38 protein-coding genes are annotated in these 41,755 nt (G+C 53.3%); 30 read left to right on the top strand and 8 right to left on the bottom strand.

The genetic code is table 11. The annotated features are described in order from the left end of the window. The first annotated feature begins 88 nt into the window (after positions 1-88). The 3 genes from EHN07_RS10800 to EHN07_RS10790 are packed head-to-tail and all read left to right on the top strand — an operon-like array spanning position 89 to position 1,665. Complete coding sequence (locus EHN07_RS10800) at positions 89-418, top strand: YqcC family protein (RefSeq protein ID WP_124024155.1); 330 nt, start codon at positions 89-91, stop codon at positions 416-418. Continuing rightward, the gene (gene truC / locus EHN07_RS10795; protein WP_124024154.1) at positions 418-1,188 is read left to right on the top strand and encodes a tRNA pseudouridine(65) synthase TruC; all 771 of its coding nucleotides are present in this window, start codon (positions 418-420) and stop codon (positions 1,186-1,188) included. The genes EHN07_RS10800 and truC overlap by 1 nt, the downstream gene beginning before the upstream one ends. Positions 1,189-1,215: 27 nt before the next feature. Further along, entirely contained in the window at positions 1,216-1,665 is a 450-nt protein-coding gene (locus EHN07_RS10790) for a flavodoxin (RefSeq protein ID WP_124024153.1), read from the top strand. 42 nt (positions 1,666-1,707) lie between these two features. Here EHN07_RS10790 and barA read toward each other — a convergent pair whose 3' ends face one another. Beyond that, positions 1,708-4,467 (bottom strand): two-component sensor histidine kinase BarA, encoded by a 2,760-nt coding sequence (barA, locus tag EHN07_RS10785; protein WP_124024152.1) that lies wholly within the window; start codon positions 4,465-4,467, stop codon positions 1,708-1,710. A gap of 60 nt (positions 4,468-4,527) precedes the next feature. Here barA and rlmD point away from each other — a divergent pair, with 60 nt between their 5' ends. From rlmD to eno, 5 genes are all read left to right on the top strand, one after another. After that, positions 4,528-5,841, top strand: coding sequence for a 23S rRNA (uracil(1939)-C(5))-methyltransferase RlmD (rlmD, locus tag EHN07_RS10780; RefSeq protein WP_124024151.1), 1,314 nt, complete (start codon positions 4,528-4,530; stop codon positions 5,839-5,841). A 56-nt stretch (positions 5,842-5,897) separates the two neighbouring features. Continuing rightward, complete coding sequence (gene relA, locus EHN07_RS10775; RefSeq protein ID WP_124024150.1) at positions 5,898-8,126, top strand: GTP diphosphokinase; 2,229 nt, start codon at positions 5,898-5,900, stop codon at positions 8,124-8,126. A 68-nt stretch (positions 8,127-8,194) separates the two neighbouring features. Further along, a complete protein-coding gene (mazG, locus tag EHN07_RS10770) occupies positions 8,195-8,986 on the top strand; it encodes a nucleoside triphosphate pyrophosphohydrolase (RefSeq protein WP_124024149.1) in 792 nt (263 codons plus the stop codon). 225 nt (positions 8,987-9,211) lie between these two features. After that, positions 9,212-10,852, top strand: a complete 1,641-nt coding sequence (gene pyrG / locus EHN07_RS10765) for a glutamine hydrolyzing CTP synthase (protein WP_124024148.1) — start codon at positions 9,212-9,214, stop codon at positions 10,850-10,852. Positions 10,853-10,937: 85 nt separating this feature from the next. Next, the gene (gene eno / locus EHN07_RS10760) at positions 10,938-12,242 is read left to right on the top strand and encodes a phosphopyruvate hydratase (protein WP_124024147.1); all 1,305 of its coding nucleotides are present in this window, start codon (positions 10,938-10,940) and stop codon (positions 12,240-12,242) included. 75 nt (positions 12,243-12,317) lie between these two features. Here the strand turns inward: eno and EHN07_RS10755 are convergent, their stop codons facing one another. From EHN07_RS10755 to EHN07_RS10745, 3 genes are read right to left on the bottom strand one after another with little or no spacing between them, the layout of a single operon-like run. After that, positions 12,318-13,430 (bottom strand): M20 family metallopeptidase, encoded by a 1,113-nt coding sequence (locus EHN07_RS10755; RefSeq protein WP_124024146.1) that lies wholly within the window; start codon positions 13,428-13,430, stop codon positions 12,318-12,320. A gap of 3 nt (positions 13,431-13,433) precedes the next feature. Beyond that, entirely contained in the window at positions 13,434-13,901 is a 468-nt protein-coding gene (locus EHN07_RS10750; protein ID WP_124024145.1) for a YjiG family protein, read from the bottom strand. Then, positions 13,894-14,607: a nucleoside recognition domain-containing protein gene (locus EHN07_RS10745; RefSeq protein WP_124024144.1), complete on the bottom strand. Its 714-nt coding sequence runs from the start codon at positions 14,605-14,607 to the stop codon at positions 13,894-13,896. The genes EHN07_RS10750 and EHN07_RS10745 overlap by 8 nt, the downstream gene beginning before the upstream one ends. Before the next feature lie 271 nt (positions 14,608-14,878). On the opposite strand from EHN07_RS10745, the gene queE reads away from it, so the two are divergent. Further along, on the top strand, positions 14,879-15,550 hold the full coding sequence (gene queE / locus EHN07_RS10740) for a 7-carboxy-7-deazaguanine synthase QueE (protein ID WP_115627477.1): 672 nt from the start codon (positions 14,879-14,881) through the stop codon (positions 15,548-15,550). A gap of 46 nt (positions 15,551-15,596) precedes the next feature. On the opposite strand, the gene queD is transcribed toward queE, so the two are convergent. Further along, positions 15,597-15,959: a 6-carboxytetrahydropterin synthase QueD gene (gene queD / locus EHN07_RS10735; RefSeq protein ID WP_208646989.1), complete on the bottom strand. Its 363-nt coding sequence runs from the start codon at positions 15,957-15,959 to the stop codon at positions 15,597-15,599. Positions 15,960-16,260: 301 nt separating this feature from the next. On the opposite strand from queD, the gene cysJ reads away from it, so the two are divergent. From cysJ to cysH, 3 genes are all read left to right on the top strand, one after another. Further along, entirely contained in the window at positions 16,261-18,066 is a 1,806-nt protein-coding gene (gene cysJ, locus EHN07_RS10730) for an NADPH-dependent assimilatory sulfite reductase flavoprotein subunit (protein WP_124024142.1), read from the top strand. After that, a complete protein-coding gene (gene cysI / locus EHN07_RS10725; RefSeq protein WP_124024141.1) occupies positions 18,066-19,778 on the top strand; it encodes an assimilatory sulfite reductase (NADPH) hemoprotein subunit in 1,713 nt (570 codons plus the stop codon). The genes cysJ and cysI overlap by 1 nt, the downstream gene beginning before the upstream one ends. Positions 19,779-19,851: 73 nt before the next feature. Next, positions 19,852-20,586: a phosphoadenosine phosphosulfate reductase gene (cysH, locus tag EHN07_RS10720; RefSeq protein ID WP_124024140.1), complete on the top strand. Its 735-nt coding sequence runs from the start codon at positions 19,852-19,854 to the stop codon at positions 20,584-20,586. A 757-nt stretch (positions 20,587-21,343) separates the two neighbouring features. Here cysH and EHN07_RS10715 read toward each other — a convergent pair. After that, positions 21,344-22,384: an aminopeptidase gene (locus tag EHN07_RS10715; protein ID WP_124024139.1), complete on the bottom strand. Its 1,041-nt coding sequence runs from the start codon at positions 22,382-22,384 to the stop codon at positions 21,344-21,346. 269 nt (positions 22,385-22,653) lie between these two features. On the opposite strand from EHN07_RS10715, the gene cysD reads away from it, so the two are divergent. The 12 genes from cysD to rpoS all read left to right on the top strand — a co-directional run bounded on the left by cysD (position 22,654) and on the right by rpoS (position 32,519). After that, positions 22,654-23,562 carry a sulfate adenylyltransferase subunit CysD gene (gene cysD, locus EHN07_RS10710; protein WP_124024138.1) on the top strand — a complete coding sequence of 303 codons (909 nt, stop codon included), beginning with the start codon at positions 22,654-22,656 and terminating at the stop codon, positions 23,560-23,562. Between the two features lie 9 nt (positions 23,563-23,571). Further along, the gene (cysN, locus tag EHN07_RS10705; RefSeq protein ID WP_124024137.1) at positions 23,572-24,999 is read left to right on the top strand and encodes a sulfate adenylyltransferase subunit CysN; all 1,428 of its coding nucleotides are present in this window, start codon (positions 23,572-23,574) and stop codon (positions 24,997-24,999) included. After that, positions 24,999-25,604, top strand: coding sequence for an adenylyl-sulfate kinase (cysC, locus tag EHN07_RS10700; protein WP_124024136.1), 606 nt, complete (start codon positions 24,999-25,001; stop codon positions 25,602-25,604). The genes cysN and cysC overlap by 1 nt, the downstream gene beginning before the upstream one ends. 54 nt (positions 25,605-25,658) lie before the next feature. Beyond that, positions 25,659-25,982: a DUF3561 family protein gene (locus tag EHN07_RS10695; RefSeq protein WP_124024135.1), complete on the top strand. Its 324-nt coding sequence runs from the start codon at positions 25,659-25,661 to the stop codon at positions 25,980-25,982. Between the two features lie 172 nt (positions 25,983-26,154). Then, positions 26,155-26,469: a cell division protein FtsB gene (gene ftsB, locus EHN07_RS10690; RefSeq protein ID WP_124024134.1), complete on the top strand. Its 315-nt coding sequence runs from the start codon at positions 26,155-26,157 to the stop codon at positions 26,467-26,469. Positions 26,470-26,489: 20 nt separating this feature from the next. Then, a complete protein-coding gene (gene ispD, locus EHN07_RS10685) occupies positions 26,490-27,200 on the top strand; it encodes a 2-C-methyl-D-erythritol 4-phosphate cytidylyltransferase (protein WP_124024133.1) in 711 nt (236 codons plus the stop codon). Further along, the gene (gene ispF / locus EHN07_RS10680; protein WP_124024132.1) at positions 27,200-27,679 is read left to right on the top strand and encodes a 2-C-methyl-D-erythritol 2,4-cyclodiphosphate synthase; all 480 of its coding nucleotides are present in this window, start codon (positions 27,200-27,202) and stop codon (positions 27,677-27,679) included. The genes ispD and ispF overlap by 1 nt, the downstream gene beginning before the upstream one ends. Further along, the gene (gene truD, locus EHN07_RS10675; RefSeq protein WP_425267178.1) at positions 27,679-28,725 is read left to right on the top strand and encodes a tRNA pseudouridine(13) synthase TruD; all 1,047 of its coding nucleotides are present in this window, start codon (positions 27,679-27,681) and stop codon (positions 28,723-28,725) included. The genes ispF and truD overlap by 1 nt, the downstream gene beginning before the upstream one ends. A gap of 113 nt (positions 28,726-28,838) precedes the next feature. Continuing rightward, positions 28,839-29,600, top strand: coding sequence for a 5'/3'-nucleotidase SurE (gene surE, locus EHN07_RS10670; RefSeq protein WP_124024130.1), 762 nt, complete (start codon positions 28,839-28,841; stop codon positions 29,598-29,600). Beyond that, a complete protein-coding gene (locus tag EHN07_RS10665; protein WP_124024129.1) occupies positions 29,594-30,220 on the top strand; it encodes a protein-L-isoaspartate(D-aspartate) O-methyltransferase in 627 nt (208 codons plus the stop codon). The genes surE and EHN07_RS10665 overlap by 7 nt, the downstream gene beginning before the upstream one ends. Before the next feature lie 130 nt (positions 30,221-30,350). After that, entirely contained in the window at positions 30,351-31,463 is a 1,113-nt protein-coding gene (nlpD, locus tag EHN07_RS10660) for a murein hydrolase activator NlpD (RefSeq protein WP_124024128.1), read from the top strand. 63 nt (positions 31,464-31,526) lie between these two features. Continuing rightward, positions 31,527-32,519: an RNA polymerase sigma factor RpoS gene (rpoS, locus tag EHN07_RS10655; protein ID WP_064543919.1), complete on the top strand. Its 993-nt coding sequence runs from the start codon at positions 31,527-31,529 to the stop codon at positions 32,517-32,519. A gap of 55 nt (positions 32,520-32,574) precedes the next feature. Here the strand turns inward: rpoS and mutS are convergent, their stop codons facing one another. After that, positions 32,575-35,136: a DNA mismatch repair protein MutS gene (gene mutS / locus EHN07_RS10650; protein ID WP_124024127.1), complete on the bottom strand. Its 2,562-nt coding sequence runs from the start codon at positions 35,134-35,136 to the stop codon at positions 32,575-32,577. A 203-nt stretch (positions 35,137-35,339) separates the two neighbouring features. After that, positions 35,340-35,945, bottom strand: a complete 606-nt coding sequence (locus EHN07_RS10645; protein WP_124024126.1) for a plasmid pRiA4b ORF-3 family protein — start codon at positions 35,943-35,945, stop codon at positions 35,340-35,342. 189 nt (positions 35,946-36,134) lie between these two features. On the opposite strand from EHN07_RS10645, the gene mltB reads away from it, so the two are divergent. From mltB to recA, 6 genes are all read left to right on the top strand, one after another. Beyond that, on the top strand, positions 36,135-37,208 hold the full coding sequence (mltB, locus tag EHN07_RS10640; RefSeq protein ID WP_425267177.1) for a lytic murein transglycosylase B: 1,074 nt from the start codon (positions 36,135-36,137) through the stop codon (positions 37,206-37,208). 224 nt (positions 37,209-37,432) lie between these two features. Continuing rightward, complete coding sequence (locus EHN07_RS10635) at positions 37,433-38,155, top strand: metal ABC transporter ATP-binding protein (RefSeq protein WP_244202387.1); 723 nt, start codon at positions 37,433-37,435, stop codon at positions 38,153-38,155. A 2-nt stretch (positions 38,156-38,157) separates the two neighbouring features. Beyond that, on the top strand, positions 38,158-39,042 hold the full coding sequence (locus tag EHN07_RS10630) for a metal ABC transporter permease (RefSeq protein ID WP_124024123.1): 885 nt from the start codon (positions 38,158-38,160) through the stop codon (positions 39,040-39,042). Beyond that, the gene (locus EHN07_RS10625) at positions 39,039-39,923 is read left to right on the top strand and encodes a metal ABC transporter substrate-binding protein (protein ID WP_124024122.1); all 885 of its coding nucleotides are present in this window, start codon (positions 39,039-39,041) and stop codon (positions 39,921-39,923) included. The genes EHN07_RS10630 and EHN07_RS10625 overlap by 4 nt, the downstream gene beginning before the upstream one ends. A gap of 128 nt (positions 39,924-40,051) precedes the next feature. Then, complete coding sequence (pncC, locus tag EHN07_RS10620; RefSeq protein ID WP_124024121.1) at positions 40,052-40,561, top strand: nicotinamide-nucleotide amidase; 510 nt, start codon at positions 40,052-40,054, stop codon at positions 40,559-40,561. An 83-nt stretch (positions 40,562-40,644) separates the two neighbouring features. Next, entirely contained in the window at positions 40,645-41,709 is a 1,065-nt protein-coding gene (gene recA, locus EHN07_RS10615; RefSeq protein WP_124024120.1) for a recombinase RecA, read from the top strand. Positions 41,710-41,755 lie beyond the last annotated feature (46 nt).

The raw sequence follows: 41,755 nt of genomic DNA, 5'->3' as shown, positions 1-41,755 counted from the left end.
ATCCTGCCTCCTACTCGATTGCATTTTTTCGCACGCAGCAAGAAGTGGTATGCTTGCCGACTTCATTTAACTGATGCCCGAGGTTTTCATGGAACGCCACGCGCTGGTACGCCAGCACCTACAAATTATTGAGCAAATGCTGCGTGACCACCAACTTTGGCAGGGCAGTTCTCCGGGTGCTGAAGCTTTTGAAAGCACGCAACCATTTTGCCTGGATACCATGCAGCCTCACGAATGGTTGCAATGGGTTCTGATTCCCCGAATGCACGCACTTCTTGATGCTCAACACCCTCTGCCTGCTGATTTTGCCCTCGCGCCCTATTACGAAATGGCGCTTGATGCGGGGCATGTGGGACGCGAACCGCTATTAAAAGTATTGCAGGATCTCGATGCTCTGTTTGCCAGTGATAAATCCTGATGCTGGAGATTATCTATCAGGATGAATGGCTGGTGGCGGTAAATAAACCCTCAGGTTGGTTAGTGCACCGCAGCTGGCTCGATCGGCATGAAACCGTTTTTGTCATGCAAACCGTACGCGATCAAATTGGCAAGCATGTGTTTACCGTGCATCGCCTCGACAGACCCACTTCAGGCGTGCTGCTGATGGCGCTCTCCAGCGAGGTTGCGCACTTATTGTCGCAGCAGTTTGAACATCATCAGATCCATAAACGCTACCATGCGGTGACGCGCGGCTGGCTGGAGGATGAGGCGGTGCTGGATTATCCGCTAGTGGAAGAGCTGGATAAAATCGCCGATAAAAAAGCAGCTCAGGATAAAGAGCCGCAGCCAGCAGTGACGCACTATCGCGGTCTGGCGACGGTTGAAATGCCGCTGCCGGTGGGGCGTTACCCAACCGCGCGCTACAGCCTGGTTGAGCTGGAGCCGCAAACCGGGCGCAAACACCAGCTACGTCGTCATATGTCGCACCTGCGCCACCCGATGATTGGCGACTCTAAACATGGCGATCTGCGTCAAAACCGCGCGGCGGCTGAGCATTTTGGCTGCCAGCGTTTGATGCTGCACGCAAGCCAGCTGTCGTTAAATCATCCGGTTACCGGCGAGCCGCTGTGCATTCGTGCCGGGCTTGATGATACCTGGATGCAGATGATGTCACAGTTTGGCTGGCGCGGATTGCTGGGGGATCTCGAAAAGGTTGAGTTTGTGGCAAGCAACGGCCAGGATGAATAATACCGCCGTAACCCAGGGAGTTAACCGATGGCCGAAGTGGGGATTTTTGTAGGAACGATGTATGGAAACTCGCTGTTGGTGGCAGAAGAAGCCGCAGCGATCCTGAAAAAGAAGGGGCATAACGCCACAGTATTCGAAGATCCTGAACTTGCCGACTGGCAAAAATATAGCGATCGATATGTGCTGGTTGTGACCTCAACAACCGGCCAGGGTGATTTGCCCGACAGCATTGTTCCGCTGTTTCAGGCGCTAAAAGACAAAGTTGGATACCAGCCTGAACTGCGTTACGGCCTGATTGCCTTGGGCGACAGCAGCTACGAACATTTTTGTGGCGGCGGCAAACAGTTCGATACCCTGCTGCAAGAGCAGGGGGCGAAACGCGTCGGTAACGTTTTAGCCATTGATGCAAACGACCATCCCGAACCTGAATCGGTCTCAAACCCGTGGGTTGAGCTGTGGAGTTCACAGCTCAGCTAGGCTCTGCTGCCCTCTGTCCAGAGGGCAGACAGTTTTTCTGGATCAGCCACATATCCGCCGAGCTTCTTTCGAGACATTATCCATCTCGTCAAGCAGCTCCAGGAGTTCCGGCTCCAGATCCGCTGGCTGTACGCCACTGCGCAGCTCATGTTCCAGCGTGCGGCATAAGTTTTTCAGGCGTGGCACACCGCTGTAGCTGCAGCTGCCATGCAGCTTATGAATGATATCCACCAGCCCTTCCTGATTTTCTCCCACCAGCTGCTCTTCAATTTTATTGCGCACTTCCGGTAGGAACGCTAACAGCATTTGCAGCATATCGTGCGCCAGATCGGGCTTGTTTGCCGCCTGTTGCAGCGCCAGCGGCCAGTCCAGCGTCTGGTTTGAATGAGTGATTTGTTGCGGGGGTTCAACGTTTGCCACCAGCGCAGGGGCGGCGATCGTACCGGGCTGATAGCGCATCAGCAAGCCGTAGAGTTTTTTCTCCTCGATGGGCTTGGCAAGATAGTCGTTCATCCCGGCGCTCAGCAGCTTCTCTTTTTGCCCGGCCATCGCGTGCGCCGTTACCGCAATCACCGGGGTTTGCTGGTGATGCGGCATCTGGCGAATCAGTTCACAGGCGCGGATACCGTCCATTTCCGGCATCTGGATATCCATCAGGATAATGTCTATCTGCATCTGTTTGGCGCGTTCAATGGCCTGCATACCGCTGCCGCACAGCTCCACGTTTTGCACATGATCTTCAAGCAGCGCGCCAATCAATTTCAGATTGGCCGGATTATCATCAACCGCCATAACGGTTAGCGGCAGCTTCCGGTTTTCAATGCCTGTTGCCTGCGCAGGATCGGCATCAAAGGTGTGTTCAGCAAGCAGCGGCAGCAGGCGAGTCGAGGTGATTGGCTTGAGCAGGCACGCCGCGACACCCTGTTTTTTAAGCGACTCGGCATCGATTTGCGCATGGCTTGGCAAAGCGAAAATCAGGCAGTCGGTCATGGCGGCCGCTTTTGCCAGCTTTGGATTCAGCATGGTTAAGGTGTCGTGGAAGGTGACCGGCACCCCGAGCAGCATAATATCGTAGTGCCCTTCCGCAAGGGTCTGGAATGACGGGCTGTAGATTACTTCGAGCGGAGTATTAGCCAGAATATTCAGCGTGCTCTGCGCGGCGGTGGCGTTTTGTTCTACATAGGCAATACGCTTGCCGGCCAGATTTTCGGTCGAATAGCCGTCCAGAACCGCGTTAGAGTTCAAATCCAGGTTGATATAGAACCAGAAGGTAGAGCCCTGATTTGGCTGGCTGTGGAATGAGATATCGCCGCCCATTTCGCTCACCAGTTTTTGGGGGATAACCAGGCCAAGCCCGGTGCCGCCATGGCGTCGCGAAATGCTGGCATCGGCCTGACGGAATGCCTGGAACAGACGTGACTGCTCCTGCTCAGGAATGCCGATGCCGGTATCGTGAATGCGCATTTCCACCTGGACTTTATTATTTCCCTGCGAGCGCTTCTCAACGACCAGATCGATATTGCCGCTTTCGGTAAACTTAATCGCATTCCCCACCAGATTCGTCACCACCTGCTGCAAACGCAGCGGGTCGCCAATCACGTTATCCGGCACATCATTTTTAATATTGAGCGTCAGCTCGAGGCCTTTGTCATGGGCGGAATGGGCAAGCAGCGTAACCACTTCGTCGAGCGAATTGCGCAGCGGGAAGGGAATGCTTTCGAGGATCAGCTTGCCGGCTTCAAGTTTCGAGAAGTCCAGCACGTCATTAATGATGGTCAACAGATTATTAGCCGAGCGCTCAATGGTATGCAGATGATCGCGCTGGGTGGCATTCAACTCGGTTTTCAGCGTCAAACGGGTAAAGCCAATCACGCCGTTTAATGGCGTACGCAGTTCGTGAGACATATTAGCGAGGAACTCAGACTTGATACGCGCCGCTTCCTGAGCGCGTTTCTTCGCCAGATCCAGCTCCACGTTCTGAATTTCCATCTGCTCAAGCGTTTCGCGCAGGTCGGAGGTGGCCTGGTCGATATTGTGCTGCATCTCTTCATGGTAGGCCGTCAGCGACATGGCCATCGAATTGATGCCGTTTTTCAGCATATCTAATTCGCCGAGCATGAACCCCTCTACGCGGCTGTCGAGCTGCCCGCGCCTTATCCGGTCGACGGTATTCACCATATTGCGAATCGGCCCGGTGACATCACGCATCAGGCGATAGGCAAACAGCATGGCAATCCCGACGCAGAACAACATCATCAACGTCGAGATAAAAATTTCCCGGTACTGCTGCAAACGCACTGATTTAAGATCGAGTTCGATGGCGACATAGCCGAGGGTGTTGCCCGCGGGCTTGGCGTCCGTCACCTCTGATTCATCCGGAGAGTAGCTCTCAGAAATAATCGGGGTACGCAGAATTATCGAATCCCCATGGCGCGTAATGCTTAAACTTTGCGGCGGTTTTTCGTTGTTCGGCAGCTTTAGCGCCGAGGCTTTGAACTGATAATTAGAGGTGACAAAAAGTTTATTGTTTTCGTCAAACACCGAAATCGCCCGCACAATATCGGAATGGCGGCGATGCAGCACGCTGACCAGCTGGCGAATGGATTCACGACTGTGGAAGCTCATGCCGTATTCACTCGCTACCGCCAGCGGTTCGATAATGTTGGCGCCGGAGTCTTCTAACTGACGCTGTAAGTCATTGTAGCGATGAACGACAAAAAAGGTGCTGAGCAATAACCCGATCATTAATGTCGGTGCCAGAATCAGGATCATCATGCGTGCGCGCAGGCTGTAGTTGGTCATGGGGTTCCGATATGGGACAATTAAAGCAATAGTTAATATTTTAAGAGAGCACTTCGGCTCATGGCGCAATTCTACTCTGCAAAGCGACGGGTTACGACTCGTCAAATCATCACCGTGAATGTTAGTGACCTTGATCCTTTTGGTCAGGGCGTTGCACGTCATAACGGTAAGGCGCTTTTTATCCCGGGCGCGCTGCCCGGTGAACAGGTCGAGGTCACGATTACCGACGATAAACGTCACTTTGCTCAGGCGAAAGTGAAGCGGCGGTTAAACGAGAGCCCGCAGCGTGTGGTACCCGCTTGCCCGCATTTTGGCGTTTGCGGAGGCTGCCAGCAGCAACATGCCAGCATTGAATTGCAGCAGCAGGCCAAATCCCGCGCTCTGGCTCGCATGATGGGCACGCGTGACCATCCGGCGCTGGTGAATGAGATTATTTCCGCTTCGCCATGGGGCTATCGCCGTCGTGCGCGCCTCGGGTTGAATTTTCAACCTAAGTCACAAACTTTACAGATGGGGTTTCGTAAATCGCAGGACCGCGAACTGGTGAATATTCATCACTGCCCGGTGCTTGTGCCCCAGCTTGAAGCATTGCTGGAACCTTTGCGCGAATGTTTGTCGGCCTTAAAAGGCGTGCGGCGTTTGGGGCATGTTGAGCTGGTGTTTGCCGATAACGGCCCGCTGATGGTGCTGCGCCATCTGGATGCGCTTGATGACGATGACCGCAAAAAGCTGGAACATTTTTCGCATTCTTTTGGCGTGGCGCTCTATTTAGCGCCGGACGGTGAAACACTCATTGCTCTGGGGGATGATGAGCCCTGCTATCATTCAGACGGGCTACGCTTAACGTTTAGCCCACGCGATTTTATTCAGGTTAACGACGGGGTGAACCAGCAGATGGTGGCCCGCGCCATTGAATGGCTGAATATTCAGCCGGGCGACCGCGTGCTGGATCTATTCTGCGGAATGGGAAACTTTACGCTGCCGCTTGCTACTCGTGCCGCAAGCGTTGTTGGGGTAGAAGGTGTTGCGGCGCTGGTGGCGAAAGGCGAAGATAATGCACAATGTAATTCTCTGAAAAACGTCACATTCTTCCACGAAAATCTTGAAGATGATGTGACTCGTCAGCCCTGGGCTGCCCGGGGATTTGACAAAATATTGCTCGACCCCGCACGAGCCGGCGCGCCGGGCGTGATGCAACATGTGATTGCACTTGCACCCACAAGCGTGGTCTATGTTTCATGTAATCCGTCAACGCTTGCCCGTGATAGCGAGGCATTGCTGGCGGCAGGCTATCAGCTGCGCCAGCTGGCGATGCTGGATATGTTCCCGCATACGGGGCATCTGGAGTCAATGGCGCTGTTTGAGCGAAATTAAGTGGTTAAATCAAATCGTGCGATTTGATTTCAGGACCCCACCGAAGAGGATGGACAATGGTTGCGGTAAGAAGTGCACATCTCAATAAAGCTGGCGAATTTGCGCCCGACAAATGGATTGCGAGCCTCGGGATCACCAACCAGCAGTCATGTGAACGCTTAGCCGAAACCTGGCGGTATTGCGAGCAGCGGACCAAAGGCCACCCTGACGCGGAGCTGCTGCTGTGGCGCGGCGTCGAGATGGTGGAAATCCTGTCGATGTTGAGTATGGACAACGACACGTTGCGCGCCGCTTTGCTGTTCCCTTTAGCCGATTCTGGCGTCGTGAGCGAAGAGGTGATGCGCGAAAGCATTGATAGCCAGGTGGTTACGCTTATCCACGGTGTGCGCGATATGGCCGCTATCCGCCAGCTGAAAGCCGCTCATACCGACTCCGTTTCTGCCGAACAGGTTGATAACGTGCGCCGCATGTTGCTGGCGATGGTGGACGATTTCCGCTGCGTGGTGATTAAACTCGCCGAACGTATCGCTCATCTGCGTGAAGTGAAAGACGCGCCGGAAGATGAACGCGTGCTGGCGGCAAAAGAGTGCACCAATATTTATGCGCCGCTCGCCAACCGCCTCGGTATCGGCCAGCTGAAATGGGAGCTGGAAGATTACTGCTTCCGCTACCTGCACCCTGCCGAATACAAGCGCATCGCCACATTGCTGCACGAGCGTCGTATCGACCGTGAGCACTACATTGACGAATTTGTCAGCGGGCTGCGCAAAGCGATGAAAGAAGAGGGCGTGAAGGCGGAAGTGTACGGTCGCCCGAAACATATCTACAGCATCTGGCGCAAGATGCAGAAAAAATCCCTCGCCTTTGATGAACTGTTTGACGTGCGCGCGGTGCGCATCGTGGCGGAACGTTTGCAGGATTGCTATGCCGCGCTGGGCATCGTGCATACTCACTATCGCCACATGCCCGATGAGTTCGATGATTACGTGGCTAACCCAAAGCCCAACGGCTATCAGTCAATTCATACCGTGGTACTGGGGCCTCACGGCAAAACGATTGAAATTCAGATCCGTACCAGGCAGATGCATGAAGAGTCGGAGCTGGGAGTGGCGGCCCACTGGAAGTACAAAGAGGGGAGCGCCCGCAGCGGCAGTTCAGGCCATGAAGATCGCATTGCGTGGCTGCGTAAACTGATCGCCTGGCAGGAAGAGATGGCCGATTCTGGCGAGCTGCTTGATGAAGTACGCAGCCAGGTGTTTGATGACCGCGTGTATGTGTTTACGCCAAAAGGCGACGTGGTGGATTTACCGGCAGGCTCCACGCCGCTCGACTTTGCCTACCATATTCATAGCGATGTCGGGCACCGCTGCATTGGCGCAAAAATCGGCGGGCGTATCGTGCCCTTTACCTATCAGCTGCAAATGGGCGATCAAATCGAAGTTATCACCCAGAAACAGCCGAACCCAAGCCGCGACTGGCTGAACCCGAACCTCGGCTATATCACCACCAGCCGTGGGCGCGCCAAGATCCATAACTGGTTCCGCAAACAGGATCGCGACAAAAATATTCTGGCGGGGCGGCAGATCCTTGATGATGAAATTGAACATCTGGGCATCAGCCTGAAAGAGGCCGAAAAAGCCCTGCTGCCACGCTATAATTTTAACGATATCGACGAGCTGCTGGCGGCGATTGGCGGGGGAGATATTCGTCTTAACCAGATGAGTAACTACCTGCAGGCGCAGTTTAATAAACCCACCGCGGCGGAACAGGATGAGCAGGCGCTGCGCCTATTGAAGCAGAAAACGCACGCTCCGCAGTCGCGCAGTAAAGATAATGGCCGCGTGGTGGTGGAAGGCGTGGGCAATCTGATGCACCACATTGCCCGTTGCTGCCAGCCGATTCCGGGCGATGAAATCGTTGGTTTTATTACTCAAGGGCGCGGCATTTCGATTCACCGGGCCGACTGCGATCAGCTGGCCGAGCTGCAATCTCACGCGCCAGAACGTATCGTTGATGCGGTATGGGGCGAAAGCTACTCCAGCGGCTATTCGCTGGTGGTGCGCGTAACGGCCAACGATCGCAGCGGTTTGCTGCGCGACATCACTACCATTCTGGCCAATGAAAAGGTGAACGTGCTGGGCGTGGCGAGCCGCAGCGATACTAAACAGCAGCTGGCAACCATTGATATGACTATCGAAATCTATAACCTGCAGGTGCTGGGCCGCGTGCTCGGCAAGCTGAACCAGGTGCCGGATATTATCGAGGCGAAGCGATTGCACGCCTGATTCATTGCCCCTCACCCGCCTCTTTCTTCACGGAAAGGGGCGGGTTGTTTTATTCACAAGGATCCAAAATGAACCAAATCACCCGCCTTCTGGGCATCATGAAGCGCCTGCGCGACCCGGAATCCGGTTGCCCGTGGGACCGCGAGCAAACTTTCGCCACCATCGCGCCTTACACCCTGGAAGAAACTTACGAAGTGCTTGATGCTATCAGCCGTGAGGATTTTGATGATTTACGCGGGGAACTGGGTGATTTGCTGTTCCAGGTGGTGTTTTACGCACAAATGGCCCAGGAAGAAGGGCGTTTTAATTTTGACGATATCTGCAAATCAATTAGCGACAAACTCGAACGCCGCCACCCGCATATTTTTGCCGACGGCACCGCCGGAAACAGTGCGGAAGTGTTAGAACGTTGGGAACAAATCAAAAGTGATGAGCGTGCGGAAAAAGCGCAGCATTCGGCGTTAGACGATATTCCTCACGCGTTACCTGCATTGATGCGCGCCCATAAAATTCAGAAGCGTTGTTCAACGGTAGGCTTTGACTGGACCACTCTTGGCCCCGTACTCGATAAAGTCTATGAAGAGATCGACGAAGTGATGCATGAGGCGAAGCAAGCCGTCATTGATGAGGCCAAACTCGAAGAAGAAGTGGGTGATTTATTGTTCGCCACCGTCAATCTGGCCCGCCATTTAGGCACCAAAGCTGAGACGGCCTTACAAAAAGCCAATCTCAAATTCGAGCGCCGTTTCCGCGAAGTTGAACGGATTATTGCCGCCCGCGGCCTGACAATGACCGGGGTTGAGCTGGAAATCATGGAAGAGGTCTGGCAGCAGGTTAAACGCCAGGAATCTGAAATCTAACGTGTTTTTGTGGTCAAGCATGTTTAATGACCATTTCGATTTAACAAGCGCTTGATTTACGTCAAAAACATTTCTACCAGACGGGCTATTTTCAGTGCCCTGATAAAGTGCGAGCTCAGGACTTTGCAGGCACAATGAATGTTTGTGGCGCCGATACTGTTCGGGTATACTACTTTCCCGTCTTGGTACTTCCATCGTCTTTAAACCTAACTTCTCAGGTTCAGCATGACAACGAACTATATTTTTGTGACCGGCGGGGTCGTTTCCTCTCTGGGTAAAGGCATTGCCGCAGCCTCCCTCGCAGCTATTCTCGAAGCCCGTGGCCTCAACGTATCCATCATGAAACTCGATCCGTACATCAATGTCGATCCGGGTACCATGAGCCCTATTCAACATGGGGAAGTGTTCGTTACCGAAGACGGCGCTGAAACCGACCTGGATTTAGGTCACTACGAGCGTTTCATTCGCAACAAAATGACGCGTCGTAATAACTTCACCACTGGCCGTATTTACTCAGACGTGCTGCGTAAAGAACGCCGTGGCGACTACCTGGGCGCTACCGTTCAGGTTATTCCACACATCACCAACGCCATTAAAGAACGCATCCTTGAAGGCGGCGAAGGCTACGATGTCGTGCTGGTTGAAATCGGCGGTACGGTAGGTGATATCGAATCCCTGCCGTTCCTCGAAGCGATTCGTCAGATGGCGGTTGAAGTGGGTCGTGAGCACACCCTGTATATGCACCTGACGCTGGTGCCGTACATGGCTGCTGCTGGCGAAGTAAAAACCAAACCGACTCAACACTCCGTAAAAGAACTGCTTTCTATCGGTATTCAGCCAGATGTGCTGATCTGCCGCTCTGACCGCGTGGTTCCGGCGAACGAACGTGCGAAAATTGCCTTGTTCTGTAACGTGCCGGAGAAAGCGGTTATTTCTCTGAAAGACGTCGATTCCATCTATAAAATTCCAGGCCTGTTGAAATCACAGGGGCTGGACGATTATATTTGTAAACGATTCAGCTTGAACGTTCCTGAAGCGAACCTGTCCGAGTGGGAACAGGTTATTTACGAAGAAGCGAATCCGACAAGCGAAGTCACGATTGGTATGGTCGGCAAGTATATTGAGCTGCCGGATGCCTACAAATCGGTGATTGAAGCATTGAAACACGGTGGTTTGAAAAACCGTCTGACCGTTAACATCAAGCTGATTGATTCGCAGGATGTTGAAACTCGCGGGGCTGACGAAGTGCTGAAGGGATTGGATGCTATCCTTATCCCTGGCGGTTTCGGTTACCGCGGCGTGGAAGGCAAAATCGCCACCGCGCGCTATGCTCGCGAGCAAAACATCCCGTATCTGGGCATTTGTTTAGGTATGCAGGTTGCGCTGATCGAGTTCGCACGCAACGTTGCAGGTATGGCTAACGCCAACTCAACTGAATTTGTGCCAGACTGTAAATACCCGGTGGTGGCCTTAATCACCGAGTGGCGCGACGAAGAAGGCAACGTTGAAGTTCGTACTGAAAAGAGCGACTTAGGCGGCACCATGCGTCTGGGTGGCCAGCAGTGTCAGTTGTCCGATGGTAGTCTGGTGCGCCAGATGTACGGTGAGCCGACGATTACCGAGCGCCATCGCCATCGTTATGAAGTCAACAACATGTTGTTGAAGCAAATTGAAGCAGCAGGCCTGCGCGTTGCGGGTCGTTCCGGTGATGACCAGCTGGTTGAAATCATCGAAGTGCCAAATCATCCGTGGTTTGTTGCTTGCCAGTTCCACCCGGAATTTACTTCTACTCCGCGTGACGGGCACCCACTGTTTGCCGGCTTTGTGAAAGCGGCCGGTGAGTACCAGAAGCGTCAGGCGAAGTAAGCCGAAAGTTAGAACGACAGCGCGCGAATGTTTCGCGCGTTGTTTGTCTGGAGTTTTAGTTTAACTGTGACTAGAGGAAAATCTAATGTCCAAAATTGTTAAGGTCATCGGTCGTGAAATCATCGACTCCCGTGGTAACCCGACTGTTGAAGCTGAAGTTCATCTGGAAGGCGGTTTCGTCGGTATGGCTGCGGCACCATCAGGTGCTTCAACGGGTTCCCGCGAAGCGCTGGAACTGCGCGATGGCGACAAATCTCGCTTTATGGGCAAAGGCGTTCTGAAAGCCGTTGCTGCAGTTAACGGCCCGATCGCTGCGGCTGTAACTGGTAAAGATGCGAAAGACCAGGCAAACATCGATAAGATCATGATCGACCTGGACGGCACCGAAAACAAATCCAACTTCGGCGCTAACGCAATCCTGGCCGTTTCTCTGGCTGCTGCTAAAGCTGCTGCTGCCTCTAAAGGCCTGCCGCTGTACGCTCACATCGCTGAACTGAACGGCACCCCAGGCAAATTCTCTATGCCTCTGCCAATGATGAACATCATCAACGGTGGCGAGCACGCAGACAACAACGTTGATATCCAGGAATTCATGATTCAACCCGTTGGTGCGAAAACGCTGAAAGAAGCCATCCGTATGGGTTCTGAAGTTTTCCACACTCTGGCTAAAGTTCTGAAATCTAAAGGTATGGGTACGGCTGTTGGTGACGAAGGCGGCTATGCGCCAAACCTGGGTTCCAACGCTGAAGCACTGGCTGTAATCGCTGAAGCGGTTAAAGCTGCAGGCTATGAGCTGGGTAAAGACATTACTCTGGCGATGGACTGTGCGGCTTCTGAATTCTACAAAGACGGTAAATACGTTCTGGCTGGCGAAGGCAACAAAGCTTTCACCTCTGAAGAGTTCACCCACTTCCTGGAAGAGCTGACCAAACAGTACCCAATCGTTTCTATCGAAGACGGTCTGGACGAGTCTGATTGGGATGGTTTCGCATACCAGACCAAAGTCATGGGCGACAAACTTCAGCTGGTTGGTGATGACCTGTTCGTGACCAACACCAAGATCCTGAAAAGAGGTATCGACAACGGTATCGCTAACTCCATTCTGATCAAATTCAACCAGATCGGTTCTCTGACCGAAACTCTGGCTGCGATCAAAATGGCGAAAGATGCTGGCTACACTGCCGTTATCTCTCACCGTTCAGGCGAAACTGAAGACGCGACCATCGCTGACCTGGCTGTGGGTACTGCTGCAGGCCAGATCAAAACTGGTTCTATGAGCCGTTCTGACCGTGTTGCTAAGTACAACCAGCTGATTCGTATCGAAGAAGCTCTGGCTGCTGCCGGTACTCCAGCACCGTTCAACGGTCTGAAAGAAGTTAAAGGTCAGTAATTCGTTACTGCTTTAAATTCTGATAAAAAAACCCACTTCGGTGGGTTTTTTGCTTACTGACAAACTGGTTTGTGTTTAAAGCGACGCAATCACCCGTTTAAGCAGGCGAATACGCGGCTCAATACTGTCTATTTCCAGATATTCTGAGGCGCTGTGGAAACCCGCGCCAATCGGGCCGAAACCGTCCAGTGAAGGGATCCCCAACGCTGCGGTATGGTTAGCATCCGAACCGCCACCCACCGACTTCCAGCGCACTTCGACTCCCTCCGCCACACCGGCTTGCTCAACTATCCGCATCAGCTCTTCTGTATCCGCCGTTGGTGCCATCGCTGGTTTGTGCGCCTGTTGCTGAACGGTCGTTTTCACCTCGCGCTCAAATTGACGCAGGCTATAAGCCTGGATGGCGGCATGAACACGCGCATACTCATCGTTATCCTGGAAGCGGACATCGACAATCATCTCGGCATGTTCCGGCACAATATTTGCCACAACTCCACCGGAAACCACGCCGACATTGATAGTGGTGCCTTTAGACATATCCGCAAGATCGCTGATTTCCAGAACGGCACGTGCCAGCGCTTTAATGGCGGAGCGGCCAGATTCCGGATCATTACCCGCATGCGCCGCAACGCCTTTAAACATCAGCTTATAGCCGGCAATACCTTTGCGTGCTTTTACCAGCGAGCCATCAGCCCTTGCGGCTTCACACACCAGCACGCAGCGGCTGCGCTTTGCCAGCTCGCCAATCCAGTGATGTGAATGGGCCGAGCCTGTTTCTTCATCCGGGTTCATCGCAACGCCAATCGACAAACGCTCAAGCGTGGCTTTATCCATCTCGCGTAACGCCCAGAGGATATTCAGCAGTCCGCTTTTCATATCTGAAACGCCAGGGCCGTAAGCGCGGTTTCCTTCGATGCTGAAAGGACGCTCAGCCACGGTTCCTGCCGGGAATACGGTGTCCATATGCCCGACCAGCAACACATCATAATGCTCAGCATCGGGCTTGTTGGTTGCAAATAACCCCGGGCCGACTTTTTCACCTAGTGCAATACGGTCGCAATGCCAGTTCTCGCTGTGATACCAGTGCTGAATAATGCGGCTGACCTCCTCAACGCCATCAAGGGTTGCCGTTCCACAGTCGATATTGACCAGTTTTTTGAGTTCATGAAGATACTGTTTTAAATCCATCTTTTACTCCAGAATCAGAAGTCGCATGATTAACATGGCGCCAAATGCATTCAGCACCGAAATAGCGATCATTAAGGGGATACGTTTTGCCGGAATGCCGACGACGCCAAGGATGCGGCCGGCGTATTGCACCTGAGAGCCCATCAGATAAATGGCGGGGGCGAGGATGGCAAGATGGGCACCGTTGAGAATCCCTTTTTCAAACAGCGTGATAGCCACACCGATTGCGCCGCCCATCGACATCCAGCCGCCGATAAGCACCGCGGCGGCTTCACCCGGCAGGCCGAACACTTTCATCAATGGACCAAATATCCAGGCCAGGCCGTTCAGGGCACCGGTGATTTGCAGAGCATAAATAATAATGAATGCCATCAGCACGTTAGGAAGCGTGCTGGTGGTGGCAATATTCCAGCCTTTGCGCGCGCCGGCGACGAAGACATCGGTGATCATCGGTTTAGCCGCATCAGCCATGTTGCACCTCCGCGCTCGGTTTACGCTCTGTAAGGTTAAGAATCAGGCGCATCACATTCGCCCCGACAATTTTCATAATGAACATCACCGCGACACACAGGCCGATAGAGGCGGGAACAGCGCTGGTGCCGTCGATCGCCACCAGCGTAAACAGCACGGCGCCAGAAGAGAAAAAGTTGGTTATCATGGCGCCTGCGGAAAACTGGAACATGGTGAAAATGGTTTTTTCTTTGTCGGTTATCCGCCCTTCATCGGCTAATACGCGAGTGAGCGAGGCACCGACATCGGTGCTTTGCAGGCTGCCAATCAGCGCAAGGCCGGTTGAGCCAGGAATGCCCAGAAGCGGGCGTAACAGCGGGGTCAGCAGTTTACGGGCCGCATTCAGCGCGCCGTAATGCTCAAGAACGTTGATCATCCCCAACGCAAACATCACCGCGGGAATCAGGCCAAAGGCAAACAGGAAACCGTCCATTGCGCCATGCCCGCCCTTACCGCGAAAAGCGCTTTTCGCGGCGTCAACGGCATCGCCTGAAAGATTAACATCGGTGACAACTTTGCCAAACGCGCCGTTTAGCGTGGTGAAATCGAAGACGCCATACCACTCTTTGCCGCCCAGCAGGCCCGAAAAGAACACCATCGCGAACAGTAACGCGACATAGGCTCCGGGCCCGACGCGCTGGGGGTCTGAATGAACAGAACTTTCCATTTTTCACTTCCTTATGTGATTGTGAGGGGAATTCAGGGGGGATGCTAAGAGGCTGGGGACCGCAGAATGATGACGATGATCAATCCTGGCGGCATCGGAGCAGGAGAAGTCCAAATGTTGTGATGGTAAGCACTATAACCTGCTGTGACGAAGGGGGATCGGACACGGATAAAGCGCTTATTTCAGAACATATGCCGCAGCAGCCGCGTTGCGCATGACCTCCACCGTGACTTCTGCGATAATTACGTTTTACACCTATTTTGAGATGACTATGCAGTATCCGATTAACGAGATGTTCCAGACCCTGCAAGGGGAGGGCTATTTTACCGGTGTGCCCGCCATTTTTATTCGCCTGCAGGGCTGCCCGGTGGGCTGCGCGTGGTGCGATACCAAACACACCTGGGATAAACTCGCGGATCGTGAAGTCTCTCTGTTCAGCATTCTGGCGAAAACCAAAGAAAGCGATAAATGGGGCAGCGCAACTGCGGAAGATCTGTTGGCTATTTTCCAGCGCCAGGATTACACCGCACGCCACGTGGTGATTACCGGCGGCGAACCGTGCATTCACGATCTCACGCCGTTAACCTCGCTGTTTGAGCACCACGGCTATAGCTGCCAGATTGAAACCAGCGGTACCCACGAAGTGCGCTGCACCGCGGGCACCTGGGTCACCGTTTCCCCGAAGGTGAATATGCGTGGCGGTTACGACGTGCTTTCTCAGGCGTTAGAACGCGCGGATGAAATTAAACACCCGGTTGGACGGATGCGGGATATTGAAGCGCTGGATGAACTGCTGGCGACGTTAGTAGATGATAAAAAGCGGGTAATTGCGCTCCAGCCTATCAGCCAGAAAGAAGACGCCACGCGTCTGTGCATTGAAACCTGTATCGCCCGCAACTGGCGGCTTTCGATGCAAACGCACAAATATTTGAATATCGCTTAAAAGCAAAAAGGCACTTCGACGGTGCCTTTTTTAACCTTTTAACTTTTTAACCTTTATACACGCAGCCGGCGGTACAGGTCTCTTTCACCATCACCGCGCTTAGCAGCGGCACAATCGGCTTCATTTGGTCCCAAATCCATTTTGCCAGCACTTCGCTGGTAGGATTCTCAAGCCCTGGAATATCATTCAGATAGTAATGATCGAGCCTGTCATATATCGGTTTAAACGCCGCTTTTAGCTCGGAAAAATCCATAATCCAGCCGGTATAAGGATCAACCTCGCCGGTGATTTCCAGACGCACCATAAAAGAATGTCCGTGCAGGCGACCGCATTTGTGGCCTTCCGGCACGTGCGGCAGATGGTGGGCGGCTTCGAAGGTAAAATCTTTAAACAGGGTGGTGGTCATTATTGTATTCTCTGTAGGGCGAAAAACCGCCGCATAGTACCGGAATCCACTATTTTGCGCATTAACTTAAATCATGCGCGCTGCGTAAACCCCCCATTCTCCAGGCTATTCTTGATTTTATATTTTATTTTTCAATGGCTTATATAACCACTTTTAACGTTATGGATTACCCGTAAAAGCGATTAGTCCTTTTGGTTATTTGTTATTTCTATCCCTTCTTTAATTGTTACTATCGCTCTGGTTAACCTTACCTTATTGCCGTTTATTCCTGAAAACGGACCTTTGCTACTGGAACCCAAAACGCATGACGACTCAGGCCCCACCGACCGCTTTGCTGCCGCTGACCCCGGAGCAACTGGCACGCCTCCAGGCGGCGACAACTGATTTCTCGCAGACTCAACTGGCCTGGCTATCGGGCTATTTCTGGGGAATGATTAATCAACAACCGGGTAACGTTGCACAAATGCTGCCAGCTGCGGCTGAAGCACCGGTGATTACGTTGATTTCTGCATCCCAGACCGGTAACGCACGTCGCGTGAGCGAACAATTACGCGATGATTTGCTGGCAGCAAAGCTGAACGTTAACCTGGTGAACGCGGGCGACTATAAATTCAAACAAATTGCCCAGGAAAAACTGCTGATTGTGGTGACCTCCACGCAAGGCGAGGGCGAACCGCCTGAAGAAGCTGTGGCGTTGCACAAATTCCTGTTCTCGAAAAAAGCGCCAAAACTCACGGCCACCGCCTTTGCCGTATTCAGCCTGGGTGATACCTCATATGAGTTCTTCTGCCAGTCCGGTAAAGATTTTGACAGCAAACTGGCGGAGCTGGGCGGCGAACGCCTTCTTGAGCGCGTAGATACCGACGTTGAGTTCCAGCCTGCCGCGGCTGAATGGCGGGCTAAAATTGTCGAAGTGCTGAAATCTCGCATTCCGGCAGAAACCCCGGCACAGGCGGCCGTAACCGCCACGGGTGCGGTGAACGAAATTTTCTCAAGCCCCTATACCAAAGAAGCGCCGTTAACCGCAACGCTTGCGGTTAATCAGAAAATCACCGGTCGTGATTCTGAAAAAGACGTGCGCCATATTGAAATTGACCTTGGTGATTCCGGCCTGCGCTACCAGCCTGGCGATGCGCTGGGTGTCTGGTATCAAAACGATCCGGCGCTGGTGAAAGAACTGGTCGAATTGCTGTGGCTGAAAGGTGACGAAAGCGTCACCGTCGATGGCAAAACGCTGCCGTTAAGCGAAGCGCTGGAATGGCATTTCGAGCTGACCATCAACACCGCCAACATCGTTGAGAAATACGCGCAAATCACGCGCAATGCGGCGCTGCTGGATTTGGTTGGCGATAAAACCAAGCTGCAACACTTTGCCCAGAACACACCGATTGTCGACATGGTGCGTTACGCTCCGGATGAATTAACCGCCGAACAACTGATTGATTTACTGCGCCCGCTGACGCCGCGCCTGTACTCCATCGCTTCTTCCCAGGCGGAAGCCGAAACGGAAGTGCACATTACGGTTGGCGTGGTGCGTTACGACATCGAAGGCCGCGCGCGTACGGGCGGTGCATCGGGCTTCCTGGCCGATCGCCTGGAAGAAGACGGCGAAGTGCGCGTGTTCATTGAACATAACGACAACTTCCGCCTGCCAGCCAACCCGGAAGCCCCGGTTATCATGATTGGCCCAGGCACCGGTATTGCGCCATTCCGCGCCTTTATGCAGCAGCGTGAAAACGACGGGGCAAGCGGTAAGAACTGGCTGTTCTTCGGCAACCCGCACTTTACTGATGACTTCCTCTATCAGGTTGAATGGCAGCGTTACGTCAAAGACGGCTTGCTGACCAACATCGATCTCGCCTGGTCCCGCGACCAGCAACATAAAATATACGTACAAGATAAACTGCGCGAAAAAGGCGCGGAACTGTGGAACTGGATTAATGAAGGTGCCCACATTTATGTCTGTGGCGATGCCAATCGCATGGCAAAAGACGTAGAGCAGGCATTACTGGAAGTGGTAGCCGAATTCGGTGGTATGGACCTCGATTCGGCCGATGAATTTTTAAGTGAGCTGCGCGTTGAGCGCCGTTATCAGCGAGATGTCTACTAATGAGCGAAAAACACCCAGGACCATTAGTGGTCGAAGGCAAATTGAGCGATGCCGAGCGCCTGAAACGCGAAAGTAACTACCTGCGCGGCACCATCAAAGAAGATTTGCAGGACGGGCTGACCGGGGGCTTCCGCGGCGACAACTTCCTGCTGATTCGCTTCCACGGCATGTATCAGCAGGATGACCGTGATATTCGTGCTGAACGTGCGGAGCAAAAGCTTGAGCCGCGCCACGCCATGATGCTGCGCTGCCGCCTGCCGGGTGGAATTATTACCACCGAGCAATGGCGTGCGATTGATAAGTTCGCTGCAGACAAAACGATTTACGGCAGCATTCGCCTGACCAACCGTCAGACCTTTCAGTTCCACGGCATTCTGAAAAGGAACGTCAAACCGGCCCACGAAATGCTGCATGAAGTGGGGCTGGACGCGCTGGCAACCGCCAACGACGTCAACCGTAACGTGCTTTGTACGTCCAACCCGGTGGAGTCCGAGCTGCACCAGGAAGCCTACGAGTGGGCGAAAAAACTTTCTGAACATCTGTTGCCGCGCACGCGTGCTTACGCGGAGATCTGGTGGGATCAAGAGAAAGTTGCGACCACGGACGAAGAGCCGATCCTTGGCGAAACGTATCTGCCGCGTAAGTTTAAAACCACGGTGGTGGTGCCGCCGCAGAACGATGTCGATCTGCATGCCAACGATATGAACTTCATCGCGATCGCCAAAGACGGCAAGCTGGTGGGCTTCAACCTGCTGGTGGGCGGTGGCTTGTCAATTGAGCACGGTAATAAAGCGACTTACGCCCGCACCGCGAGCGAGTTTGGCTACATTCCGTTGGAGCACACGCTGGCCGTTGCGGAAGCCGTGGTTACCACGCAGCGTGACTGGGGCAACCGTACCGATCGTAAAAATGCCAAAACCAAATATACCCTTGAGCGCGTTGGCGTTGAGGTGTTCAAAGCGGAAGTTGAGCGCCGTGCGGGCATCAAATTCGAGCCGATTCGCCCGTATGAATTTACCGGACGCGGCGACAGAATTGGTTGGGTAAAAGGCATCGACGACAAATGGCATCTGACGCTGTTTATCGAAAATGGCCGTATTCTCGACTACCCGGGTCGCTCATTGAAAACTGGCCTGCTGGAGATCGCAAAGATCCACCAGGGCGATTTCCGCCTGACCGCCAATCAGAACCTGATCGTGGCGGGCGTTCCGGCAAGCGAGAAAGCCGCAATCGAGAAGATTGCCAGAGAAAGCGGCCTGATGGACGCGGTAAAACCGCAGCGCGAAAACTCGATGGCGTGCGTAGCATTCCCGACTTGCCCGCTGGCGATGGCGGAAGCAGAACGTTTCCTGCCGCAGTTTGTGACTAAAGTGGAAGCCGTGCTGGAAAAACACCATCTGCCCGATGAACACATCGTCACGCGCGTAACCGGCTGCCCGAACGGCTGTGGGCGCGCGCTGTTGGCAGAAATCGGCCTGGTCGGTAAGGCGCCTGGGCGCTACAACCTGCACATCGGCGGCAACCGTATCGGCACGCGTATTCCGCGGATGTACCGTGAAAATATCACCGAGCCGGAAATTCTGGCCTCTATTGATGAACTGGTGGGGCGCTGGTCGCAAGAGCGTGAAGCGGATGAAGGCTTTGGCGATTTCACCATCCGGGTCGGGATTATTCGTCCGGTGCTCGATCCTGCGCGTGATTTTTGGGACTAATTTTCCCCTCACCCTAATCTTCTCCTGTGGGAGAGGGTCGGGGTGAGGGAAACATTAACAAAGCGAGGCACGTATGTCGGTACTCGATCTAAAAGCGCTGAATGAATTGCCAAAAGTTGAGCGCGTGATGGCGCTGGCCGAGGTCAACAGCCAGCTCGAAAAACTCACCGCGCAGCAGCGTGTGGCGTGGTCGCTGGATAATCTTCCGGGGGAGTTCGTACTCTCTTCAAGCTTCGGTATTCAGGCGGCGGTAAGCCTGCATCTGGTGACTCAACAGTTTCCGGATATTCCGGTTATTCTCACCGACACCGGCTACCTGTTCCCGGAAACCTACCGGTTTATCGATGAGCTAACCGACAATCTGAAGCTGAACCTGAAAGTGTTTAGCGCGCAGGAAAGTGCGGCGTGGCAGGAAGCGCGTTACGGCAAGCTGTGGGAACAGGGCGTTGAAGGCATTGAAAAATACAATGACATCAACAAGGTCGAGCCGATGAACCGTGCGCTGCGCGAACTTAACGGGCAAACCTGGTTTGCTGGCCTGCGGCGCGAACAGTCCGGTAGCCGGGCGAATTTACCGGTGCTGGCGATTCAGCGCGAAGTGTTTAAAATTCTGCCGATCATCGACTGGGATAACCGCCAGGTTTACCAGTATCTCACTGCCAACGGCCTGAAATATCACCCGTTGTGGGATCAAGGCTACCTTTCAGTAGGCGACACTCACACTACGCGGAAATGGGAAGAAGGTATGGCGGAAGAAGAAACCCGCTTCTTCGGCCTGAAACGCGAGTGCGGTTTGCACGAAGGTTGAGTTTTAAAAATAAGGTTGAGTTAGCGGCTCAACCTATTTATTTACTATAAGATTGTCTCACCACCTAACTCCATTTTTCATTTTTTAAATAACATAAATTATATTCATGTGTTTTATTTATTATTTTTAACCGCTTGTTATTTAAAAATCTTATATGAAGCATAAGGCTTCATTTTTCGTTTCCTGAAGATTAATTGAAGTTGTAAGGATATGGATTCAAAATTGTTAATTATTTGTCATGGGCGGATTTTTAGCTAAAGGACAACGCTACAGGGACTATGGTGTGGGAAGAAAGTATCCACGATTATTTCCCATTTTCTTGAATAATTTTTGCCACGGAAATAGTAAAGTGTTGGTGAATTCATTTTTTCAGGTATTGAATAGTTTTACTCTCTAAGAATTCAATGAGTTAGAGTTCTTTAAAAAGATGGGAAAATTGGTAGCTTTTCTGATGCGAAAAAAATTCTTATAGATCAGTTATATAGTTTTAGAGTGTTCCCCGCGCCAGCGGGGATAAACCGAAGGGATAAGCTGGCTTCCATGGATATAATCATGAGGCCAATGTCGAATCTTTTTCGCCATTCGTATAAGCGGCAGCACCATCCGACACAACCAGGGTAAATGGTAGATGGCGCTTACCGTTGGCCCCCGACAAAAACTGATCTTCTGCTTTTGTGAGCCAACGGGAGTTAGCTGAATTAAACGAATCGCCGGAGTATTTGTACTTCAGTTTTTACATTAACGAAGAAACCGTTGATTATTTCCCCGCCTTCGCCAGCTCTTTCACCAGCGGCAGCATCACCCGCACCACGTCATGGCTGCGCTTTTCGAGGCGATGCGGCAACCATTTATCCAGGTACTGTTGATTATCAATCAAAGCGTTATGCCAGCTTGTTCCTTCCGGGAAGGCTTTGCTCTTCGCCCGCTGCTGATAGCCATCTTTCTTGCCCAGAGACCAGTTGGTTGCTTCAACTGAAAGCACGGGAATGCCGGCCTTATCGAATACCTCAGCATCGTTACAACAACCGGTTCCTTTCGGATAGTTGGCATTGAGCCCCGGATTGGTTGCAGCCTTAATATTTAGCTGGCGCGCCAGCGCCAATGCACGATCGCGTGTCAGTTTGCTTACCGCTGCTGGCGTTGATTTCCCGCTGTTGAAATAGAGTTTGTCGCCGACGATTAAGTTGTCGAGATTGATCACCAGCAGCGTGTTTTTCTTCTCGCTCGCACTCATGCGTTTGAGAATATCTTCCGCGCCCAAAGTACCAATCTCTTCGCCGCTGGTGGCGATAAAACGGATGCCGTAGCGCGTGGGAATATCTTTCAGGCGCGCCGCCAGTTCAAGCATTACGCCGAGGCCAGAGGCATTATCATCCACGCCTTGCAGCGTTAACCCGCCGAGATTGTTATTCACATCGTTATCGCTGAGCGGTGAGTAAGTGTCGAGATGCGCCATGATAATGATTTGTTGCGGTTCAATCCCTTCGCGCGCGGCAATCACGGAACTGGCGCTGACGTTATGCCAGCTTTGATGACCCTCTTTGGTGGTGTACAAATAGCGCGTGTTAAAACGGCGAATATCGCTTTGGTAGCCAAGCTGGCTAAATTGTTGTTTGAGGTAATCTGCCGCCAGCATTTCTGAGGGACTCCCCGTCATGCGCCCCGGGAATACCGTGGCAATGTGGCGCGTTTGTTGGCTGGCAATACTGCCCATGGGCGCGGCGCTTGCGTAAGCAGGCAGGGTACAGCAAATGCTTAGCGCCAGGCAGGTTAACGAGTGGCGCAATGCGGAAAACATAGTGGAGGTCCTTTCAACCAGGAAAAATTTTGCCTCCATAGTATGAAACTGTGATGGACGTTACACAATTTCAATTGCTCTGAAAGTCCAGCTATCTCACTGGTTAAGCACATTTTGAGATTTGCATTGCCAGCGCGTTATTCCTTTGTGGAACTACTCATTCCAATTCGTAATTTCATAACAAATAAACCTCAGCCGTATAGTCCCCACATGAATTGTTAAACGGCGGGCCATGACCCTCCGTACTCAACCTCGGTTAAGGGCAGGTTATGGACCAAAAACGACTGACTCACTTACGGCAGCTGGAGGCTGAAAGCATCCATATCATCCGTGAGGTCGCCGCCGAATTTTCCAATCCGGTGATGATGTATTCCATCGGCAAAGACTCCTCGGTGATGCTGCATCTGGCTCGTAAAGCCTTCTACCCGGGGTCGCTTCCCTTCCCGCTGCTGCATGTGGATACCGGCTGGAAATTCCGTGAAATGTACGATTTCCGCGACCGCACCGCGAAGAACTACGGTTTTGAACTGCTGGTGCATAAAAACCCGGAAGGCGTGGCGATGGGCATTAACCCATTTGTCCATGGCAGCGCCAAACATACCGACATCATGAAAACCGAGGGCCTGAAGCAGGCGCTGAGCAAATACGGTTTTGATGCCGCCTTTGGCGGCGCGCGTCGCGATGAAGAAAAATCCCGAGCGAAAGAACGTATCTATTCATTCCGCGATCGCTTCCACCGCTGGGACCCAAAAAACCAGCGCCCGGAACTGTGGCATAACTACAACGGTCAGATTAACAAAGGCGAGAGTATTCGCGTGTTCCCGCTTTCAAACTGGACCGAGCTGGATATCTGGCAGTACATCTTCCTGGAGAATATCGACATCGTGCCGTTGTATCTGGCCGCCCCGCGTCCGGTGCTGGAACGCGATGGCATGTTGTTGATGGTTGACGATGACCGTATTGATTTACAACCCGGCGAAGTGATTGAGCAAAAAATGGTGCGCTTCCGCACTCTGGGCTGCTGGCCGCTGACCGGCGCCGTGGAGTCCGCAGCCCAGACGCTGCCGGAAATCATCGAAGAGATGCTGGTTTCAACCACCAGTGAACGCCAGGGGCGGGCTATTGACCGCGACCAGGCCGGCTCCATGGAGCTAAAAAAACGCCAGGGTTATTTCTAAGGAGCCGCCATGAATACCATTATTGCACAACAGATTACCGATCTTGGCGGCGTTGAAGCCTGGCTGCACGCGCAGCAGCATAAAAGCCTGCTGCGCTTCCTGACCTGCGGCAGCGTCGATGACGGCAAAAGTACCCTGATTGGCCGCCTGCTGCATGACACGCGCCAGATCTATGAAGACCAGCTCTCTTCACTGCACACCGACAGCAAGCGCCACGGCACGCAGGGCGAGAAACTGGATCTGGCCCTGCTGGTGGATGGCCTGCAGGCCGAGCGCGAACAGGGCATTACTATCGATGTGGCTTACCGTTACTTCTCGACGGAAAAACGTAAATTTATTATTGCCGATACGCCGGGGCATGAGCAGTACACGCGGAATATGGCGACCGGTGCATCTACCTGCGATCTGGCGATCTTATTGATCGACGCGCGTAAAAGCGTGTTGGATCAAACGCGACGCCACAGTTTTATCTCCACGCTGCTGGGGATCAAGCATCTGGTGGTCGCGGTCAACAAAATGGATCTGGTGGACTACAGCGAAGACAGATTTGAGCAGATCAAACAGGATTACCTGGCTTTCGCTGAGCAGCTGCCGTCGGATCTGGATATTCGCTTTGTGCCGCTTTCCGCCCTTGAGGGCGACAACGTCGCAACGCAAAGTGTGAGTATGCCGTGGTATACCGGCCCAACGTTGCTTGAGCTGCTCGAAACGGTGGAAGTAAAACGTATTGTTGAACAACAGCCGATGCGCTTCCCGGTGCAGTATGTGAACCGTCCGAATCTTGATTTCCGTGGCTATGCGGGAACGCTGGCGTCTGGGGTGGTGAACGTCGGGCAGCGCGTGAAAGTGCTGCCGTCGGGCGTTGAGTCAACTATTGCGCGAATCGTCACTTTCGATGGGGATTTGCCGCAGGCCGCCGCGGGCGAGGCTATTACGCTGGTGCTAAAAGATGAAATCGACATCAGCCGTGGCGATTTGCTGGTGGATGCCGGTGACGCACAGCCTGCGGTGCAGAGCGCGCAAGTCGACGTGGTGTGGATGGCGGAACAGCCGCTGGTGCCGGGCCAGAGCTATGACATTAAAGTAGCGGGCAAGAAAACGCGTGCTCGCGTGGATAACATTCACTATCAGGTTGAAATTAACAGCCTGACGCAGCGCGTGGTGGAAAGCCTGCCGCTCAACGGTATCGGGCTGGTGGATTTAACCTTCGACGAACCGCTGGTGCTGGATAAATATCAGGAAAACCCGGTGACGGGCGGGCTGATTTTTATCGACCGGCTGACCAACGTGACGGTGGGGGCCGGAATGGTGCGCGAGCCGCAAGCGGAGGTGTATCAGGAGCCGTCAGCGTTTAGCACCTTTGAGCTGGAACTGAATGCGCTGGTGCGTCGCCACTTCCCACACTGGGGCGCGCGTGATTTGCTGGGAGGCAAATAATGGCTAAGCACGACGAAAACGTCGTCTGGCATGCGCACCCGGTAACGGTTGAGCAGCGCGAACAACTTCACCAGCACCGGGGGGCGGTGCTGTGGTTTACCGGGCTTTCCGGCTCGGGGAAATCTACCGTTGCAGGCGCGCTGGAAGAGGCATTACATCAACTTGGTGTCAGCACTTACTTGCTGGATGGCGACAACGTGCGCCACGGCTTGTGCAGCGATTTGGGCTTTAGCGATGCCGATCGTAAAGAAAATATTCGCCGCGTGGGTGAAGTGGCAAAGTTAATGGCCGATGCGGGGCTGGTCGTGCTGACGGCATTTATTTCGCCACATCGCGCAGAACGCCAGACGGTGCGCGACCTCGTTGGGGAGGGGCGCTTTATCGAAGTGTTTGTCGATACGCCGCTTTCTATTTGCGAAGCGCGCGATCCCAAAGGGTTGTATAAAAAAGCCCGGGCGGGGGAGTTGCGCAACTTCACCGGTATTGACTCCGCGTATGAAGCGCCTGTGCAGGCGGAAATACGCTTAGACGGCGAACAATTAGTAACAAATTTGGTTAGCCAATTATTAGACCTGCTGCGTCGTGACGTTATTATCAAAACCTAACATATTGCCGGGGTCGGCGTTTCGCGCCTGGCTTGCAGGGTTTACGGATTCGTTATGCGCAATGGCACCAACATAGCTATGACCTCGGCTGAGGCCAGCCCCGGCACTGAAGAGACGACCTGGTCATTTGCCGGTGCGCTGATTGGTTTGTTGTCGTGGCTATTGGCGTTAGGTATTCCCTTCTTAATGTACGGCCCCAACACGCTGTTTTTCTTCCTCTATACCTGGCCCTTTTTCCTCGCTGTGTTGCCCGTTGCTGTGGTGGTGGGCATCGCGCTGCACTCCCTTTTAAGCGGGCGTTTAATCTGCAGTTGTATCGCAACTATGCTGGCGGTGGCGCTGATGTTTGGCATCTTATTCATGTGGCTTATGGGTTAGCCTTACTATATTCAGCCCTATTTATGGCTGCATTGCAGCTTACGCGCCTGCAAACGCGCATGTTGGCGCGTTCTGTGATAAATTCTGCCGCAAATATGAAGGGGAGCTTTGTACCCCAATCGAAGTCCGATAAAATTTTGTACCATGATTGTGCCGTTTTTCAGGGGGCGGGATGGGTAAACTAACGCTGCTATTGCTGGCCTTGCTGGTCTGGCTGCAGTATTCGCTGTGGTTTGGAAAAAACGGCGTACATGATTATACGCGGGTCAATAACGACGTGACGGCCCAGCAGGCGACGAACGCGAAACTCAAAGCGCGTAACGATCAGCTGTTTGCGGAAATTGACGATCTTAACGGCGGACAGGAAGCCATTGAAGAGCGTGCGCGTAACGAATTAAGCATGACTAAACCGGGCGAAACGTTCTACCGCCTGGTACCCGATAGCTCTAAGCGCTTAAGCAGCAGTGCAGGGCAGAACAACCGATAATCAAGCGTAAGTGAATCTACATGGCAGACTCCTCCCCGGACGTAGTTGCCGTGGTGCCGGCAGCAGGTATCGGCAGCCGCATGCAAACGGAATGTCCTAAGCAATATCTAAAAATCGGCAATAAAACTATTCTTGAACACGCGGTGGCAAGCCTGATGGCTCACCCACGTGTGGCGCATGTGGTTATCGCCATTAGCCCCACCGATAGCTGGTTTGCTGATTTACCTCTTGCTTCACACCCTGATATCACCGTGATTAACGGCGGCGCGCAGCGTGCCGATTCGGTGCTGGCCGGGCTAAATGTGGCGCATAGCGCGCAGTGGGTGCTTGTGCATGATGCCGCTCGCCCGTGTTTGCATCCAGATGATTTAGCGCGCCTGCTGGCAATTACCGCAACCAGCAACATTGGCGGCATTCTGGCCGCTCCGGTGCGCGACACCATGAAGCGCGGCGAGCCGGGCAAAAATCTGATTGGGCACACCGTCGATCGCGAAGATCTCTGGCACGCCTTAACGCCCCAGCTCTTCCCTCTGGAATTACTGCGTAGCTGCCTGCAGCGCGCACTCGATGAACACGCATCGATCACCGATGAAGCCTCAGCGCTTGAGTATTGTGGCTTTCATCCAGAATTAATTAGCGCCCGCGCCGATAATATCAAAGTCACTCGTCCTGAAGACCTGCGGCTTGCGGAGTTTTACCTCACGCGGTTAACCCAAACGGAGAATCAATAATGCGCATAGGACATGGTTTTGACGTACACGCTTTTGGCGGCCCGGGGCCGATTATCATCGGCGGTGTACGCGTGCCGTTTGCACAAGGCCTGCTTGCACACTCCGATGGCGATGTCGCTCTGCACGCATTAACCGATGCTCTGTTAGGCGCTGCCGCAATGGGCGATATCGGTAAGCTATTCCCGGATACCGACCCGGCATTTAAGGGGGCAGACAGCCGTGAACTGCTGCGTGAAGCCTGGCGTCGTATTCAGGCGAAAGGCTACACCCTGGGAAACGTTGATGTGACAATTATTGCGCAGGCACCGAAAATGGCTCCGCATATCCCGCAGATGCGCGTGTTCATCGCCGAAGATCTCGGCTGCCATATGGATGATGTCAATGTGAAAGCCACCACCACAGAAAAGCTCGGTTTTACTGGCCGTGGCGAAGGCATTGCTTGCGAAGCGGTCGTGCTGCTGCATAAGGCTGGTCAATAATGGATATGCAAAATCTGACCTGGCTGCATGGCAAGCCGCAGGGCGCAGGGGTCATTAAAGCCGATCCAGAAGATTTCGTGGTTATCGAAGATCTGGGCTTTGGGCCGGATGGCGAAGGTGAACATTTACTGTTGCGTATTCTGAAAAATGGCTGCAACACCCGTTCCGTTGCCGATGCGCTGGCTAAATTTCTTAACGTACCTGCCCGGGAAGTGAGTTTTGCCGGGCAAAAAGATAAACATGCGGTTACCGAACAGTGGTTTTGCGCACGCCTGCCGGGTAAAGAGATGCCGGATATGAGCGCGTTCCAGCTTGAAGGCTGTCAGGTGCTGGAATATGCCCGTCACCGCCGTAAATTACGTCTGGGTGCGCTAAAAGGAAATCGCTTCACGCTGGTATTGCGGGCAGTGAGTGACCGCGCCGAGCTTGAGCAGCGTCTGAATACTATTCTTCACCGCGGCGTGCCAAATTACTTCGGAAGCCAGCGTTTTGGCATCGCAGGCAATAACCTGCACCAGGCCGTGCGCTGGGCGCAAAGCAATGCGCCCATTCGCGATCGCAATAAACGCAGCTTTTATCTGTCAGCCGCTCGCAGCGCCATGTTTAACCAGATCGTCAGCGAAAGGCTGAAAAAGCCCGATTTTAACCAGGTTATCGACGGCGACGCTTTGCAACTCGCCGGGCGAGGAAGCTGGTTTGTGGCAACGCCTGAAGAAATGCCGGAGCTGCAACCGCGTGTCGATGCGGGTGAATTACTGATTACCGCACCGCTGCCGGGTGACGGTGCCTGGGGGACGTTAAACGCCGCGCTTGAATTTGAGCAGCAGTGTGTTGCCGGGGAAACGGATTTGCAGGCGCTTCTGGTGCGCGAGCGCGTAGAAGCCGCCCGTAGGGCGATGCTGGTGATGCCGAAAGAGCTGAGCTGGAACTGGCGGGACGATACCACCGTTGAGCTGAAGTTCTGGTTGCCAGCCGGGAGCTTTGCTACCAGCGTTGTGCGTGAATTAATGAACGCGCCGGGTGGTTATGCGAATATTGCCGAATAGTAATTCTGGACAGTTCTTTGTTGTGAATGTTACAAAAACAGCAACAATTTCATGACGGCTGCACTAAAATCAGCTAACTGGGATAAGACAATAAGAAGCTTTGTAAATTCATTATGAGAATACTTTTGAGTAACGATGACGGAGTCAATGCGCCGGGCATTCAGGCTCTGGCGGCCCGACTAAGGGAATTTGCTGACGTACAGGTAGTCGCCCCCGACCGTAATCGCAGTGGGGCATCAAACTCACTGACGCTCGAATCTTCACTGCGGACTTTCACCCTCGCCAACGGGGATATTTCGGTACAAATGGGTACGCCGACGGACTGCGTCTATCTTGGCGTCAATGCCCTGATGCGTCCAGGTCCTGACGTGGTGGTTTCCGGGATTAATGCAGGCCCTAATTTGGGCGATGACGTTATCTATTCCGGTACCGTTGCGGCGGCGATGGAAGGGCGGCATTTAGGCATTCCGGCGCTGGCTGTTTCGCTAAATGGGCATCAGCACTATGAAACGGCAGCCGCGGTCACCTGTACTATTTTGCGTGCGCTGATGCGTGAGCCGTTGCGAACCGGGCGTATTCTGAATATTAATGTTCCCGACTTGCCGCTTGAGCAAATCAAAGGTATTCGTGTCACACGCTGCGGTAGCCGTCATCCTTCCGATAAAGTGATCCCGCAAGAAGATCCGCGCGGCAATACGCTGTACTGGATAGGGCCGCCGGGCGATAAATTTGATGCCGGTCCGGATACTGATTTCGCCGCCGTTGATGAAGGTTATGTTTCGGTTACGCCATTGCATGTTGATCTTACGGCCCACAGCGCTCGTGAGGTGGTCAGCCACTGGCTGAGTAAGTCAGGAGTGGATGAGCAATGGTAAGCAAACGCGTACAAGCCCTTCTCGCGCAGTTGCGTAATCAAGGCATTAAGGACGAAAAAGTTCTTGAGGCGATTGCACAGGTGCCGCGGGAAAAATTTGTCGATGAAGCGTTTGAGCACAAAGCCTGGGAAAACACGGCCCTGCCGATTGGCAGCGGCCAAACCATTTCGCAGCCTTATATGGTTGCAAGAATGACCGAGTTGCTGGAGCTGACGCCTGAATCCCGCGTGCTGGAAATCGGCACCGGTTCTGGCTACCAGACCGCTATTCTAGCCCATCTGGTGCATCATGTTTGTTCAGTTGAGCGTATTAAGGGGCTGCAATGGCACGCAAGGCGACGTTTAAAACAGCTCGATCTGCACAATATCTCAACCCGTCATGGTGATGGCTGGCAGGGCTGGCATGCGCGCAGCCCATTTGACGCTATTATTGTTACGGCAGCTCCGCCGGAGATCCCGGGTGAACTGTTAGCCCAGCTGGATGAAGGTGGCGTTTTAGTTCTCCCCGTTGGCGAAGACCGTCAGTTTCTGCAACGCGTCCGTCGGCTGAATGGGGAGTTTGTCATTGATACGGTAGAAGCCGTTCGTTTTGTGCCCTTAGTGAAGGGCGAACTGGCATAACCCGGAAATATCTTGTTTTTTTCTAAGGGTTTTGGCGTAACGTAGTGCGCTGCGAGTTTTTGCTATCTGGTCGTTAGCGCCAGTTCTGCCGTATTTTTATCAGCATATGATTGTTTTTCCTGGGGGATTAATGAGCGCGGGAAGCCCAACTTTTACTTTACGCCGTATTGCGGCATTGTCGCTGGTGAGCCTGTGGTTAGCGGGCTGTACCAGCAATAACAGCCAGGCGCCTATCAGTTCCGTGGGCGGTAGCAGCAATACCGGGAGCAGCTCTTCCGGCGGCATGCTGATTACCCAGCCGCCGAAAATGTCCACCCCAAGCCAGACCCCACAAATTCAACCGGTTGTGCAGCAACCAACGATTCAGCCGGTGGTCTCAACGCCGGTACAAACCCAAAACGGCCACATTGTTTATAACCGCAAATATGGTGATATCCCGAAAGGAAGCTACACCGGCGGCAGCACTTACACCGTGAAACGTGGCGACACCCTTTTTTATATTGCGTGGATCACCGGGAACGATTTCCGTGACTTAGCCCAGCGCAACAACGTACCTGCACCGTATGGCCTGAACGTGGGGCAAACCCTGCAGGTGGGAAGCGCTTCGGGTACGCCAATTACCGGTGGAAACGCGGTAACAGCCGCTGATGCCAGCGCACAAGGCGTCGCGCCGGTTGGCGCGCAAAATACCACCACGGTGGTTGCTTCTAAACCAGTAATTACGTATTCTGAGGATTCAGGTGAACAAAGTGCTAACAAAATGTTGCCGGGGAATAAGGGTAGTGCGACTGTTGTCACAACTCCCGTCACGGCACCGGTAGTTAGCTCGACGACCGTACCCACTGCCAGCAGCACATCCGACAGCGCGCCGATTTCGACGTGGCGTTGGCCAACTGATGGCAAAGTTATCGAGAACTTCTCTGCGACCGAAGGTGGCAATAAAGGGATCGATATCGCAGGCAGCAAAGGCCAGGCTGTTGTTGCTACCGCCTCCGGGCGTGTGGTGTATGCCGGTAACGCGCTGCGAGGTTACGGTAATCTTATCATCATCAAACACAATGATGATTACCTGAGCGCCTACGCCCATAACGATACAATGCTGGTCCGGGAACAACAAGAAATCACGGCGGGGCAGAAGATAGCTACCATGGGTAGCACCGGAACCAGTTCAACACGTTTACATTTTGAAATTCGTTACAAGGGGAAATCCGTCAACCCGCTGCGTTATTTACCGCAGCGATAAGCCGGCAAAATGCTGACATTCGTGTGAGTATTTTGCCCAGGGATCACGGGTAGGAGCCACCTTATGAGTCAGAATACGCTGAAAGTTAACGAGTTAAATGAAGACGCGGAATATGATGAGAATGGAGTTGAGGTCTTTGATGAAAAAGCCCTCGTAGAAGAGGAACCCAGTGATAACGACATAGCCGAAGAGGAGTTGTTGTCACAGGGGGCCACTCAGCGTGTGCTTGACGCAACTCAGCTTTATCTTGGGGAGATTGGTTATTCCCCGTTATTGACAGCCGAAGAAGAAGTGTATTTCGCCCGCCGCGCGCTGCGTGGTGATGTCGCTTCCCGCCGCCGCATGATCGAAAGTAACCTGCGTCTGGTGGTTAAGATTGCCCGTCGTTATAGCAATCGTGGTCTGGCTCTGCTGGATTTGATTGAAGAGGGGAATCTGGGGCTGATCCGCGCCGTGGAGAAGTTTGACCCAGAGCGTGGGTTCCGTTTCTCAACGTACGCAACATGGTGGATTCGTCAGACCATCGAACGGGCAATCATGAACCAAACCCGTACGATTCGTTTGCCGATTCATATCGTCAAAGAGCTGAACGTTTATCTGCGTACCGCACGTGAACTCTCTCATAAACTCGACCATGAGCCGAGCGCTGAAGAGATTGCCGAGCAGCTGGATAAACCCGTTGATGATGTCAGCCGTATGCTGCGTCTCAACGAGCGCATTACTTCAGTCGACACCCCGCTGGGTGGCGATTCTGAAAAAGCGCTGCTGGATATTCTGGCCGATGAAAAAGACAACGGCCCGGAAGACACCACGCAGGACGATGATATGAAACAGAGCATCGTGAAGTGGCTGTTTGAACTGAACGCGAAGCAGCGTGAAGTACTGGCTCGTCGTTTTGGTCTGTTAGGCTATGAAGCGGCAACGCTGGAAGACGTGGGCCGTGAAATTGGCCTGACGCGTGAACGCGTTCGTCAGATTCAGGTTGAAGGTCTGCGTCGTCTGCGTGAAATTTTGCAGACGCAGGGGCTGAATATCGAAGCGCTGTTCCGCGAATAGTTTACTGTTCAAATAAAAAGCGGCGACTCAGGTCGCCGCTTTTTTTATCTGAAAACTACACCAGACTCTTCAGTCGATAGATCCACTCCAGCGCCTGACGCGGTGACAGGGAGTCCGGATCTAACGCTTCCAGCGCTTCAACCGCCGGAGAGGTTTCCTCCGCGGCTGACAGCAGCGACATCTGCGTCCCATCAACTTGCGTAGCAGCGGCATTCGGCGAAAGCGTTTCCAGCTCACGCAATTTTTGGCGCGCCCGCTTAATGACCTCTTTTGGCACCCCCGCCAACGCCGCTACGGCCAGGCCGTAACTTTTGCTGGCGGCACCGTCCTGCACGCTGTGCATAAAGGCGATGGTGTCGCCATGTTCAACCGCATCAAGGTGCACGTTTGCCACGCCTTCCATTTTTTCTGGCAGGGTTGTCAGCTCAAAATAGTGCGTGGCGAACAGCGTCATGGCCTTGATGCGATTTGCCAGATTTTCGGCACAGGCCCAGGCGAGCGATAGACCATCATACGTGGATGTCCCACGACCAATTTCATCCATCAGCACCAGACTGTGTTCGGTGGCGTTATGCAGGATGTTGGCGGTTTCGGTCATCTCCACCATAAAGGTGGAACGCCCGGAAGCCAGGTCATCTGCGGCACCGACACGGGTAAAAATACGGTCGACAGGGCCGATTTCTGCCTGCTGCGCCGGAACGAAACTGCCAATGTAGGCCAGCAGTACGATCAGCGCAGACTGGCGCATATAGGTACTTTTACCGCCCATGTTAGGGCCGGTAATAATCAACATGCGGCGCTGTGGTGCAAGACTCAGCGGGTTGGCGATAAACGGTTCGCTAAGCACTTGCTCAACTACCGGATGGCGGCCGCCCACCACTTTTATGCCGGGTTTATCGCTTAACTGCGGGCAGGTGTAATTCAGGCTCCAGGCACGTTCTGCCAGGTTGACCAGCACGTCGAGTTCTGCGAGTGCAGTTGCGCTTTGCTGCAACGCTTCAAGATGGGGCAGCAGCGTGTCGAACAGCCGATCATAGAGCTGTTTTTCCAGCGCTAATGCTTTCCCTTTGGAGGTCAGAACCTTGTCTTCGTACTCTTTCAGCTCAGGAATGATATAGCGTTCGGCGTTTTTCAGCGTCTGACGGCGGACATAGTGAATCGGCGCGTGGTGACTCTGGCTGCGGCTAATCTGAATGTAATAGCCGTGCACGCCGTTAAAGCCCACTTTCAGGGTATCCAGACCAAGCTTTTCACGCTCGCGGATTTCCAGTTTATCCAGATAGTCCGTGGCGCCATCAGCCAGTGAACGCCATTCATCCAGCTCTTCGTTATAGCCTGGCGCAATCACGCCGCCATCACGCACCAGCACGGGTGGCGCTTCCACCACGGCACGCTCAAGCAATTCACGCAGCTCGGTGAACTCGCCCATATTTTCACGCAGCGTCTGGACATAATCAGTTGGCACATCCGCCAGCATTTCGCGCAGCTCAGGTAACTGCTGGAAGGCATGGCGCATCCGCGCTAAATCACGCGGGCGAGCAGTGCGCAACGCCAGGCGTGCCAGAATACGTTCCAGATCGCCAACCTGGCGCAGCACGGGCTGAATTTCAGCCGTGCGTTCTTGCAGAGCCGCAATGGTCTGCTGGCGCTTTTCCAGCACGTTGACATTACGAATCGGCATATGCAGCCAGCGTTTCAGCATACGGCTGCCCATCGGCGTGACGGTGCAGTCCAGTATCGAAGCGAGGGTGTTTTCAAAACCGCCGGAGAGGTTCTGAGTGATTTCCAGGTTACGGCGCGTTGCCGCATCCATAATGATGCTGTCCTGCTGGCGATCCATGGTGACCGAGCGGATGTGCGGCAGGGAAGTACGCTGCGTATCTTTAACGTATTGCAGTAAACAACCTGCGGCGCACAGCGCATGATGGGCGTTTTCAACGCCAAAGCCGGTCAGGTCGCGGGTGCCGAATTGCATATTCAGCTGTTGGCGGGCGGTGGAAATTTCAAACTCCCACAGCGGGCGGCGGCGCAGCCCACGGCGGCCTTCAATTAAACGAGTTTCGGCAAAATCCTCTGCGTACAGCAGTTCAGCAGGATTGGTGCGCTGCAGCTCAGCCGCCATGGTTTCACTATCTTCTGGCTCAGACAGGCGAAAACGCCCGGAGCTGATATCAAGCGTCGCATAGCCAAAACCCTTACCATCCTGCCAGATTGCCGCCAGCAGATTGTCCTGGCGCTCTTGCAGCAGGGCTTCATCACTGATGGTGCCGGGGGTAACGATACGCACCACTTTGCGTTCGACCGGCCCTTTGCTGGTGGCCGGGTCGCCAATCTGCTCGCAAATGGCGGCGGATTCGCCGAGGTTCACCAGCTTGGCTAAATAGTTTTCGATGGCGTGGTGTGGCACGCCCGCCATAGGAATAGGTTCGCCCGCCGATGCGCCGCGTTTGGTCAGGGAGATGTCGAGCAACTGCGACGCGCGTTTCGCATCGTCATAAAACAGCTCGTAAAAGTCGCCCATGCGGTAGAACAGCAGGATGTCACGGTGTTCTGCTTTCAGGCGCAGATACTGCTGCATCATGGGGGTATGGGCGTCAAAACTTTCCGTTGTACTCATAGTGTTATTCTTTTTAATCCATTGAATTAAAAGTTAATTATGATTTTTTAATTATTGTTAGTGTTCACATTATCTCATGAAGCTGATGCGCTTAAAAAAGCTGAGTTATTACATCACATAACGTTATCGTGGCGCAGGAAAAATTGATGTCGGTAGGGAGAAGGGGATTCCGGGATGATCGCATCCCGGAAGCGGGGCTACCGTTACTCAAACATGGTTAAAAGACGATCCCTTGACCAGACAGAATAAAGCGCGAGAAATGAATTTACCTCATCACAATTAAAATCTTTTGTGTATTCAATAACTTCATCTGGTGAAAGGTCGCTGCCATTGCTAATGATATCCATCATATCTTCATGCTGTTCATGGTGTGGGTCTTGGACGGCTTCAAGTACCCTGGCATAACCGTATACGCCTCCACAATCTTCCGGAGGGCAGGCACATTCTCCCTCAAGACAAAAGTAAGGCATGATAATCTCGTCTTCCGGATAGTTTTTATCTTCCAGAATAATTTCATGTGACCAGTTATCACCAAAATCATAAACATAAGTGAGGGAATTGCCCTTACGTTTGAGCAACTCTCCCAAACGCACCATCCCTTCCTCTTGCTCATGCGGGCTCTCTGGCTGCATGGTGTAATGCTGCTTCTTGAAGATAAATTCGTGCAGGTGGCTTTCTTCCCAGCCCATCACGATTTGTATCACGTCATGCAGACGGTCAAGCGTGATAAAGCCCGGCACCACAAAACGCCGCCAGATAGCCGGGTTGCTATCCTGCAGCACGATTTTTAGCTGATAGAAACTGTTCAATGGATTCTCCTTAATTGAGTTGAAAACCTTGTAACGGATTATCAGTCAAACACCGTTCGAACTCATGCTTAAAGTTTGTACTGGGCATCTTTTTAAGTTTATTGATTGCAGACTTCTTTTTCAGCAGCTCGAATATGATTTACCATAATAAATACACATTCGCTGTTACTCATAGGGATATTCCAACACATGCGTTACTCCGCCACGCTACTTCCGCTTATTATTTTGCTGGCCGCCTGTAGCAGCAAGCCAAAAACTGAAACTCAACCTCAGCAAACCGGCACGCCTTCCGGTGGCTTCTTGTTGCAGCCGCAGCATGATGTGTTTATGCAGACGGGGGATTTTGCTAACAATCCAGAAGCTGAGAAGTTCATCGATAAAATGGTGAGTAAGCACGGTTTTGACCGCCAGCAGCTGCACGAAGTGCTTTCGCAGGCAAAAAAGCTGGATTACGTATTGCGATTGATGGATCAGCAGGCCCCGACTACTGCGCCACCGGCAGGCCCGAATGGCGCATGGCTACGCTATCGCGGCAAATTTATCACGCCGGACAACGTGCAAAATGGCGTCGCCTTCTGGAGCCAATATGACGACGCCCTGAAACGCGCCTTCCAGGTTTACGGCGTACCACCGGAAATTATCGTAGGGATTATCGGTGTTGAAACCCGCTGGGGTCGCGTGATGGGTAAAACGCGCATCATTGATGCGCTGGCGACGTTGTCATTTGCTTATCCGCGTCGTGCGCAATACTTCTCCGGCGAGCTGGAAACTTTCCTGCTAATGGCGCGTAACGAAGGTAACGATCCGCTGGAACTGAAAGGATCGTTTGCTGGCGCAATGGGCTATGGCCAGTTTATGCCCTCTTCCTTTAAAGAATACGCGGTGGATTTCAACGGCGACGGTCACGTGAACTTATGGGATCCGGAAGATGCGATCGGCAGCGTGGCGAACTACTTTAAAGCTCATGGCTGGGTGAAAGGGGATCTGGTGGCGGTGCCGGCCAATGGCCAGGTGCCGGGGCTGGCGAACGGCTTTAAGACTAAATATTCTGTTTCCGCTCTGGCGCAGTCCGGTTTAACCCCAACGGCTTCTCTGGGCAACCATCTGCAAGCCAGCCTGCTGCGTCTCGACATGGGGGATCGCTATCAATACTGGTACGGCCTGCCGAATTTCTACGCCATCACTCGTTACAACCACAGCACGCATTATGCGATGGCGGTCTGGCAGTTAGGCCAGGCAGTAGCGCTGGCTCGCGTTCAGTAATCTTCTCCCCCGCCCTGTTCTGAGGCGGGGTTTATTACTCTGCGGGGTTTAATGCTGGGTATTCCCGATCGTCGATTGGGAATTTACAGCATATTTAATTTGAATTATGTTATGTTATAACGAATCAAATTAAGTGGTTTTCCCGCAATGCTTCCTTTACGGACACTTTTTACCGTGGCTGCGCCCGTTCGTTTTTGCGCGGTCTTAATTCTGCTGGCCGGATTATGGCTGGCTATTCGCTGGGCGATTGCGCTGCCATGATCTCGCTACATCAGCTGGTGCTGGGATATCAGGGGAGGGCAGTCACCCCACCATTAACCGGGCATATTGCGCAAGGCAGTATGACCGCCGTCATCGGTGCGAATGGCACAGGAAAATCGACGCTGCTGAAAACCCTGTTGAAGCTACAGCCGCCGGTATCCGGGCAGGTGACGTTTACCGATGGGCGCCCGCCACGGATTGCCTGGCTACCGCAGCTTGCAGAGATGGAACGCCAGTTTCCTGCCACGGTTTACGAGGTGGTTTGCATGGGGGCCTGGCCTGCTCGCAGCCTGTTCTCTGGTTTGAATCGCCAGCATCGCCTGCAAATTGCCGATGCCATTGAGCGTGTCGGCCTGAGTGCCATGAGCAAACAGCCCATCGAAATGCTTTCTGGCGGGCAATTCCAGAGAATGTTGTTCGCACGCCTACTTGTGCAAAATGCACCGTTGGTTCTGCTCGATGAGCCGTTCACCGGCGTCGATTCGCAAACCAGCGATTTTCTAATGACGCTTATCTGCCAGATGCACCAGGCGGGCCAAACGGTGATGGCGGTGCTGCACGATAACGAGCGCGTCAGCCAGTATTTCCCGCAGGTTCTGCTGCTCACGCAGGACCATTTCCACTGGGGAGCGACGGCTGAAGTATTGCCCCATTATTCGCACTCCTGTACAGAACTGGCGCTATGAGCATGATTTATCATTTTTTTCTCGAACCGTTTATCGCCTACGGCTTTATGCGACGCGCGCTGGTAGCGTGCCTGGCGTTATCGATTAGTACCGCCCCGTTGGGGATTTTCTTACTGCTGCGCCGCATGAGCCTGGTGGGGGATGCGCTTTCTCACGCGATTTTGCCGGGGGTGGCGGTGGGATATTTACTGGCGGGTATGTCACTGGTGGCGATGGGTATTGGCGGTTTTATTGCCGGTGTGCTGGTGGCGTTAATTTCAGGGCTGGTGAGCTCACGCACTAACCTGAAAGAGGACGCCAGTTTTGCCGGGTTTTATCTTGGCTCACTGGCATTGGGCGTCACGCTTATTTCCTTGCGTGGTTCCAGTGTCGACCTTCTGCATCTGCTGTTCGGCTCTATTCTGGCGGTAGATAGCCAGTCAACCCTCTTTGTTGGCGCGATCGCCAGCGTAACGCTGCTTATTCTCGCAGCACTTTACCGCGGGCTGGTGATGGAAACTTTCGACCGCAGTTTTTTGCAGGTTAATAACCGTCTTGCCCCTCATCTGATTCACGGTGTGTTCCTCGCGCTGCTGGTGCTCAATCTGGTCGCCGGGTTTCAAATCCTCGGCACGCTGATGTCCGTCGGATTGATGATGCTTCCTGCGGTTTCGGCTCGTTGCTGGGCGAAAACGCTGCCCGGCGCGATGTTTATTGCCGTCGTCTGCGGGTTGCTGTCAGCCTGGATTGGCCTTGCCTGGTCTTTTGCTGCGGCTTTACCCGCCGGTCCGGCTATCGTACTGACGGCGAGCGCCGCTTTCTTTACCTCAATTCTTTTTGGTTCACGCAGCGGGCTGGTGCGTGGCCTGTTTCGGGACTGGATACAACAAGCAAGGGGGATGAAATGAAACGTTTTAACATGATGATATCACTGGTATTGGCGCTGTCCTGCGCCAGCCAGGCGGCACTGGCGAAACCGCTTAATGTGGTGGCCAGTTTTACCGTGCTGGCTGATATAGCAAAACAGGTCGGTGGTGAGCATGTCACGGTGAAAAGCCTGGTGGGGCCAGATGGCGACCCGCACAGCTTTGAGCCTTCACCACAGGATAGCGTTGCGTTAAGCAAAGCTGATGTGGTGATAGTGAACGGGCTGGGAATGGAAGGGTGGATGGATCGCCTGGTGAGCGCGTCGGGTTATAAAGGCAAAGTGGTCGTCGCATCCGCAGGTATCACGACGCGCAAAATGATCGATGACGGAGAGCAAATTACCGATCCTCATGCCTGGAATAGCGCGGAAAACGGCGCTCGCTATGCGCAAAATATCATGGAAGCGTTAATCGCCGCCGCTCCGCAAGATGCTCAGGCTATCGCTGAAAGCGGTTCCGAATATGTGACGCGCCTGAAACTGCTCGATAGCTGGGCGCAAACGCGCTTTGCAGCGATCCCTGAAGCAAAACGGAAAGTGCTCACCAGCCATGATGCGTTTGGCTACTTTGGCCAGCGGTACGGCGTGACTTTCCTGGCACCGGTGGGTTTTTCGACCGAAGCTGAAGCGAACGCCAGCGATGTTGCGGCACTGATAAAACAGTTGAAAAATCAGCATATCAAAACCTACTTTATTGAAAATCAGACCGACCCGCGGCTGGTAAAACAAATTGCTGCGGCAAGCGGGGCACAACCGGGCGGCGAGCTTTATCCGGAGGCGCTGTCCGCCGCCGATGGGCCAGCCAGCACTTACGAGATGGCGTTTAAACATAATGTGGAAACCATCGCCAGCAGTATGAAGTGATATCATCGGCCAGCATTCGCTGGCCGTTCTTTTTTCCGGAAGCGCCTCGAATTGTCTAATGTAATCCTCTGAAACTGGGGGTAAGTGCTATCGTGTCACCCTGCGATATGTCTACAATCGGAGCCAATATGACAGAGACCACATTGCGTCAGTTAAGCCAGCAGCTCGGTGAGGCGCTTGGCCAACTCGGCGCCACCGTGACTACGGCTGAATCCTGCACCGGTGGCTGGATTGCGAAAGTGATTACTGATATTTCAGGCAGTTCCGCCTGGTTTGAACGCGGCTTTGTGACCTACAGTAATGAAGCTAAGCATCAAATGATTGGGGTTAACAGCGGCACACTGGAAACGCACGGCGCGGTGAGTGAGGCTGTAGTCCGCGAAATGGCACAGGGTGCGCTCTATGCGGCGGCGGCGCATTACGCGGTGGCGGTCAGCGGTATTGCCGGACCCAATGGCGGCAGTGAAGAAAAACCTGTGGGTACGGTGTGGTTTGGTTTTGCTTCAAAGTTTAACGGCACCGTTGCCCGCCGCCAGCTTTTTAAAGGCGACCGCGATGCCATTCGGCGCCAGGCCACGGAATATGCGCTGCAAACCCTGTGGGAAGAATTTCTCAAAAATAAGCTTGATACTGTATGACCATACAGTATAATTGGCACAACAAAACAGTATAGTAAGCAGCGTGGCGCATCCGTGTATCACCCTGCATGACAGGAGTAATAATGGCTATCGACGAAAACAAACAGAAGGCGTTAGCGGCAGCTCTGGGCCAGATTGAAAAACAATTTGGTAAAGGCTCCATCATGCGTCTGGGTGAAGACCGTACCATGGATGTGGAAACCATCTCTACCGGTTCACTTTCCCTGGATATTGCGCTGGGGGCCGGTGGCCTGCCAATGGGGCGTATCGTTGAAATTTACGGCCCGGAGTCTTCTGGTAAAACCACGCTGACTTTACAAGTTATCGCCGCCGCTCAACGTGAAGGTAAAACCTGTGCGTTTATCGATGCCGAGCACGCTCTGGACCCGGTTTACGCTAAAAAACTGGGCGTGGATATCGACAACCTGCTGTGTTCACAGCCAGATACTGGCGAGCAAGCGTTGGAAATCTGTGATGCACTGGCACGTTCTGGTGCTGTAGACGTACTGGTTGTTGACTCCGTTGCCGCACTCACGCCGAAAGCGGAAATTGAGGGCGAAATCGGTGACTCTCACATGGGCCTTGCGGCACGTATGATGAGCCAGGCGATGCGTAAACTGGCGGGCAACCTGAAGCAGTCCAATACGCTGCTGATCTTCATCAACCAGATTCGTATGAAAATTGGCGTGATGTTCGGTAACCCGGAAACCACTACCGGTGGTAACGCGCTGAAGTTCTACGCGTCTGTCCGTCTGGATATCCGTCGCATTGGCGCGGTGAAAGAGGGTGATAACGTGGTGGGGAGTGAAACCCGCGTTAAAGTCGTTAAAAACAAAATTGCTGCACCGTTTAAACAAGCTGAATTCCAGATCATGTACGGCGAAGGTATTAACTTCTACGGCGAGCTGGTCGATCTGGGTGTGAAGCACAAGCTGATTGAAAAAGCGGGTGCATGGTACAGCTATAACGGTGAGAAAATTGGGCAGGGCAAAGCAAATTCCAGCAACTTCCTGAAAGAAAACAAGCCAATGGCGGTTGAAATCGAGAAGAAACTGCGTGACATGCTGCTCAATAACCAGGATGGCACACCAGACTTCGTCGTTGATGACCACGACAAAGACGTTGCCGAAACTAAAGAAGACTTCTAAATCCCATAAGGGCTGCTACGGCAGCCCTTCAGACTGATGACAAACC

This window comes from Buttiauxella warmboldiae (genome assembly GCF_003818135.1).
Taxonomy (GTDB): Bacteria; Pseudomonadota; Gammaproteobacteria; order Enterobacterales; family Enterobacteriaceae; genus Buttiauxella; species Buttiauxella warmboldiae.
This window is presented reverse-complemented; position numbering and strand designations above follow the sequence as displayed.

What these genes read in the sequence shown, in the direction of transcription:
- rlmD (WP_124024151.1), top strand. Translation starts at nt 4,528, where the DNA reads ATGGCGCAATTCTACTCTGCAAAGCGACGGGTTACGACTCGTCAAATC.
- cysD (WP_124024138.1), top strand. Translation starts at nt 22,654, where the DNA reads ATGGACCAAAAACGACTGACTCACTTACGGCAGCTGGAGGCTGAAAGC.
- EHN07_RS10635 (WP_244202387.1), top strand. Translation starts at nt 37,433, where the DNA reads ATGGCTGGCTATTCGCTGGGCGATTGCGCTGCCATGATCTCGCTACAT.
- cysI (WP_124024141.1), top strand. Translation starts at nt 18,066, where the DNA reads ATGAGCGAAAAACACCCAGGACCATTAGTGGTCGAAGGCAAATTGAGC.
- recA (WP_124024120.1), top strand. Translation starts at nt 40,645, where the DNA reads ATGGCTATCGACGAAAACAAACAGAAGGCGTTAGCGGCAGCTCTGGGC.
- cysH (WP_124024140.1), top strand. Translation starts at nt 19,852, where the DNA reads ATGTCGGTACTCGATCTAAAAGCGCTGAATGAATTGCCAAAAGTTGAG.
- nlpD (WP_124024128.1), top strand. Translation starts at nt 30,351, where the DNA reads ATGAGCGCGGGAAGCCCAACTTTTACTTTACGCCGTATTGCGGCATTG.
- mltB (WP_425267177.1), top strand. Translation starts at nt 36,135, where the DNA reads ATGCGTTACTCCGCCACGCTACTTCCGCTTATTATTTTGCTGGCCGCC.
- EHN07_RS10625 (WP_124024122.1), top strand. Translation starts at nt 39,039, where the DNA reads ATGAAACGTTTTAACATGATGATATCACTGGTATTGGCGCTGTCCTGC.
- cysN (WP_124024137.1), top strand. Translation starts at nt 23,572, where the DNA reads ATGAATACCATTATTGCACAACAGATTACCGATCTTGGCGGCGTTGAA.
- truC (WP_124024154.1), top strand. Translation starts at nt 418, where the DNA reads ATGCTGGAGATTATCTATCAGGATGAATGGCTGGTGGCGGTAAATAAA.
- EHN07_RS10695 (WP_124024135.1), top strand. Translation starts at nt 25,659, where the DNA reads ATGCGCAATGGCACCAACATAGCTATGACCTCGGCTGAGGCCAGCCCC.
- EHN07_RS10745 (WP_124024144.1), bottom strand. Translation starts at nt 14,607, where the DNA reads ATGGAAAGTTCTGTTCATTCAGACCCCCAGCGCGTCGGGCCCGGAGCC.
- eno (WP_124024147.1), top strand. Translation starts at nt 10,938, where the DNA reads ATGTCCAAAATTGTTAAGGTCATCGGTCGTGAAATCATCGACTCCCGT.
- mazG (WP_124024149.1), top strand. Translation starts at nt 8,195, where the DNA reads ATGAACCAAATCACCCGCCTTCTGGGCATCATGAAGCGCCTGCGCGAC.
- EHN07_RS10755 (WP_124024146.1), bottom strand. Translation starts at nt 13,430, where the DNA reads ATGGATTTAAAACAGTATCTTCATGAACTCAAAAAACTGGTCAATATC.
- pyrG (WP_124024148.1), top strand. Translation starts at nt 9,212, where the DNA reads ATGACAACGAACTATATTTTTGTGACCGGCGGGGTCGTTTCCTCTCTG.
- mutS (WP_124024127.1), bottom strand. Translation starts at nt 35,136, where the DNA reads ATGAGTACAACGGAAAGTTTTGACGCCCATACCCCCATGATGCAGCAG.
- EHN07_RS10715 (WP_124024139.1), bottom strand. Translation starts at nt 22,384, where the DNA reads ATGTTTTCCGCATTGCGCCACTCGTTAACCTGCCTGGCGCTAAGCATT.
- pncC (WP_124024121.1), top strand. Translation starts at nt 40,052, where the DNA reads ATGACAGAGACCACATTGCGTCAGTTAAGCCAGCAGCTCGGTGAGGCG.
- relA (WP_124024150.1), top strand. Translation starts at nt 5,898, where the DNA reads ATGGTTGCGGTAAGAAGTGCACATCTCAATAAAGCTGGCGAATTTGCG.
- EHN07_RS10630 (WP_124024123.1), top strand. Translation starts at nt 38,158, where the DNA reads ATGATTTATCATTTTTTTCTCGAACCGTTTATCGCCTACGGCTTTATG.
- cysJ (WP_124024142.1), top strand. Translation starts at nt 16,261, where the DNA reads ATGACGACTCAGGCCCCACCGACCGCTTTGCTGCCGCTGACCCCGGAG.
- EHN07_RS10800 (WP_124024155.1), top strand. Translation starts at nt 89, where the DNA reads ATGGAACGCCACGCGCTGGTACGCCAGCACCTACAAATTATTGAGCAA.
- ftsB (WP_124024134.1), top strand. Translation starts at nt 26,155, where the DNA reads ATGGGTAAACTAACGCTGCTATTGCTGGCCTTGCTGGTCTGGCTGCAG.
- EHN07_RS10750 (WP_124024145.1), bottom strand. Translation starts at nt 13,901, where the DNA reads ATGGCTGATGCGGCTAAACCGATGATCACCGATGTCTTCGTCGCCGGC.
- rpoS (WP_064543919.1), top strand. Translation starts at nt 31,527, where the DNA reads ATGAGTCAGAATACGCTGAAAGTTAACGAGTTAAATGAAGACGCGGAA.
- truD (WP_425267178.1), top strand. Translation starts at nt 27,679, where the DNA reads ATGGATATGCAAAATCTGACCTGGCTGCATGGCAAGCCGCAGGGCGCA.
- surE (WP_124024130.1), top strand. Translation starts at nt 28,839, where the DNA reads ATGAGAATACTTTTGAGTAACGATGACGGAGTCAATGCGCCGGGCATT.
- ispF (WP_124024132.1), top strand. Translation starts at nt 27,200, where the DNA reads ATGCGCATAGGACATGGTTTTGACGTACACGCTTTTGGCGGCCCGGGG.
- EHN07_RS10665 (WP_124024129.1), top strand. Translation starts at nt 29,594, where the DNA reads ATGGTAAGCAAACGCGTACAAGCCCTTCTCGCGCAGTTGCGTAATCAA.
- cysC (WP_124024136.1), top strand. Translation starts at nt 24,999, where the DNA reads ATGGCTAAGCACGACGAAAACGTCGTCTGGCATGCGCACCCGGTAACG.
- queE (WP_115627477.1), top strand. Translation starts at nt 14,879, where the DNA reads ATGCAGTATCCGATTAACGAGATGTTCCAGACCCTGCAAGGGGAGGGC.
- barA (WP_124024152.1), bottom strand. Translation starts at nt 4,467, where the DNA reads ATGACCAACTACAGCCTGCGCGCACGCATGATGATCCTGATTCTGGCA.
- EHN07_RS10790 (WP_124024153.1), top strand. Translation starts at nt 1,216, where the DNA reads ATGGCCGAAGTGGGGATTTTTGTAGGAACGATGTATGGAAACTCGCTG.
- ispD (WP_124024133.1), top strand. Translation starts at nt 26,490, where the DNA reads ATGGCAGACTCCTCCCCGGACGTAGTTGCCGTGGTGCCGGCAGCAGGT.